The organism is Singulisphaera rosea (assembly GCF_054877945.1).
In genome coordinates, this window is sequence record NZ_JBTYIP020000040.1 from 1 (window position 1) to 57671 (window position 57671).

Annotated in this window: 42 protein-coding genes, 1 pseudogene and 1 riboswitch (1 of these 44 running past the window's edge); of the genes and pseudogenes, 18 read left to right on the forward strand and 25 right to left on the reverse strand. The window is 65.7% G+C overall.

The window, feature by feature from the left end; genetic code table 11:
- Window positions 1-352: 352 nt before the first annotated feature.
- From ACYOEI_RS37320 to ACYOEI_RS37340, 5 genes are all read right to left on the reverse strand, one after another.
- Window positions 353-1354 carry a DUF1559 family PulG-like putative transporter gene (locus ACYOEI_RS37320; RefSeq protein WP_462855519.1) on the reverse strand — a complete coding sequence of 334 codons (1002 nt, stop codon included), beginning with the start codon at window positions 1352-1354 and terminating at the stop codon, window positions 353-355.
- 735 nt (window positions 1355-2089) lie between these two features.
- Window positions 2090-3124, reverse strand: a complete 1035-nt coding sequence (locus ACYOEI_RS37325) for a transposase (protein WP_462855521.1) — start codon at window positions 3122-3124, stop codon at window positions 2090-2092.
- 249 nt (window positions 3125-3373) lie between these two features.
- Window positions 3374-3853: a hypothetical protein gene (locus tag ACYOEI_RS37330; protein WP_462855523.1), complete on the reverse strand. Its 480-nt coding sequence runs from the start codon at window positions 3851-3853 to the stop codon at window positions 3374-3376.
- Window positions 3854-3937: 84 nt separating this feature from the next.
- On the reverse strand, window positions 3938-4447 hold the full coding sequence (locus ACYOEI_RS37335) for a transposase (protein WP_462855607.1): 510 nt from the start codon (window positions 4445-4447) through the stop codon (window positions 3938-3940).
- A 133-nt stretch (window positions 4448-4580) separates the two neighbouring features.
- Window positions 4581-5231, reverse strand: a complete 651-nt coding sequence (locus tag ACYOEI_RS37340) for an RNA polymerase sigma factor (protein WP_462855524.1) — start codon at window positions 5229-5231, stop codon at window positions 4581-4583.
- Between the two features lie 256 nt (window positions 5232-5487).
- On the opposite strand from ACYOEI_RS37340, the gene ACYOEI_RS37345 reads away from it, so the two are divergent.
- Complete coding sequence (locus ACYOEI_RS37345; RefSeq protein WP_462855526.1) at window positions 5488-7263, forward strand: serine/threonine protein kinase; 1776 nt, start codon at window positions 5488-5490, stop codon at window positions 7261-7263.
- A gap of 79 nt (window positions 7264-7342) precedes the next feature.
- Here ACYOEI_RS37345 and ACYOEI_RS37350 read toward each other — a convergent pair whose 3' ends face one another.
- Window positions 7343-7720, reverse strand: a complete 378-nt coding sequence (locus ACYOEI_RS37350) for a hypothetical protein (protein ID WP_462855527.1) — start codon at window positions 7718-7720, stop codon at window positions 7343-7345.
- Between the two features lie 268 nt (window positions 7721-7988).
- Here ACYOEI_RS37350 and ACYOEI_RS37355 point away from each other — a divergent pair, with 268 nt between their 5' ends.
- The 3 genes from ACYOEI_RS37355 to ACYOEI_RS37365 all read left to right on the forward strand — a co-directional run bounded on the left by ACYOEI_RS37355 (window position 7989) and on the right by ACYOEI_RS37365 (window position 13198).
- Window positions 7989-9821, forward strand: coding sequence for an arylsulfatase (locus ACYOEI_RS37355; protein WP_462855528.1), 1833 nt, complete (start codon window positions 7989-7991; stop codon window positions 9819-9821).
- Window positions 9822-10021: 200 nt separating this feature from the next.
- Entirely contained in the window at window positions 10022-12427 is a 2406-nt protein-coding gene (locus ACYOEI_RS37360) for an arylsulfatase (protein WP_462855529.1), read from the forward strand.
- Between the two features lie 72 nt (window positions 12428-12499).
- Window positions 12500-13198 carry a class I SAM-dependent methyltransferase gene (locus tag ACYOEI_RS37365; protein ID WP_462855530.1) on the forward strand — a complete coding sequence of 233 codons (699 nt, stop codon included), beginning with the start codon at window positions 12500-12502 and terminating at the stop codon, window positions 13196-13198.
- Between the two features lie 96 nt (window positions 13199-13294).
- Here ACYOEI_RS37365 and ACYOEI_RS37370 read toward each other — a convergent pair whose 3' ends face one another.
- Window positions 13295-14626: a TolC family protein gene (locus ACYOEI_RS37370; protein WP_462855531.1), complete on the reverse strand. Its 1332-nt coding sequence runs from the start codon at window positions 14624-14626 to the stop codon at window positions 13295-13297.
- A 170-nt stretch (window positions 14627-14796) separates the two neighbouring features.
- Complete coding sequence (locus tag ACYOEI_RS37375; RefSeq protein ID WP_462855533.1) at window positions 14797-15903, reverse strand: hypothetical protein; 1107 nt, start codon at window positions 15901-15903, stop codon at window positions 14797-14799.
- Window positions 15904-16187: 284 nt separating this feature from the next.
- On the opposite strand from ACYOEI_RS37375, the gene ACYOEI_RS37380 reads away from it, so the two are divergent.
- The 3 genes from ACYOEI_RS37380 (at window position 16188) to ACYOEI_RS37390 (ending at window position 18558) form a co-directional block, all read left to right on the forward strand.
- Window positions 16188-16916 (forward strand): helix-turn-helix domain-containing protein, encoded by a 729-nt coding sequence (locus ACYOEI_RS37380; protein WP_462855534.1) that lies wholly within the window; start codon window positions 16188-16190, stop codon window positions 16914-16916.
- On the forward strand, window positions 16913-17878 hold the full coding sequence (locus ACYOEI_RS37385; protein ID WP_462855536.1) for a hypothetical protein: 966 nt from the start codon (window positions 16913-16915) through the stop codon (window positions 17876-17878). The genes ACYOEI_RS37380 and ACYOEI_RS37385 overlap by 4 nt, the downstream gene beginning before the upstream one ends.
- Before the next feature lie 323 nt (window positions 17879-18201).
- Window positions 18202-18558: a response regulator gene (locus tag ACYOEI_RS37390; RefSeq protein WP_462855537.1), complete on the forward strand. Its 357-nt coding sequence runs from the start codon at window positions 18202-18204 to the stop codon at window positions 18556-18558.
- A 107-nt stretch (window positions 18559-18665) separates the two neighbouring features.
- On the opposite strand, the gene ACYOEI_RS37395 is transcribed toward ACYOEI_RS37390, so the two are convergent.
- Window positions 18666-19631, reverse strand: coding sequence for a hypothetical protein (locus ACYOEI_RS37395; protein WP_462855538.1), 966 nt, complete (start codon window positions 19629-19631; stop codon window positions 18666-18668).
- Window positions 19632-20045: 414 nt separating this feature from the next.
- The gene (locus ACYOEI_RS37400) at window positions 20046-20780 is read right to left on the reverse strand and encodes a hypothetical protein (protein ID WP_462855539.1); all 735 of its coding nucleotides are present in this window, start codon (window positions 20778-20780) and stop codon (window positions 20046-20048) included.
- Window positions 20781-21161: 381 nt separating this feature from the next.
- A riboswitch (cobalamin riboswitch) is annotated at window positions 21162-21372 on the forward strand.
- Between the two features lie 188 nt (window positions 21373-21560).
- On the opposite strand from ACYOEI_RS37400, the gene ACYOEI_RS37405 reads away from it, so the two are divergent.
- The 3 genes from ACYOEI_RS37405 to ACYOEI_RS37415 are packed head-to-tail and all read left to right on the forward strand — an operon-like array spanning window position 21561 to window position 24219.
- A complete protein-coding gene (locus ACYOEI_RS37405; RefSeq protein WP_462855540.1) occupies window positions 21561-22427 on the forward strand; it encodes an ABC transporter substrate-binding protein in 867 nt (288 codons plus the stop codon).
- Window positions 22424-23443, forward strand: a complete 1020-nt coding sequence (locus ACYOEI_RS37410; protein ID WP_462855541.1) for a FecCD family ABC transporter permease — start codon at window positions 22424-22426, stop codon at window positions 23441-23443. Before ACYOEI_RS37405 ends, ACYOEI_RS37410 begins: the two co-directional genes overlap by 4 nt.
- Window positions 23440-24219 carry an ABC transporter ATP-binding protein gene (locus ACYOEI_RS37415; protein ID WP_462855543.1) on the forward strand — a complete coding sequence of 260 codons (780 nt, stop codon included), beginning with the start codon at window positions 23440-23442 and terminating at the stop codon, window positions 24217-24219. The genes ACYOEI_RS37410 and ACYOEI_RS37415 overlap by 4 nt, the downstream gene beginning before the upstream one ends.
- Window positions 24220-24646: 427 nt before the next feature.
- Here ACYOEI_RS37415 and ACYOEI_RS37420 read toward each other — a convergent pair whose 3' ends face one another.
- Window positions 24647-25024: a hypothetical protein gene (locus ACYOEI_RS37420; RefSeq protein WP_462855544.1), complete on the reverse strand. Its 378-nt coding sequence runs from the start codon at window positions 25022-25024 to the stop codon at window positions 24647-24649.
- Between the two features lie 364 nt (window positions 25025-25388).
- On the opposite strand from ACYOEI_RS37420, the gene ACYOEI_RS37425 reads away from it, so the two are divergent.
- Together ACYOEI_RS37425 and ACYOEI_RS37430 are read left to right on the forward strand one after the other, a co-directional pair.
- Entirely contained in the window at window positions 25389-26492 is a 1104-nt protein-coding gene (locus tag ACYOEI_RS37425; RefSeq protein WP_462855546.1) for a DUF1559 family PulG-like putative transporter, read from the forward strand.
- Window positions 26493-26683: 191 nt separating this feature from the next.
- Window positions 26684-27145, forward strand: a complete 462-nt coding sequence (locus tag ACYOEI_RS37430; protein WP_462855547.1) for a hypothetical protein — start codon at window positions 26684-26686, stop codon at window positions 27143-27145.
- Between the two features lie 191 nt (window positions 27146-27336).
- On the opposite strand, the gene ACYOEI_RS37435 is transcribed toward ACYOEI_RS37430, so the two are convergent.
- The 5 genes from ACYOEI_RS37435 to ACYOEI_RS37455 form a co-directional block, all read right to left on the reverse strand.
- Window positions 27337-28632 (reverse strand): DUF1501 domain-containing protein, encoded by a 1296-nt coding sequence (locus ACYOEI_RS37435; protein WP_462855549.1) that lies wholly within the window; start codon window positions 28630-28632, stop codon window positions 27337-27339.
- Window positions 28633-28820: 188 nt separating this feature from the next.
- Window positions 28821-30674 (reverse strand): DUF1549 domain-containing protein, encoded by a 1854-nt coding sequence (locus tag ACYOEI_RS37440; RefSeq protein ID WP_462855551.1) that lies wholly within the window; start codon window positions 30672-30674, stop codon window positions 28821-28823.
- 279 nt (window positions 30675-30953) lie between these two features.
- Window positions 30954-31298 carry a TMEM14 family protein gene (locus ACYOEI_RS37445; RefSeq protein WP_462855553.1) on the reverse strand — a complete coding sequence of 115 codons (345 nt, stop codon included), beginning with the start codon at window positions 31296-31298 and terminating at the stop codon, window positions 30954-30956.
- 333 nt (window positions 31299-31631) lie between these two features.
- The gene (locus ACYOEI_RS37450; protein ID WP_462855554.1) at window positions 31632-32315 is read right to left on the reverse strand and encodes a class I SAM-dependent methyltransferase; all 684 of its coding nucleotides are present in this window, start codon (window positions 32313-32315) and stop codon (window positions 31632-31634) included.
- 361 nt (window positions 32316-32676) lie between these two features.
- On the reverse strand, window positions 32677-33162 hold the full coding sequence (locus tag ACYOEI_RS37455) for a hypothetical protein (protein ID WP_462855555.1): 486 nt from the start codon (window positions 33160-33162) through the stop codon (window positions 32677-32679).
- A 312-nt stretch (window positions 33163-33474) separates the two neighbouring features.
- On the opposite strand from ACYOEI_RS37455, the gene ACYOEI_RS37460 reads away from it, so the two are divergent.
- Window positions 33475-34701 carry a molybdopterin molybdotransferase MoeA gene (locus ACYOEI_RS37460; RefSeq protein WP_462855557.1) on the forward strand — a complete coding sequence of 409 codons (1227 nt, stop codon included), beginning with the start codon at window positions 33475-33477 and terminating at the stop codon, window positions 34699-34701.
- Window positions 34702-35174: 473 nt separating this feature from the next.
- On the opposite strand, the gene ACYOEI_RS37465 is transcribed toward ACYOEI_RS37460, so the two are convergent.
- The 6 genes and pseudogenes from ACYOEI_RS37465 to ACYOEI_RS37490 all read right to left on the reverse strand — a co-directional run bounded on the left by ACYOEI_RS37465 (window position 35175) and on the right by ACYOEI_RS37490 (window position 44423).
- Window positions 35175-36215 (reverse strand): DUF1559 domain-containing protein, encoded by a 1041-nt coding sequence (locus ACYOEI_RS37465; protein WP_462855558.1) that lies wholly within the window; start codon window positions 36213-36215, stop codon window positions 35175-35177.
- A 300-nt stretch (window positions 36216-36515) separates the two neighbouring features.
- Window positions 36516-37015, reverse strand: a pseudogene (locus tag ACYOEI_RS37470) (nucleoside deaminase).
- Window positions 37016-37172: 157 nt separating this feature from the next.
- The gene (locus ACYOEI_RS37475; RefSeq protein WP_462855559.1) at window positions 37173-37982 is read right to left on the reverse strand and encodes an ABC transporter permease; all 810 of its coding nucleotides are present in this window, start codon (window positions 37980-37982) and stop codon (window positions 37173-37175) included.
- An 866-nt stretch (window positions 37983-38848) separates the two neighbouring features.
- A complete protein-coding gene (locus ACYOEI_RS37480; RefSeq protein WP_462855560.1) occupies window positions 38849-39520 on the reverse strand; it encodes an ABC transporter ATP-binding protein in 672 nt (223 codons plus the stop codon).
- A gap of 72 nt (window positions 39521-39592) precedes the next feature.
- Complete coding sequence (locus tag ACYOEI_RS37485; RefSeq protein ID WP_462855561.1) at window positions 39593-43837, reverse strand: serine/threonine-protein kinase; 4245 nt, start codon at window positions 43835-43837, stop codon at window positions 39593-39595.
- On the reverse strand, window positions 43830-44423 hold the full coding sequence (locus ACYOEI_RS37490; protein WP_462855562.1) for an RNA polymerase sigma factor: 594 nt from the start codon (window positions 44421-44423) through the stop codon (window positions 43830-43832). Before ACYOEI_RS37490 ends, ACYOEI_RS37485 begins: the two co-directional genes overlap by 8 nt.
- Window positions 44424-45175: 752 nt before the next feature.
- On the opposite strand from ACYOEI_RS37490, the gene ACYOEI_RS37495 reads away from it, so the two are divergent.
- The gene (locus tag ACYOEI_RS37495; RefSeq protein ID WP_462855564.1) at window positions 45176-45661 is read left to right on the forward strand and encodes a hypothetical protein; all 486 of its coding nucleotides are present in this window, start codon (window positions 45176-45178) and stop codon (window positions 45659-45661) included.
- A gap of 123 nt (window positions 45662-45784) precedes the next feature.
- Here ACYOEI_RS37495 and ACYOEI_RS37500 read toward each other — a convergent pair whose 3' ends face one another.
- Window positions 45785-46087 (reverse strand): hypothetical protein, encoded by a 303-nt coding sequence (locus tag ACYOEI_RS37500; protein ID WP_462855565.1) that lies wholly within the window; start codon window positions 46085-46087, stop codon window positions 45785-45787.
- A 9-nt stretch (window positions 46088-46096) separates the two neighbouring features.
- Window positions 46097-46741, reverse strand: a complete 645-nt coding sequence (locus ACYOEI_RS37505; protein WP_462855566.1) for a hypothetical protein — start codon at window positions 46739-46741, stop codon at window positions 46097-46099.
- Window positions 46742-46890: 149 nt separating this feature from the next.
- Between ACYOEI_RS37505 and ACYOEI_RS37510 the strand changes: the two genes are divergently transcribed.
- Both ACYOEI_RS37510 and ACYOEI_RS37515 read left to right on the forward strand, forming a co-directional pair.
- Window positions 46891-50775: a 3-keto-alpha-glucoside-1,2-lyase-like domain-containing protein gene (locus tag ACYOEI_RS37510; RefSeq protein WP_462855568.1), complete on the forward strand. Its 3885-nt coding sequence runs from the start codon at window positions 46891-46893 to the stop codon at window positions 50773-50775.
- A 341-nt stretch (window positions 50776-51116) separates the two neighbouring features.
- Window positions 51117-53117, forward strand: a complete 2001-nt coding sequence (locus tag ACYOEI_RS37515) for a serine hydrolase (protein ID WP_462855569.1) — start codon at window positions 51117-51119, stop codon at window positions 53115-53117.
- Window positions 53118-53526: 409 nt separating this feature from the next.
- On the opposite strand, the gene ACYOEI_RS37520 is transcribed toward ACYOEI_RS37515, so the two are convergent.
- Window positions 53527-53943, reverse strand: coding sequence for a hypothetical protein (locus ACYOEI_RS37520; RefSeq protein ID WP_462855570.1), 417 nt, complete (start codon window positions 53941-53943; stop codon window positions 53527-53529).
- Between the two features lie 1195 nt (window positions 53944-55138).
- On the opposite strand from ACYOEI_RS37520, the gene ACYOEI_RS37525 reads away from it, so the two are divergent.
- Both ACYOEI_RS37525 and ACYOEI_RS37530 read left to right on the forward strand, forming a co-directional pair.
- Window positions 55139-55762: an RNA polymerase sigma factor gene (locus ACYOEI_RS37525; protein ID WP_462855571.1), complete on the forward strand. Its 624-nt coding sequence runs from the start codon at window positions 55139-55141 to the stop codon at window positions 55760-55762.
- A gap of 83 nt (window positions 55763-55845) precedes the next feature.
- Window positions 55846-57671, forward strand: partial view of a serine/threonine protein kinase gene (locus ACYOEI_RS37530; protein ID WP_462855573.1) — the 5' portion only. The gene runs 244 nt beyond the window's last position; 1826 of the gene's 2070 nt are visible here — the first part of the coding sequence; its start codon is at window positions 55846-55848; its stop codon lies beyond the right edge, outside the window.

A 57671-nucleotide genomic window follows, 5' to 3' on the forward strand; every position in this document is an offset into this window, starting at 1 on the left:
CGCCCGTGTGGTCCACGGTCTGCGGAGTGGCGTAGCGAAGTCATGAGATGAAGAGCCAGATGCGTTTGACGCGCACGTCTGGATCTGTGGGGGGCCTGGGTGGGCGACTACCCAGGTCTACCCGGCCTAAGTCGCCCCCGGCCTAAGTCGCCCCGGTTATCGTCAGCCGCCGTATACGTTATAGTGCCGGTTGTCTTAACCGACAGACCAGTTGTTTTTGCGGCCGTCGGTGTGCCACCATAAGCCGCAAAAGCGGCGATCGGCGAAAGGCACAGAAATGCGGCGGCCAAGAAAGAAACGCGGGCGATGGTCCTAGACATCAAAGGTAATCCTAATCAAATGGAAAAATTCATCACTTAATGATTTCGGTATCCGAAATCACTTCGCCCCCGGCTCGACTGCCGAGTGCTTGCCACACCTGGGTGGCGATCGTTGTCGGGACCGATGACACATGGCCATCGGCAAAGAGTGAGTTCACAATTTGCGGGTGGTTGCTTCCCGCCGTTATTGCCCCTTTCGTAACTTTTTCACCGTTCAAACAACTAAGTGCCCCCGGAGTCAAAGTATTATTATATAACGACGTCGTTAAACTTCCGCACATCCAATCGAAACCGAAAGGAAGTGATGCTAGCTTGGTGGAAGTGGGGTCAAGTCCGCGACACGCCGAAACAAATGCATCCAATTGATCAGGCATTCCCATATCAGGTCCGAAAAACACGACTCTCAACGGATCCGCATTTCCTAAAGTCAAACTTTTTCCGACTTGTTTGGCATCGGCAAGATTTCCGAGTAGCCATTCGGTCATCATTGTCGTATGGCTCAAACCATCGACGACACTCGCCGGTGATGAAGGCAAGTCGCTGAAGACGCCATTATCCTTGAACCGCTGATACCCATAACCGTAACAGCCTGCATAGTTGGTCACGCCAAGGGGAACGGCCTGAAAAGTCATGGCGTCAGATGGACAGACGAATACAGCAAGCGATGCCTTCGCCGCTGTGATGTTTTCTGGTCGTGTGCCAGGATCACTGCCGAGGTCAAAATTGAGAGCGTTGTAAAAATTTGCCTGTTCTATATATGGTAAAACCATGACTTGCGGTGAAAATGAAGAACCGGTCGAAGCCGGTGGGAACGAACCGCAGGCCGTCACGTAGTTATGCATGCCAATGCCAAGTTGCTTGAGGTTATTGCTGCATTGGGCGCGGCGTGCCGCTTCGCGGGCCATCTGCACGGCGGGTATGAGCAGGCCGATCAGCAACGTAATGACGGCAATTACTACGAGCACTTCGATCAGGGTGAATCCGGCTGCGTTGCGGCCACTGGTTTTGAATCCGAATATCCGTTTCGTGGTCATGAAAGGAATTCCCCACGTACGAGGCGACGTTGGCTACAACTGCTTGGCTTTATGTAAATCTGAAGAGAGCTCTATGAGCGCGTGATGCGTTCATTTCAGGATGGCGGCGAGCCGATCCGTCAAAACGGTAACCAAGCCATGGGGCCATGTCTATTCAGTCGGCAAGATTTTTTAAGCTAGACCTAAGCGTCCTAGTGTTTCTGGCTCCGCTTCGTCACGTTTTCTTCGGGATGGCCTTCGGCCCCTCCCCGTCCTCTTCGCTTCGTCGGCGTCGGGCAAGCGGCTTGCCCTTCAAGCGTCGGTTGCGGACATGCGGGCGGGGCCGCTTCATCCCGGCCGAAGACATGCTGGCCAAAATGCGTCAAATCCTGGCTGAGAGACAAGCTCAGCAGCCTACCGCATCGTCGTCACGGCCAGAGCCAACGCCGATGCAATCGAGGCGTTCCGCTGGATCACCCAGTGATCCCCCGTCGCGGCCGTCCCCTGGCTTGCCACAAGCCTAACATCACTGGCGCGACCAAAGGACATGCAAAGCAAACGTCCTACCAACGAAAACCCTGGAGCCAGCCGGGGCGATTTACGAACCTACCGAGTGGAGTGTACCTCGGGTCACATGCTCCGCCGATCGGGGGTCCGACGCCCGTGACGACGCGATGCCTTCGCCGAGGATCCAACGATCCCATGACATGGCCGCACCGACGATGAGACGGGTCGCGCTCGGCCTCAGTCCGGCCCTCAGATGGCAGGGCAGCCGTTGAGATTCGCCACCCGCCCCAGGCCCAGACGAGCCGCGACTTCCTCGAGACGAGACCGGCTCGACGCCAGGAATCGCCCGAGAAGCCGACCCTTCCTCAACCCCTCCAGCCGTTCTTGCCAGGTCTCCGCGCTCGAACCCAACCGATCGAGGATCTCGGACACCTCGCGGGCCACCGTCGCCTTACCCTCCCGGAAGAGCCGGGAGGTGTAATCGACCAAGAGCAAGTAGCTCCCCAGCGGGAACCCTTCCAGCATTCCTTCCCGGGTCGAATCCAACGGGCGACGATCCTCGACCGGGCACAGCCAGAGGAACTCCTCAAGCCCCGACGACGCGTCCGAACCGGCCACGCTGCCTTGGCGTGATGCCTCGAGGTCTTCGCACCGCCCTTGGTCCTTGACGTGGTCGACCCGCTCCTTGATCGACGTGTGCGGGCTCGCCTCGGGGACGTCGACGAGGCCCGCCGCGACCGGGTTGAGGTCGATGTAAGCACAGGTCGCCAGGAGCGACTCCTCATCGAGGATTCCGACGCTTTTGAAGCGCGATTCGAAGAACGCTCCCCGGCAATCGTCCTGGCGATTGGCGAGCCGAGAGAGGGGTTCCTTCAGGCACTTCATGAACCAACTGAGGCTCTGAAGCCGCCTTCGGGCGATCGCCACCCATTCGGCGTCCTTGAGCCGCCCCTGGACCCAGTCGTCGGAGACGGGCAAGGGTTGGCGGGAACGGTCGCGGGGCGGGAAGAGTCGCCCCCAGCGTCGCACGACCTCCTCATCGGACCATCCCCCGGCCACGTCGGGGTCGAGGCGGACGAGGACATGGAGATGGTTATCCATGACGGAGAAGGCGGCGACCGACATGGCGAAGATCTCCGCAAGTTCCTGGAGGCGCTGGTCGATCCAGGTCTTCCGGTCGTGCTCGGGGTTCCCCAGGAGGAAGGCGCGTCGCACGCAGCGAGTGACGCAGTGATACCAACGGGTGACGGTCGGATCCACCAGATGAGCACGCGCCATGGTCATCGGAAGGGCCTCCTGGGGTGTTCTTCAGAACACTAACCGCAGAGATGTCGACCGTCAAGACGCCCACCGTCAAGACGCCCACCGCCAAGATTGCTTTGCCTGTCCTTGACGTTTCCCTCCCTTGTTCTTCCCCTCTAGCGCTGGCCCTGGCCTCCTGGGGTGTTCCAAAGAACACCAACCACGGAGAAGCCGACCGTCAAGACGCCGACCGCCAAGATTGCAATGCCTGTCCTTTATCTTCCACCTCACTCAGAAAAGGATTAGTTTCCCCGCGGGAAAACAACCATCCCAACCGCACGGGAAGCGTCCATTCACATACCAAAAGGCTTGACTAGCGAAAAATCCAGGTGGCTGCACATCAGCATATTCAGCTTCTATACAGACCCCCAAGATATCCCACTGCACCGCATCTTCAAACATCTTAGGCAACCGTTCTGCTTGAACTACACAATCAATTTTCATTTGAACAAGCGGAACAATCACGGTTTTTAATTCTTCAACAATCTTGTTCCATTTCCTAAAAAGATCGGGAGCCTTTCGTGAGACATGTTCGGCGAATTGGTTCGAAGCCTCCAGCTGAAGATTTTCCCACTCCTGAGAGGAACAGGAAGCAATAGCGGCATCCCAGGATTGCACCAACACAAATGGACCATCTACCACTCGTCCAACATCGGCAAACCACTCTGCATGTTTTAAACGATCTATCGTCGCTCGAGTACGGTCATGCATTGTTCAACCTATGGTGGCCGTCATTTGGCTTGCCCGATCGGGAAGGGTATCCGTGGCACGAAGTCAGTCTCACCTAGTGCTCTGTCAAACTTCTAATTTAGGGTAAATCGATTTCAGTTTCACCCGAGCGTCATCCATCTTAAACTGCCAATCGACGGTCCGTTGTCTGGCGTTGCTGTGCTCATGCCAAGGGGTCGTCTCGTTGCCGAGCTCCTCGATCGTCGCGAAGCGACGCCCTGTGACGCATTGCCGAGTCATCGAGCTCAGCTCGTTCTCGGCGATGTTCAACCAACTCCCATGCTTGGGCGTGTGGCAAAACTCCAAACGTCTGACCAGCGCCGTCGCTTTCGCCGGCTCGAAAGCCTCGTAGAACGCCCCCTTCGTGTGCGTGTTCAGATTGTCGCAGACCAAGATCACCTTCTCCGCCGACGCGTAACGGTTCCCCAGCAAGGCCTCCATCTCCTGAGCCCAATCCACCTTGGTCCGTCGTTCTCGCACCGTCACCTGACGCCATCCTGCTAAGGGCTCGCAGAACATGAAAATGCTCGCGGTCCCCGCACGCTCGGGGCGACTTAGGGGGCGACTTAGGGTCAGACCTAGTTTCTAGTTTTTTCGCTCGCCCCTGCGGCGTGAACATCCGCTTTCGGGTCATCGACGCATTGTTCCGTGTGACATCCGGACGTGAGCCGCTCCAGGGAGACATGCGTCGGAGGCTCGGCCCGACCGATCAGCGAGGGGGCGGGAAGCTATCCCGCGTGGGCTCGCCGAGGACGTCTTTGAGCCGGCGCAGGACGCGCGACTTGGTCTTGCGGATGGAGGCCGCCGAGACTCCGAGGTCTTCGGCGAGGACGGCGGGCGCCTGGCCCTCGACCGTGACCCGCCAGAAGATCTGCCAGGTCCTCTCCTCGAACTCGTCGCGCACCAGTCGGAGCGCGTCTCGGTAGATCGCCCCGACGAACCGCCCCTCGTCCTCGTCGGCGATCGGCAACTCGTTGGGGTCGGGGACGAGCAAGGACCGTTCGTAGAAATCGGTCCCCCCCTGGCCGGGCGAGCCCCGTCTCCTGACGAACGAGAGCGTCTTGTGACGGGCGACACCGCGGAGCCAGGCGCGGAAGGAGTCGCCCTCGCGCTCGCGGCGGAAGTCCTTGAGGCTGCTGAAGATCGCCTGGAAGATCTCCTGGAGGACGTCGTCGGTGTCCTCGACGCCCACGCCCCAACTCCGGCACCAGTGGCGGAGGAGCGGGGTGTAGAGCCTCGTCAGCCGCTGCCAGGCGTCGTGGTCACAGAGCTTGACCTGCTCGAGCAGGGTCATCGACGTCAACCCCGCCCGGCCGTCGCCGCCGAACGGAAGGGATCCGGACATCGAGGGATGAGGCATGGTGTGACATCCTCCTCGGACTCCGGACGGGTAACGCCCCGCCGAGGCCCGGGCGCCGGGGTGTCTTCACTCCAGTCGGGGATATCGACGCCCTTGCGTCGAGTTCGTTGGAAGAGGGGCACGAAAGGGAGAGGACGGGCTCGTGCCCCGTGACCGTGCGTGTGTCCTGCAAAAAGGGGGGGACATCCATTAGGGATGCTGGACTCGTTGCCACGCCTCCAGTGTAATGGGGCCAGGCTCGCCGAGGAAGAACCAAATGCGAACCGACGCCTGTCCCTCCGATGAGATGCTGGCCGCGTTCAACCTCGGGGACCTGCCCGAGGCGATGCTCGACGCGATCGAGGCCCATCAGGAGTCTTGCCCGAGCTGCGAGTCCAGGGCCCGACTCCAGGACTCCCGGACGGATGCGGTGATCGAGGACCTCCGCCGATCCCTCTTCTTCGGCACTCGTGCCGAGGATGAGATCGACGTCGGCCTGGGCCGCGGCGATCGCCCGCCTTCTCTGCGAATGGAAGGGGACAAGCGGCCCAGGGCCGAAGGGCAGCCCCCCCGACTGCCCGATTACGACGTCGAAGGCTCGCCGCTCGGGAGGGGCAGCACGGGGATCGTCTACAAGGCGCGTCACCGGAAGCTGGACCGAGTGGTGGCGCTGAAGATGATCGCGGGGAAGTCGAGCCGGGCCTCGGCACTCTTCCCGATCGAAGCCAAGGCGGTCGCCCGGCTCCAGCACCCGAACATCGTGCAGATCTTCGAGATCGGCGAGTTCGAGGGGGAGCCTTTCCTCGCGCTCGAGTTCGTCGGCGGAGGCTCGCTCGAGCGCAACCTCGCGGGACAGGTGCAGCCGCCGCGCCAGGCGGCCGAGACGCTCCGCACCCTGGCCCTGGCCGTCGACCACGCCCATCGGCAGGGGGTCGTCCATTGCGACCTCAAGCCCGCCAACATCCTGATCACCGACGAAGGGGTCCCGAAGATCTCCGACTTCGGCGTGGCGAAGTGGCTGCCCTCGGACGACCATTGGGTCAAGGAAGGGCGCATCGTGGGCACCCCCCGCTACATGGCGCCCGAGCAAGCCAACGGGAGCGTCCGGAGTATCGGCCCGACGACTGATGTCTACAGCCTGGGCGTGATCCTCTACGAGATGCTCACCGGCCGCACCCCGCACCACTCCGTCGACCCCTTGGAGACACTCCGACTCGTCCGCGAGCAGGAACCGATCGCTCTCGAGCGGATGCAGCCGAGGCTGCCGCGCGACCTCGTGACGATCGTCGCCAAGTGCCTTTGCAAGGAACCCGGTCGGCGCTACGCCGACGCGAAGGCGCTGGCCGACGACCTCGGGCGGTTCCTCGCGGATGAGCCGATCCAGGGCCGCCTCCTCGGTCGCGTCGAGCGGGCCTACCACCGTGCCAAGCGACATCCGGTGCTCGTCGGCGGCCTCGCCCTCGGTATCCTTTCCGTGGCCGCCTACCACGTCCGGAACGGACGCCATCAAGCGATCCTCCCACTCGCGTCGGCCCATCCGAGCGGGGGGGGCCCGCCCCCGACGAGCCTGCGACGAGGCAACCTCCACGGCGCCGTCGTCGAGCCCCAGGTCGACGGTTCGATCCGCCTCGGCGCGGCCGCCGCCGACATCTACGGCAATTCGCTCGTTTTCGAGCCTCCGTTCGCCAACCTGGGCTACTGGCTCGGGCCCGACGACTACGCGCGCTGGGCCTTCCGGGCCAATCAACCGGCGAGTTATACCGTGGCCCTCGAATACTCGAACGCCACACCCCAAGGCTCGGCGGGCAACGCCTTCCAGATCCGCGTCGGCTCCTCCACGTTGCGCGGCGAGGCCATCGGCACCGGCTCCTGGACGGACTTCCGCGTCATTGCCGTCGGGACCCTGAGCCTCCCGGCCGGCGTCCATCGGCTCGAGGTCCACCCCGACGGTCCCGTACGCGGCCCGCTGTTCGACCTCCGTGCCGTGACCCTGACGCCTCGCAAGAAAGAGCCCCTGCCCCGCCCCTCGCGACCGCTCTCGCCGAGAGACTGAGCCCTGCCTTTTCGCGGTGCCACGACTTCGACAGCTTCGAACAGGCAACGCCTGGTTCGTCAGAGAGATCGAGATAAAATTAATATTTGATAATTTGGGGCGGATTGCATCTTGCGGGCGCCCCGCTCATCTCCGCCCCCACGACATCCTCACGAACATCCGTCCGCCCCAGGACTGATGTTCGAAGGTCCGCGGCTTGCAACATCCAGACATCCTGCGCGAAATCCAGGGCCTGACGGTCGCCGAGTAGCCCGGGAGGGACCTCGAACACGAAGGTCTCCGGGCGATTCGTCCATTTCGGGGCGTCCTGGACCCTCCACGTCTCGACCCAGTGCCACTCCTCGCCGCGGCCGTGCATCATCTTGAGGATTTCCTCGGTGATGTCGGCGTGATTCGCGAGCTTCAGGCCGTAGCCTTCGATGAGCCGCTTGCAGGGTTCGGTGTCGGATGCATTCATGAAGCTCATTTTCCGCTGAGGGGTTAAGGGGGGCAATCCCTTGGGAAATGGGTTGGTCTGCGGTCGGGTTGAGCGGCTCGGGCCCGAGGTTCGGACGGGGATGGGGCTCGATCTTGCCAAGTTGGGCGGGTTGGTCATGGTCGAGGGGGAGTCTAATCTGTTAGGAAGATGGGTCGAACGTTCCGGTCACGGGGGTCGGCCGGAGTTCGATGGACACGTTGTGGATGCGTTCGGCGATAGGCTTCGACCGACGGAAGGGGACGGGAACGTGCGCTCCAGATCGACTTTGACCACGGCGGTAACCATTGCCATCGGCGCGTCGCTCGGATGGGTCGCGGCCCAGGCTCGCCTGGGAATCACCCCTCCGGCCGCGGCGGCCCCGGCGACGGCGGACCTAGCGGCGGCTTCGCCCGTCCTGACGGAGCGGGCGACGTGCAGCCCTGCGGGGCTCTCGAAGGGTAAGCTCCTGGCCCTGGCGGCGCCGGAGTCGGCCAAGGAGAGCTCGGCCGCCCGATCGGGCAAGACGCCGAACATCCTGGTCATCTTCGGCGACGACGTCGGCATCACCAACATCAGCGCCTACAGCGATGGCCTGATGGGGTACGAGACGCCCAACATCGACCGCATCGCGAAGGAGGGGCTCCGATTCCTCCATTACTACGGCGAGCAGTCGTGCACCGCCGGGCGGGCGGCCTTCCTGACCGGGCAGCACGGGCTCCGTACCGGGCTCACCAAGGTGGGGTTCCCGGGCGCACCCATGGGCATGAGTCAACTCGACCCCTCGATCGGCGGGTTGCTCAAGAACCTCGGCTACGCCACCGGGCAATTCGGCAAGAACCACGTCGGCGACCGCAACGAGTCGCTCCCCACTGTCAACGGCTTCGATGAGTTCTTCGGCAACCTCTACCACCTGAATGCCGAGGAGGAGCCCGAGCTGCCCGATTACCCGAAAGACCCCGCGTATCGCGCCAAGTTCGGCCCGCGCGGCGTGCTCAAGTGCAAGGCGTCCGATAAGGACGACCCCACGGTCGAGCCTCGCTTCGGGAAGGTCGGCAAGCAGACGATCGAAGACACCGGCGCGCTCACGAAGAAGCGCATGGAGACGATCGACGACGAGACGTCCGCCGCGGCGATCGACTACATGAAGCGGCGGAAGGCGTCGGAGAAGCCGTTCTTCGTGTGGTACAACGCGACGCGGATGCACTTGCGCACGCACGTCCGCCCCGAGCACCGAGGCCGCTACAAGCACGGCGACAGCGAATACATCGACGGCATGCTCGAGCACGACGATACCGTCGGCTCGCTCCTCAAGGCGCTCGACGACATGGGCATCGCCGACGACACGATCGTCGTCTACTCGAGCGACAACGGCCCGCACATGAACACCTGGCCCGACGGGGCCATGACCTCGTTCCGCTCGGAGAAGAACACCAACTGGGAAGGGGCCTTCCGGGTCCCCTGCCTGGTCCGCTGGCCGGGCGTGATCAAGCCGGGGACGGTGACCAACCAGCTCATGAGCCACAACGACTGGGTCCCGACACTCTGCTCGATCGCGGGCGAGCCGGACCTGGTCAATAAGTGCTTGAAGGGTTATGTGGCCAACGGCAACACGTACAAGGTCCACCTCGACGGCTATGATCAGTCGGCCTTCCTGCGAGGGGTGGGAGGGGCCGCGGCCCACGACAACGGCGTGAAGAGCGCACGCCAGAAATTCTTCTACTCCGACGACGACGGCCTGTTCGTGGCCGCCCGGGTGGGCGACTACAAGTTCAGCTTCGCGGAGCAGCGCCTGGCCGGCACGCTCGGCGTCTGGGCCGAGCCGTTCACGAAGCTTCGCCTCCAGAAGATGTATAACCTGATGCAGGACCCGTACGAGCGGGCGGACATCACATCCAACACCTACTGGGACTGGCTCCTCAACCACGTCCCCCTCGCCTACGGGCTCATGGAAGAGGTTGCGAAGTTCGCCGGGACGTTCAAGGAGTTCCCGCCACGCTCGATCCCGCCGAGCTTCAACCCGTCGACCATCATGGAAGAGACGATCGACGAAATCCGTCAGGCGAAGAAGCGGGCGGAGGCGATGCGGGGAGCCAAGGAATAGTCCGGACTCCAGACTTCGTGCTCCTGATCCGGGCGCTTCGCGGCGAAGCGTCCCGGATTTCACGCCTTCGGGCGGCCGATCCACGACTGGTTCGACGAGGCGCTTCGGTCCAAGGGCCCTGGGGGAAGTCGAGGTCGTCTCCCATCGCGAGGCGGACCGCCCCATGCATACGACGAATCCTTTCCGGGAACGAATCTCCCATGTCACTCCGGGTCTCATCGAAGTTTGTCGCGGCGATGGCGATGCTGGGCGGGCTGGCCGTCACCGAGGGTGCTTCCCCCGGCCTCGCCCAGGCGCAAACAGGCTCGGCATCCGGCCCCGGGTCGGATTCATCGGGGACGCCGCAGGTCCTGCCCCGGGCGGATTTCCATTTCCCCGGGACCGTCGGCCGAACCTACCTCGACTCCGACAAGGCACAGTTCCCGCAGCCCGTCCGGGCGCCGAAGGGGGCGCCCAATGTCGTCTTGATCGTGATCGACGACGCCGGCTTCGGCCAGTTCGGCACGTTCGGCGGGGGTATCCCGTCGCCGACGATGGACCGCCTCGCGGCCGAAGGCTTGCGTTACAACCGGTTCCACACGACCGCGTTGTGCAGCCCGACTCGGGCCGCGCTGATCACCGGTCGGAATCACCACTCGGCGGCCTTCGCGGGGGTCACCCAACTCGCTACGGGGTATGACGGATATACGTGCATCCTGCCCAGGAGCTGCGGGACCGTCGGCGAGGTCTTGCGTCAGAACGGCTACATGACGGCCTGGGTGGGGAAGAACCACAACACGCCGACCTGGGAGACGAGCGCCGCCGGCCCTTTCGACCGCTGGCCGAACGGGCTCGGGTTCGACTACTTCTACGGTTTCAACGACGGGGACATGAACCACTGGAACCCGGTCCTCTATGAGAACCGGAACCTCGTCCCGGCGTCGACCGACCCGAACTACCACATGACGGAAGACATCGCCGACAAGGCCGTGGCGTGGGTCCGAAGGACGAAGAGCATCGCCCCGGACAAGCCGTTCTTCCTCTACGTCGCACCAGGCGCGACGCATTCCCCGCACCATGCCCCGAAGTCGTGGATCGACAGGTTTCGGGGGCATTACGACGCCGGGTGGGATCGCTATCGCGAGGAGACCTTCGCTCGCCAGAAGGCGCTCGGGGTCATCCCGTTCGACTCGAAGCTGACGGCCCGCCCGGAAGGGCTGCCGGCGTGGGATTCCCTGAACGCGGACCAGAAGCGGCTCTATGCCCGGATGATGGAGGTGTTTGCCGGACATGGGGCCTTCGTCGACGATCAGATGGGCCGCGTCGTCGACGCCGTCAAGCAACTGCCCGGGGCCGAAAACACGCTGTTCCTCTACATGGCCGGGGACAACGGGGCGAGCGCGGAGGGGGGCCTCGAGGGGTCGCTCAATGAGAACCTCTTCTTCAACGGCCTCCCCGAAAAATGGCAAGACAACCTGAAGGCGATCGACGAGTTGGGGGGGCCGAAGCACTTCAATAATTTCCCATGCGCCTGGGCGCATGCGATGAATACCCCGTTCCAGTGGACCAAGCAGGTCGCGAGCCATTTCGGCGGCACGCGGAACCCGTTGATCGTCTCGTGGCCGTCGAGGATCAAGGACAAAGGGGGGCTGCGGAGCCAGTTCACCCACGTCATCGACGTGGTCCCGACGATCTACGAGGTTTGTGGGATCACTCCGCCGACCGTCCTGAACGGGGTCCCGCAGAAGCCGATCGAAGGGACCGGGTTTGCGTACACGTTCGACGACGCCAAGGCCCGAGGGCGGAAGACGACCCAGTACTTCGAGATGGCCTGCAACCGAGGGCTCTACCACGAAGGGTGGATGGCGTCATCGCGGGCGTTCGTGCCCTGGCAGCCGACCCATGGCGCGTTCGACCCCGATAAGGCGCGTTGGGAACTCTACGACATCGAGCACGACTTCAGCCAGGCGAATGACCTGGCGGCGGCGCATCCCGAGAAGTTGCGGGCGCTCCAGGATCTCTGGTGGGTCGAGGGGGCCCGGCACAACGTCTTGCCGCTCGACTGGCGCGAGACCGAGCGAAGGAACTCCGAGGCGATGGGACGACCGAGCCTCGGCGGCGACACCAAGAGGTTTACTTATTATCCCGGCCAGGTTGGCCTCCCGAACGACGCCGCGCCGCGCATCCTCAACAAGTCCTGGACGATCACGGCGGAGCTCGACTTGCCGCCGTCGGCGGAGGGGATGATCCTCACGCAAGGCGGGCTCGTCGGCGGCTACGGGCTCTACCTCCGCGCGGGCAGGCCGGTGTTCGTTTACAACTACTTCGGACTGGAGCGTGTGGAGCTTGCCGGTCAGGAGCCACTCCCCAAAGGGCCAGCGACCCTGTCGGTCGACTTCGCGTACGAGGGCAAGCCGGGCGAGCTCGGGAAGAGTGGGCGGCTCAGGCTCCTGGCCAGCGACAAGGTCGTGGCCGAAGGGCGGCTCGAGAAGACCATCCCCATCCGCATCGGCCTCGGTGACGGGCTCGACGTGGGGATGGACGTCGGCTCACCGGTGGATTTTACCTATCGACTGCCGTTCGCATTCACGGGGAAAATCGGAAAGGTGATCATTGATTTAAAGTGAGCGATTGGTTCGGTGCCCGTTGTGGGTGGCGGTGATGGCGAATGGCGGGTTGGCCCGCGACAGGGAAGGTTCATGGAACGAGAAGGACTTCAGAAGGTCTTCGACCAGAAGTGCGCTTCGGGCTACGACCAGCAATGGGCGAAGATGGCACCGTTGCGGGACGCTCTGCATCTGCTGATGGGGGCCGTGCTCTCGGAGCTGGGGGCCGATGCGAGGATCCTCTGCGTCGGAGCGGGGACGGGCCCGGAGCTGATCTTTCTCGCCGAGCGATTCCCGGGATGGCGGTTCGTCGCGGTCGAGCCGTCGGCGCCGATGCTCGACGTCTGCCGTCGCAAGGCCGAGGAACGTGGGATCGCGGATCGCTGCGAATTCCACGAGGGCTATCTCGAATCGCTCCCGCCGGGGGAGGCGTTCGACGCCGCGACGTCGCTGCTCGTGTCCCAGTTCCTCCTGGATCGGGAGGTACGAACCGGCCTCTTCCGCGCGATCGCCGACCGGCTCCGCCCCGGTGGAGTCCTGGTCAACGCGGATCTGGCATCCGACGCGAGCCCGGCGGCCTACCGGGACTTGAGCGATGTCTGGTTCCGGGTGATGCGGGCGGGTGACCTTACGCCTGAGGCGATCGAGAAAATGCGGGCGGCCTACGAACGTGATGTGGCCGTGCTGCCTCCGGATGAGGTTTGCGGGATCATCTCGGCCGGGGGCTTCGATAAGCCGATCCAGTTCCTCCAGACCGGCCTCATCCGCGCCTGGTCCGCGCGGCGGGTGTGAACGCCGCTGTGGTATCGATGCGGTTGCGGCGTTGTCTCCGAGAAGAGTACGGGCACGGAGCCGGACGTCTCGCCGGCTGGGGAGCGTTCGGGTCGGTCAGTTGGCCCCGATCTGGCTCATGAGCTTGGCGTGGGCGACGCGGTAGTTGGCCTCGGCCTGGAACTCCTCAAGTTGGGCCTTGGCGGTGGCGACCTTGGCGGCCTGGATGGAGGCGGGGTCTTTCGCGGAGGCCTCGGCGGCCTTCCTGGCTCGGGTCATTTCGCCGGCGAGCGCCAGGGCTTCGTTCGCCTGCTCGAAGCTGGCGTAAGATTGGCGAGCCTCGAGGACGACCTTGTCGATGGTCGCCTGGATGTTCGTCTGGGCCTGGGCGATCTGGAATTCACGCTGGTACTTGAGGTGCCTGCGCTTCCCCCAATCGACGAACGTGTAGGAGGCCGAGATGCCGAAGGCGCCGATGTTCGGCTGGATGATCGGGGCGGCGGTCTGATTGAAGTAAGAGCCGAAGACGTTGATGTCGGGCAGGAACTCCGACTTGGCGACCTGGAGCGCGGCCATGGCCTTCCGGGACGTGGCTGACGCCTCCTGGACCTGTGGGTTGCACGCGAGGGCTCGATTCGCGGCCTCGTCGGCCGAGTGGACGGGGGGTGCGGGGGGCATCGGGTCTTCGAGCATGAGGATCGTGCCCGCCGGCAGGCCGACGAGGTTGACGAGCTGCTCGGCGATGTCCGCCGCCTGGCCGTGGACCTGGTTCAAGGCCTGCCTCGCCTCGAGGGCGGCCACGCGGACCTCGGGCGATCGGGTCGTCTTCGAGAGTTGTTCGGCGTAGTCGACCTGGAGCCGGAGCGCGGCCTCGACGCGCTGGGCCCCGTACAGGCCGTAGAACGCCTGGGCGACCCCCGAGAGGAGGTCACGCGTCCCTTGGGCGAGCTGGGCGTGGGCGATTTCCTCGTCGGCCTTGGCGATCTTGACCGCGGCGTTCACGGCGATCAGCTTCGTGATCGGCTGCGCGAGGGTGATCGCCGCGAGGGAGCTGTCCTGGTTGATCGCGGTGACCGAGACGGTGCGGGCCCCGGCCGGGAGGAACCCGAGCCGACCCGTCCGCACGGTATTCACGACGCCGAGGCTCGAGTCGAAGTGGAAATACGTGACGTTGCCGAGGAGCTTCGGCAGGTAGTCGGTCCTGGCGGCGGCCGTGGCCTCGTGCTTCTCCAGGATCCCGAGATTGGCGAGCCCAAGCCCCTTGCTCGTGGCGAGGGCCCGCTGCTTGGCGTCGTCGAGCGTCAGGTGGTAGACGCCCGAGGCTGTGGCCATCGTCATGGCCGGTGGGATCGAGGCCGGGATCCCCACATCCTGGGCAGCGACCGGCCGCACGCACGCGAGGGCAGTCACGAGACTCGTCTTTAGGACGAGTCGGAACGGAGTCGACATGGCCCCTCCTGGGTCCTGCCCCTCGCGAAGGCGTCCCAGGTCCTCCGGGACGACTCGGTCGGAATCCAACGTTGATCACCGGAAACGTCAGGGTTATCGGCTGTAGGCCCGAATCTTCTCCAGGCCAATGAGCAACCGGGTTCTCTGGGATCCAGGGTTGCCGTGCGTGATCACTCCACTCGGGCCGCTTCGCGATCGTTGTGGATGGAAGCGACATGGTTCGCAGGGCCCGGCGAGGGGGGCAAGGCGTCGACGACGGAATGTCGTCGCACGGTCAGTTGGCGTTTCCGATCATAGGCGAGCGAGAAGACCCACCGACCATCGGGCGAGAAGGCGGGCGGGCTCATGACGCATTGCTCGTCGACCGTGACTTCGTTGGCCCGGTCGAATCGAGGCGTGGCCGTCTCCGGGTCGAACTCGAGTCGGACCAGTTGCAGCTGCCAGGCCTGCGCCCCCTTCAGCTTGAGGAGGTACGCGAGCGCCAGGTCCCCGTCGGGCATGGCGGAGACGCTCGGCATGCGTTCGTCGGACCAACCGGTCGTCGGCGAGCCGGACCTCAGGGGGGCGAGGTTTCCGGCCGCCTCGATCGACGAGGCGTCCGGGCTGATGCGGAGCCACGAGATCTGCCGTTGGCAGTAACCCTGGGAGTGTCCGTCGAGGAGGAGTACGGAAACGAGGAGTCCCCTTAGCCTCGGGTCGGAAGGCCAAATCGTATCCTCCACCATCGGCTTGACCTTGCCCTGCGGGAGGCTTTGCCAGTTGAGGGGGCGGTGCGGGAACTCGTCACTCGAACCGTCGCGATTCCGAGGGTCCTGCCCGAAGTCGAAGCGGTAGAGTTGACCGTCCCACCCGACGACCAGGATTCGCCCCGAGGCGTCCGGTGACCACGCGGGGGGCGACGCGGGGAAGAAGTTGACCTCGGTCTGCTCCATGAGCTTTCCGTCCGGCCATCGGAATCGGGCCAGCTTGAAGGCGAGCGAACCTTCTGAAGAATTGCCGGGCGCCCGCAACATCCAGGAACTGGCGATCGAGGTTCGGCCTTGCTCATCCCGCCAGGGCGAGCACGAGGCGGTGTTGAAGGCCAGCGAATGGCCTAACGCGATCGGGACCAGTTCGCCTCGCTCGGTGTCGAGCATTAAGATATTAGGATGACTGATTAGCTGCTGATTCACCGGGGCGTACTTCGGTTGGGAGAGTACGCGGACCTCCGGAGGCGTCGAATGCGGGGCGCGGCCGACCAGGACGGCGACTCCGAGCACGACAGCCGACGCGGTCATGACAAATCGAATAGGGAGAAGCCAAGAGAATCCCATGGGCAGAGACTCCGAGGCAGGCGAGGGACCTGAAAGCCACCCGACCGGCATCCGCATACGCCGATCCGAGAAACGAACCTCTGCTGGCTCGCCATATGCCTCCACCCACGAATGGTACGTTGGAATCGGATGCCGAACGTGAGCTCCATTCACAACCCGCACGGGAGGGGCGATATAATCGAGTGGGCAGGGTTAACGAAGGTAGAAGCGGATGGTCGGGGCTCGCCTCGGTTGAAATGAGGAGGGCGATGATGGGGGCGTCGGCGATGGGAGTTTCTCCCGAGAGGAGCAGGCGAGCCACCGGCGTCGAGGCGACAGAACCTCTCTGCGACGAGGTCTATCGCATGGTCGCCAAGGAATTCCTCAAGAAGCACGCGCTCGAGCGTGACGAGGAGTTCACCACGGAGGTGGCGCGTCGATTCAAGGAGGGCCCCGCGAAGATCAGTTGCCGGTCGATCGGGACCTGGATCGATCAGAAGCTAGGCGCCTTCGGCTGGTCCCAGCACAACCTGGCGGACCGGATCGGAGTGGACCGATCCGCCGTGGCCCGATGGACCTCGGGGGGGACGATCTCGCTCGGCCATCTCGTGCTCGTCCTGATCGAATTCGGGAGCGACTTCGCCGACCTCCCGTTCCCGGTGCGCCGCGAGTTGGTCGTCGAGGCGTATCTCGCCGCGTTGTCGCACGTACGCGAGCGGCTCTCGCCCGGAGAAGCGGCCGGGACGCTCGACCGCGAGCGGTTCTGGAGCCTGTATCACCTCCTCGCCGAGCCCCATTGGGAGCTCGCGATCCGGAAGCGGAGCCGCGAGCTCCTCGAGGCGGAGTCGGCGCGGATCCGCTCGTGCGTGGCGGACTCGCTCGGCTACCCTCCGAGGTCGGCCGAGGGCGTCGAGGGCCTGAAGCGGCTCGTCGAAGAGTGGGCGTCGGCGTGGGTCATCTGCCTGTATCTTGTCCCGAGAGATTGGTCGATCCGATGAGGACGAACCTGGAAATCATGGTCGACTACCTCTCGGGCCGCGACAGCGGCTCGGGCGACTCGATCCGACGCGACCTCGGGGACCCGACCGGTGGCGCGAGCCGGTTCCTCGAAGCCCTGCGCGAACAGACGAAGTCGATCTTCGAGACGGCGGGCGAGGCCGATCATGCCTTGCTCAAGCCGCCCCCTACCCCCCTGGCCCTTGTGCCGCACGACTACGCCGTTGCCCCGAAGGCCCGGCGCTGGCCCACGGCCCTGGCCGCCGCGGCGGCGCTCCTGGTCGCGGCGACGGCCGCGCTTTGGGATCGCCAGACTCAATCCCGACGGTTCGAGGTGGCCCTGGCTCACCGGGACGAGGCCTGGAAGGCCTGGATCGGTCGGCTCGAATCCGAACGGGCCGCCAGGGACAAGGCCCTGTTGGCTGCGGCCAAGCCTCGAGAACAACCCAAGCCGTCCCCTGCCCCGCAACCCGACCCGAAGCGGCTGGAGACCGAACGCCTACTGGCCCAGCTCGAGGTCGGCCTCAACAACAAGCTCGCCATGCTCGAGAAGCGGATCGATGAGAACGTGGCCCCGCCGGCGCAAAGCGTGCCCGAGGACCCCTCTCCCTCGGTCGAGCAGATGCGCCGCGAGATCGACGGCCTCAAGCGTGAGACCAGTGCCAAGGACAAGGCGCTCCGGCAAGACTACATCGAGATGCGCTCGGTCCTCATGGGCGTCATGCGGCAGCTCCAGGGGCTGACCGACCTGGTCCAGAACCAAGGCCCCGTCTTCGTGCCCTTCCCCTACCAGGTCCCCTCGAACACACCCGACCGCGGCATGCCGCAAGGAACGATCCCCCCGGGGCTGATCCCCGGCCTGAATCAACCGGCCACCGGCGGCAACGCCCCCGCCCCGCACGGCGGGAATGCGACCGACCATGGCACGCACCGCCCGGCGAACGGTGACGCCAAGAACCCCTGAGTCGACCGGGGCCGGACCCTTCCCGGGGACGGCTCGCGTCTCGATCCGTGCCCCGATTCGAGGGGCGCTGTCGATTTAGGACTTCAGGATTCCTCCCGACCGAGGAGAGGGGGTAAACTGGCTCGAGTGCATGCGACCACGCGGCACGCGAGAGTCCAATCAAGACCCTGGCGGATCGCCCGTGGTTTCATGACGCGTTTATGGGATCCATTTGCTGGGCCCCATGGGATTTTGACTTGTGCTGTTGAGCCCAGCGTCTAGAGTAGCAACGGGACCCGCGGGAATCCGCCCGCAATCCTCCGGCAAATCGCGCGGATCCGCCTATGCTCATCCTTATCGTGGAAGACGATAGGATCACTCGGCATGCCCTCCGATCGCTGCTCATCCAGGCGGGACACGAGGTCGTGGAGACCTCGACCTGTGTCGACGCGCTCGCGGCTCTGGACTCGGCTCCCGACTGGTTGATCCTGGATCTGATGCTCCCCGACGGGGACGGCGAGGCCGTGCTCCGCAAGATCCGGGAGGAGCGGATGGCGACGTCGGTGGCGGTCATCACGAGCACAGCCGACCGGAAGCGGGTCGAGACGGTCCTCGACCTGAGGCCGGACCTGCTCATGACCAAGCCGATCAACTTCCTCAGATTCCTGAGCATCCTCAAGGAGGGGGGGCCTCGGGAGTAGCCAGGATCGGCTCGCTTAGGGGCGACGGGATCGACGAACGAAAAGAGGCCCGGCTTTGTGAGCCGGGCCTCTCGCGATTTGGCGTTTTCCGTACCCCCGTCGTCGGATCAGGGCTGGTTGTCGACGAACGGAGGGAAGGCGAAGTAGTCGCGGGGCGAGCGGGTCGTGATCACGTACGGGACATAGCCCGGGGTGATCGGCACGGGGCCGCCTGGACCGACGAAGTACTTGATATTGCCCTTGTGGAGGACCTTGGCGATCAGGCTGTGGATCGGCGAGCCGAGGCAGAGCTTGCAGCCGCGGCCACCGCAGGCCGAGCAACCCTTACCGTGTCCGCCGCCGAAGAGTCCGCCCAGTCCGCCGCACTTGCCGCAGCCGCTGCCGTGGCAATCGCCGCAGAGGGAGCCCGAGGTGAGGCCGGGATCCTGGCAGGTGCCGCACCCTTGGCCCGCACAACGGTTGCAGCCGAGCCCACGGCGGTGGGCATGGCTGGGCTTCAAGGAGCAGCCGGGCTCGGAGCAGGACGTCTGGGGCGAAGCGATGACGGACGACTGTTCGGTCGCGACGACCGGGCCGCCGATGATCGCCTTGCCGACGACCGGCCCGCAGGCCTTCGGGTCGCCGCAGAGCTTGTGGAGCGAACGCTTGCCCTGGCAGAAGCCGCACCCCTTGGGGGAGTTGCCGCACGCCATGCAGGGGTCGCCGCAGCCAGCCTTGCCACACCCGAGGCCGCCGAGGCCGCCGAGTCCGCAGCCAGCCTTGCCGCACCCATGATCGCCGAGGCCGCAGCCTCCGAGGCCACATCCGCCCTTGCCGAAACCGCCGAGTCCGCAGCCGAAGACGCCTAGGCCACATGCACCGCCGTGGAGGAGCCCGCAGAGCTTGCCCTTGTCCTTGGCGTAGTGGCCGTAGGGGACGGGCGGGGCGTAGAACGGGCCACCGGTATTGATGTCGATGGCTTCGACCTCACGCTCGAACTCGTGATGGAACAAATCCGCCTTGGCCGTTCCGACCAGCGCGGCCGACGTCAACACGAGCGCGAGCACGAACACCCGCCGATTTCCGAAACGCATGATCAATCCCTTTACATCGTATCGGGGTATCCCTCCTGGAGTGTCCGGAAACAAGCGAGCGGCGGCAGCGCCCCGCGCCTTCCTACGCGCGGATCCTGCCGACAAGCGAGGCCCATGACCGGGACCTTACCCTAGACGCCCGAGCCTCGAGCGACCGCCATGCGGCGGGGCTGCGAGGAACGGCTTGAGGGGCCGCCGCCACCTCCGACTCGGGGTGACGGCACGGTCCGGTATGACCTTGCCATAGTGCATCGGCCGGTCCGCCCCTCTCACTGGAGCGAAACCGGATTTCGGCGCAAGCGCGGACGGGCCGAACGTCGATTTGACGTTGGGCCCGTCCGCTCTCGCTGCGTTCTTGATATGTGTCGAGAGGCCCGCGCCCTGCCGGGCGCGGGTCTCGCGAGATTCGATGTCTCAGCGGCCGCCGGGGCCGTAGACCATCGAGGAGGGGAGCTCGTTGACCTTCTGGGGAGCCTCGTCGTAGCGGATCTGGGCGTGGGTCTCGCGGGTCTTCTTTTCGCGGGCGTCGCGGGCGTCGCGGCCGATGGCGGCGAAGCCGAAGAGGTGGCTGATGACGTGGGGCCGGCCGGAGCCGCCGCCCGGGATCGGCTCGGGGGCCGGCAGGGCCGACTGACGGACGGCGCTATCCGACGACCTCATGGCCATTCGGCCGGCCGCTTGGGCGCCTCGACGGGGCTGGACGACGCCGATGGGCGTGGGATCGGCCGTGGGGCCGCCGCCGGTGCTGGCGTAGCCGGGCGCCTGGGAGGCGTCCATCGGCATGGCGCCACCGGCCACGGCATGGCCCGGGGCCTCACCCCCCTGCGTGCCATAGGAGGTCACCACGCCCCCCATTGCGGCGGCCTCCGCCTCGCAAGACGGGCAGGAGCCTTTCACGTAGACCCCATTCGGGCCCGTCGGCGGGGGCGGCGGGATCACGACGCCTTCGCCGGCGAGCTTCGCACGCTGGCAATCGGTGCAGAGGATCTCCCGGCCGAACACGTTCCGGCGATGCTTGTGGCCGCTCGCCGGCTTCGCCATGTTCGGGTTCGTGGAGCCTGATGGAACGTTCGAGTCGGCCCGGGTCGTGGCCGGGACCGACAGGGCCAGGACGCTCATCGCCAGGCCGATGCGACGGAGGCAGTGCATGGGAACTCCTTTCCCAAAACGAACCGAGTTCCCTCGGGAACTTCGGGATGGAAGACCTCGGGCCGCTCCCGGCCCACAGACAGATCCTGGAGTCGTCGGCCATCCCCCCCGAGGGACGACGACGGACGGGCCGCGCCAGTGACACGACCCTCCCGATCCATATCCCCATCATCGGCCTGTCCCGCCCGGAGTCTTGCGTAAAACCGGCCGGATCGACATAAGGCCCAAGACCCGTGCTACCTCCAAAAGCCGGGCCACTCGGAGAGCCCGACCTCGAGTCGGGGGGCCAGGAAAGGGCACACCGCGAATTCTTGTCGAACTTGCCGTTGCCGCCGCGCGGAGAGTCGCCGCAGCTTGACACCCGCACGATGGGCCGGGTCTAATCCGTATTCCTCGACAGGTGCCTCCTCGGCTCATCTCCGAAGCCTGGGGGGAGAATAGGGAAGACGGTGTGAATCCGTCGCGGGGCCGCCGCTGTGATCGGCCAGACCTCCGGGCGACGAGTGCCACTGCGAGAACAAATCGCGGGAAGGCCGTCCGGGAGCCGTTACGAGCCGAGAGCCAGAAGACCTGCCCGTCGAGCTGCTGTTCCGATGCTTCGGCCAAGAGCATCCGGGCGGGTCGCTCGCAGATCCTCTGCAACGAACCGGATGCCGGAGGGCTGAAGCCGCCTCTCGTTGCGTGCCCGGCTCGGCGGAAGGTTTGCTTCCTCAGATGACTCAATACCCCTCCTCCGGTCTCCCCGGCTTTGTCCCCTATCGAGCGAGATGTCGTGGGTCCTTGGCTTTGGCCTGCCTTGTGGTCGGCTGGGTCGGGTGCGCCCCGTCGCCGGGGCCGGCTCCTCGAGTGACGAAGCCGGTGCGGATCGTCTCACTGACGTTGGCGACGGACGAGATCCTCGCGGAGATCGTGCCGAAGGAGCGGGTGGTGGCGGTGACCACGCTCGCCGATGATCCGGAGATCTCGAATGTCGCGGGCGTCTACCCCAAGGGCATCCCCAGGCTCCGAGGGAACGACCTCGAGCCGATCGTGACGCTGGCGCCCGACCTCGTCTGCGTCGCGCCCTATAACACGGCCGACTTCCTCAGCTTGCTCGAGCGGTCGAAGATGCCGGTCTTCCGGAACGACGCGCTCCACAGCATCGACGAAATCGAGGCCGGGGTGCAAACCCTCGGAGAGCGGGTGGGCGAGCCTGGCCGGGCCAAGGCCGTGGTCGAGCGCATGGAGGCTCGTCGTCGGCGGCTGGCCGATCGGATCCGGGGGGTGACGGATCGTCCTCGTGTCCTCTACTGGTCCGCCGGATTCACGTCAGGGAGTCGGACCACGATCGACGACATCATCCGCGAGGCCGGGGGGCGGAACGTCGCCGAGGAGTTGGAACTGGACGGGTCGGCGGAGATCTCGCCCGAGAAGGTTGTGGCCGCCGATCCTGACGTCATCCTCCTCTCGCGCTGGAAAGAGGACGAGCGGCAGAGCCAGGTCGCCATGCACCCGATCCTCCGCCATTTGAGGGCCGTCCGCGAGGGGCGGGTGATCGATGTCGAGGGGCGGTTCCTCACGAGCATCTCCACGCACGTGATCGCGGGGGCCGAGCGGCTCGCGGCACGACTCCATCCCGGGCGTTTCGGCGCCAAGGGCTCGCCATGACGCGCCCGGCCGCGATTACGGGGATGCTGTTCGCGGCCTACCTCGGGCTGGCGGCCTGGGGCACCGTCTGGGGTACGGTTTCCCTCCCCCCCGGACACGTCGCCCAGATCCTGGCGGGGGCCTCGGGGCTGGGGTCCGATGACTCGGTCCCGGCGAATGAACGGTTCCTGGTCCTGCACGTGCGGCTGCCCCAAGTTCTCTTACTCGGCCTGATCGGGGCGGCCCTCTCCTGCTCCGGCGCCGCGCTCCAGGCGACGTTCGAGAACCCGCTGGCCGATCCAGGAGTCCTCGGGGTCAGCGGCGGTGCCGCGCTGGGGGCGGTTCTCGCGATCCATTGCGGGCTGGCGGAGACGGTTTTCCTGTCGATGCCGGCGTGCGCATTCTCCGGAGGCCTCGTGGCCTCGCTCCTGGTTTACTCTTTGACTTACCTGGGGGGACGCCCTTCCGCCGCCACGCTGCTGCTGACCGGCGTCGCGGTCGGGAGCATGACCGTTGCCGGCGTCTCGCTCGTGATGGTCATCACGAGGGAGCACCGGGTCCAGGAGCTCCTCTTCTGGCTCGTCGGCGGGGTCCGTAACCAGACGTGGGAACATCTCTGGATCGCCCTCCCCCCGGTCTCGGCGGGCCTCGCCGGGCTCCTGGTCCTGCACCGTCGACTCGATGCGCTCCTGCTCGGCGAGGAGCAAGCCTTAGCCGTCGGGGTGCCGGTGGCGGCGACGCGGATCTGGATCCTGGTCCTCACGGCGCTCGCGACGGGGGCGGCCACGGCGGTCGGCGGGACGATCGGCTTCGTCGGCCTGATGGTCCCGCACCTCGTCCGGCGGCTCACCGGGCCGAGGATGCTCCACCTCCTGCCGGGGTGTCTGGCGGGAGGCGCCGCGTTCTTGACGTCGTGCGAGCTCCTCTCGCGGGCGCTCTCGGGGAGGGTCGCTCTGCACCTGGGCATCCTCACAGCGTTCCTGGGAGGGCCGACGTTCCTGGTCCTCTTGAGGAAGACGGGAGGCGACCGGCCATGATTGTGTCGCCCTCGCTGAAGGCCGAAGGGGTCGCGGTCCGGGTCGGGAGTCGCACGCTCCTCGACGACGTCTCGTTGGCCTTGAACCCGGGGTCGATGAGCGTCCTGCTCGGTCCGAACGGGGCGGGCAAGACGACGTTGATCCGCGTCCTGGCGGGTCTGATCGCCCCGAGCTCGGGCGAAGTCTCGCTCGGCGAGCTCCGACTTCGCGACCTCTCCCGGTCGGCGATCGCCCGGTCGTGCGCTTATCTGCCCCAGTTGACGGCCAGCGGGTTCGAGCTCCGCGTGGAGGATGTGGTCACTCTCGGCCGTTTCCCCCACGTCGGGACGTGGGGACGGTTGTCGGCGATCGACCACGAGCGGGTCGACTGGGCAATCGCACGAGTCGGCCTGACACCGATGAGGCGCCGGACACTGCCGACCCTCTCCGGGGGCGAACGCCAGCGGGTTTTCCTCGCCAGGGCCCTCGCGCAGGAGGCCCCAATCCTACTCCTGGACGAGCCGCTTACGGCCCTGGACATCGGCCGACAGATGGAGCTCCTCAACCTCCTGGCCGAGCTGCATCGCGACGGTCACACGATCCTCGCCGCCCTCCACGACCTCCGCCCTGCCCTCGAGTTCTTCCCCCACGCCCTCCTGTTGAGCGAGGGTCGGAAGGTCGCCGAAGGGCCGACTCCTTCGGTGATTCACGGGCCGGCCCTTGAAGATGCCTTCGGGGTCCGGGTGCGGACCGGCGAAGGCTTGAGGTTTGCACCGACGAGCGAGCTGTCTGAGTAGCGGCGGTATTGTACACGGAGCCTCCCGGAATGCCGGTGGGCTGCTTCCTATTAATTGCTGAACAAAAATATTGTATATGGATTTTGCGGTGTAATCGTTTGCACGTCCGATGCGAATCCTAGTAAATCTTTATGTGAGAAATCGAAGAGGGTTCGCTCGCTCGCGCTTCGGGCTCGTGTATTGAAGAGAGGCCACTCGAACCTTGACCGCGTTCAGGAAGTTTTCGGGGTCGTCGTCCCGGATCCAAGGATAGGCTTGGAAGAAGCGATGTGCCTCGTATGAGGTTGTCGAGTTGCAAGGGCAGCCTCTTGACAGGGGCGGTGGGGCCTAAGAGACTTGAGCGGCGACCGGACAATCCCTACCCCCCCCTGCCCTTTTGCGAGAGACGGCCGCCTTTGAGAACCGTCGTCCGAGGTCAACACGCCGATCACGCGCGACGCGGGCGCTCGCTCGCCGTCGTGTGCATGATCATCGGCCTGATCTCGGGGGGGCCTGCCTTCGCGACGTCGGTGTCATCGTTGGGCGCCGTCGACGCGGATTCGCACGAGAATGCGTGCAAGTGTAAGTCGCGATGTCGGGGGCCGTCGTGCTGCTGCGGTCGAAAGGGCTCCTCGGCGCCGAAGGGCCCCCGGCCCTTGGAAAAGGTGGCGTCGGAACTGCCGACGAACCCCTGCGTGGGCTCCGCGCCTTGCGGAGACTCGGCGTTCCCGACGGCCTCGACGGTCGCCCCGATCGGCAAGTTGGCCGCGCTGGCGACGAGCCTGGCCCTGGAGCCAGTGGTTTCGGGCCCGGCCTTTGCCGACATCTCGCCGAGCCCACTCCCACCCCGTCGGGCTTTCCGCCTGGATGATCCCCCGGAAACCCCCGCCTTCGCCTGATTCCAGGCTCTCGCTCCTGCCACCGACGTCGCGATCAGATGCGTTTCGCCATCCCGATGCGCCGGGCTATGTCCCGGACGCGAGGGAACTGCGGCCAGTCCGCATGTCGAACGCTTGATCCTGGTCAAGCCTCCCTGCCTCGATGCGCGTCCGAAGGTTTGAGAGCGTGGCCTCGTCGTGTGAACCCGCCTCTGAATAACCCCCCCGTGGCATCGACCACGGCCCTCGGGCCGTCGAACGATGCCTCCTCACAGAACGAGCGAGCTCACTCCATTCCGGGAGTTTCCTTCGATGACGCGCCGACGTGCGTTCACACTGATCGAGTTGTTGGTGGTGATCGCGATCATCGCCGTGCTGATCGCCCTGCTCCTCCCCGCCGTGCAGGCCGCACGCGAGGCCGCGAGGCGGATCCAATGCACCAACAACCTGAAGCAAATCGGCCTCGCCATGCAGAATTACCACTCCTCCACCAACGGCTTCCCGGTGGGGTTCCTGTTCCCCAAGCCGAGCCCTGGCGGGACGAACGCCCAGGGGATCCCGGACCTGCACTGGCGCTGGTCGGTCCTGGCGCAGTTGTCTCCGTTCATGGAGCAGGCGGCCGTTTATAACGCCGTGAACTTCAACTGGCCGATCGCCCCCGGCCCGGCCGCCTCGGGGCCTTTCGCCGGGTTCCCGGCGTGGAAGCCCTTCCTCGTGAATACGACGGCGATGGCGACCAAGGTCAATTTCTTCCTGTGCCCGAGCGACGGCGCGACGGCCCAGGTGACCTTGCCCGACGGCACGAACACCTTCGGCCCGAGCAACTATCACTTCTCCACCGGCGACGGCGCCCCCGGTACGGGTCACGTCGGCGACGCCGGCAACCCGAACAACGGCGCCGTGCAGGCGAACGGGGCGTTCATCCTGGGGCCGCCGCAGTCGATCGCCTCGTTGACCGACGGGTCGAGCGGCACGGTGGCCGGCTCGGAACAGCTCATCGGTCCGGCGTCCGGCACCACGACGACGATTGCCGGGGCCTCGGGCCAACCGCAGGACGTCCGCCGTGGCGCGGTGTACGTCGCGACGACCCCCCTGCCCGACGATCCCATCAACGCCTGCAACAGCATGATCGCCGGCTGGCGGCTCGACAAGGGCTACGCCTGGTGGGACGGCGACTACCGCAGCTCGCTCTATAACCACTACCTGACGCCGAATTCGAAGACTTACGACTGCTGGCAGTCCAGCCCCCCCCACGACCCCGCCATCAAGGCGGCGCGGAGCAACCACCCCGGCGGCGTGAATATCCTATTCTGCGACGGCCACGTCCAGTTCGCCAAGGACACGATCAGCCTCAGCACCTGGCGGGCCCTCGCAACCCGGGCGGGTGGGGACGTTGTCAGCGGGGATTCGTTCTAAGCGAGGGCGGGGAGGGTTCGCCACAAAGGCACAAAGGGCACAAAGAAAGCATTGAAAGTGTGTTTGTGTATTGGTTGGCTTCGTGTCCTTTGTGCCTTTGTGGTGAACCCTCACCGTTCTACTTTCTCCGATGAGCCGGTCCCGAAATGCTTCCTACGGCAGGTTGCGAACGCCACGACGGTCGTCGTAGCATGAGGCTGCGTCCGATCGGAGACGTAATCGCGAAGGCCGTGGGAGGGAGTGCCGTCTCAATCACGATGGGGAGTGTAAAGACTTCGAGGCTCGCCCGAACGCTGATCGTGATCGGCCTGGCGTCCGGGTGTTCGGGCGAGGCGACGCCGAAGGTCGAGATCCGGCACGACTCCGACCGGGCGAAGGACGCCCTCGTCGCGGCGCTCGACGCATGGAAGAAGGGCGAGGCACGTTCGCTCGCCCGCCGCGATCCGCCGATCCGGTTCGTCGATGATGACCTCGCGGCCGGGCTTCGGCTCGTCGAATACGAGCTCGAGGAACCCGACGCCCCGCTCCTGCCATTCAAGGACGTCCCCGTGATCCTCTCAATGAGGGATGCGCGGGGGAAGACCGTTCGGCGCGAGACGAGCTACCAGGTCGCGACCGACCCCAAGCTCGCGGTACTCCGGAGCGATCCGTAAAGCCAAGTCTGTTCCGCACGGGTCCGAAGATGGAACTCGTGGCGCTCAAATATAGATTTGAAAAACTGTTTATGTGTTCTGGGCTCAGTTGTAGGGTGGGCGATGCCCACCCTACGGGAGGACTTAGGTACCGATCTCGCCCCATGAGCCAACCCGGCTTCGCAGAGGAAACCGGTCTTCGGCACAGTTGCTCAAGCGAAAAGCTCTTTTACGACTTTGCCGCCGTCGACGATCTTGATCGGCCGGCCGAGGGGGCTCATGTTTTCCTTGGCGGGGTCGATCTTCAGGGAGTGGCAGAAGCTGCGCAGGAGGTCGTTGACGACGACGGGGTTGTCCTTCACCTCAGAGCCGTCCGGGCTCGAGGTCCCGATGACCTGGCCTCCCTTGACCCCGCCGCCGGCGAGGGCGACGTTGAAGACGCGTGGGAAGTGGTCGCGGCCCGCGTTCGCGTTGATCTTGGGCGTGCGGCCGAACTCGCCCATCCAGATCACCAGGGTCTTCTCGAGCATCCCGCGATTCTTGAGGTCGGAGATGAGGGTGGCGAAGCCCGGGTCGACCGACTCGGCGTTCTTGGCGACACGGTCGTTATTTTCCTGGTGCGTGTCCCAGCCGTTGGAGCGGACCTCGACGAAGGTCACGCCGGCCTGGACGAGCCGGCGGGCCAGCAGGCACCCCTGGCCGAACGGGGTCTGGCCGTAGGCGGCGCGGAGCTTCGGGTCTTCGCCCTGGAGGTCGAAGGCATGCATCCGAGGGGAGAGGACCATTCCGGCGGTCTGTCGGTAGAGCGCGGTGTGGTCCTTGACGCGGTCGGCCCCGCCGGTGCGTTCGAAGGCGCCGTGCTCGAGGGCCTGCATGAGGCCGAGCCGTCGGGAGAATCGCTGGGCACCTACCGGAGGGACGGCGTTGGCGGGGGGCTTGGTCGGGTCCTGCACGACGAACGGCTCGAGCGAGACGCCGAGCATCCCTGCGCCGACGGTTCCGCCGCCGATGCTCACGATGTGCGGAAGCTCGAACTTGGGGTCGCCCAGCTCGTTGGCCGTGACGCAGCCGAAGCTCGGGTGCTTAACCGTCCCGGTCGGCGGGTAGCCCGTGTGCAATTGGTAGGTGGCCCGTTCGTGGTTCCCTTCCTTGTTCGACATCGAACGAATCAGGGCGATCTCGTTCATCACCTTCGCGGTCTTCTCCCAACCGCTGGCGATCTGGATGCCGGGCACGGCGGTCTCGATCACCTTCGTCCCGCCGCCGTTCTTGTGGTCGGGCTTCGGGTCGAACGTCTCCATCTGGCTCGGCCCGCCCCCCATCCACAAGAGGATGCAGGCCATGTTGTGCTTGCGGAGCTCGTCCGCGCGGACCGCCAACAGGTCGGTGAAGCTGAGCCCCGCCAACCCCGCCGCGCCCAGCCCGACGCCTCGCAGGAACCCTCGGCGATGGACCACGCCCTCGCTGTTCATCGCCACCTTGACGATCGACTTCTCGAACATGGTCATCGCTTTCTCGAATGACGTGAAAAGCAAATGTGTCGCGACCGTGGCCCGGTCCCGAGCGGACTTCGCGGGGCAAGAGTGCCCCGCCTTTAGGCCCCGCAGCGAGGGAGGCCCGCCGGACGACCGGGGGGAGCCGTCCGGCGAGGTCTCTCACCCCGAGGGGATTTCGATGACGCAAGGAGCGGAGTTGCTCAGCGCCGGGTGATGAACTCGGTGGAGTTGACCAGGCTCCAGAGGATGTCCTCGAAGGCCTCCCGGCGGTCGCCGACCGTCTCGATGTAGCGGCCGCAGGTCAGGATTTCTCGGGCGGTTGGCTCTCGGGAGAGTACCCGGATGTAGAGTGCCCCGAGTGCGGCCCGGTTGTCCGGATTCGACGTGAGGATCTGACCCAGGACTTTGTTCTTGTCCGCACGGATCGCGTTGTTGACCTGGGGGCTATTCATCAGGAAGAGGGACTGCGGGATCGTCCCGAGCACATCCTCGTTGGGCGTGGACGGGTCGACCCCGAAGAGCGTGGTGAACGAGTTCCGCGGGCCGTTGTTGCGCTTCGCGCCCTTGGTCTTGCCCGCGGCCTCCATCAACTCCTTCGCGAGGGCCTGGTTGTTGTCCTTCTTCTTCGCGGCGGGGCCCTGGCCTTTGGCGTTGTTGGCCGGACCCCCGAGCGGGAGGTTCAGCGCCTGGGTGAGTGAATCGAGAATCTGGTCGGAGCGGAGCCGGCTGGGGGCGACGCAGGCGAACGAGGTTCGTCCGGTGCTGGTGTAGGTCGAGCGTACCTCGCGCTGATAGGCCCGGCTATTCAAGATCGTGCGGAAGAGCCAGCGGACGTCGTAGCCCCCCTTCTGGAAGTCGGAGGCCAGGGCTTCGAGCACCTCGGGGGCCTTGGCGGTCCGCTCGGGGCCTAGGTCGTCGACCGGGCTGTAGAACCCTTCGCCCATCAGCGAGTACCAGATCCGATTGACGAAGGCCTTGGCGAACCAGGGGTTATCCTGACCCGTGACGTACGAGGCCGCCATGGCGAGCCGCTCGGGCGCGGTCAGCCCGTTCGGGAGAACTTCGGCCTTCTCGTCGAGGAAAAATTTGGGGGCGACGAAGATCTGCTTCTGCGGGTCTTGCTTGTCGGGCATCGTGTACCGCGGCTTGCCCTGGGCGATTAGCTCGAAGACCCTTTGCTGGCCCGGGGAAGGCTTCACGGCCTGCTTGCGGCGGAGTCCGGCGAAGAACGCGGCGAACTCATGGAACTGCTGACGCTTCCACGAGTCGGACGGGTGGTCGTGGCACTGGGCGCACTGGATCTGGACGCCGAGAAAAATCCGCGAGACCTCGCCCGCGACCTCCACGGCCTGGGTTTCGTGGGCGAGGGCGAAGTTGACGGCCCCGTTCTCGTCGTCGCGGCCCGTGGCAGTAATCACGCCCTTGGCGACCTCGTCCCATGGTGCATTCTTCGCGATCTGGTCGGCAAGCCAGTCCTCGAGCGAGTTATAGAGGACGCGGTTGCCGTTCTGGGTGGTCGCCCGGAACCGGATCACATCCCGCCAGTAGCGAGCCCAGTTGCGGGCATAGTCGCCGCTGGCGAGCAACGAGTCGATGAGCTTGGCCCGCTTGTTCTTGTCCTGAGCCAGGACGAAGGAACGGGCTTGCTCGGGAGTCGGCAGGTTGCCGGTGATGTCGAGGTAGATCCGGCGGACGAACTCGACGTCGGTCGTCTTCGAGGAAGGGGCCACCTTGGTCGTCGCGAGGTACTGGTCGACCAGGGTATCGAGCCCCTCGGGCGTGAGCGTGGGAGACGAGACGACCTTGGCCGGCCGTGCCGGAAGTTTGGGGGAGGGCTGGCTTTCTGCTTTTGCTTTCTTGCCCGGCTTCTCTTTCCGGACGGCGTCGCTGAGCGCCTTGAGGTTCTCGATCGTCGACTTGGCCTTGTCCTCGGGGGCGGCCCCTCGGCTGACCGGGCCGATCCCGACCACGAAGGCCAACGTCATCAGCATCGCCAGGGCCGCTACCTGCGGGCGGCCGGGCCACCCGCCGTTTCCGTGTTCTCTTCGCGCCATCTCCGCCGTCCTTTCCCTGCCGCCCGAACACCGCGAGAAGGGGCCGTCCGCACGCCTCGACACACGAGCACGTCTCTTCATCTTAAACCCCCAAACCTTCGCCCGGTTTCGGTCGGGCCGAAAAACCACAGACGAGACTTCAGGGGCTCGTGTAGAGCGTCTCACCGGTCGACGGGGGAGCGAGGAGAGTTGGGGGATGGCGAATTTCAGCCTTCGCTCCGAGTTGATACGGAGGACGATGCTGACGAGTTCGCTCGAGACGAGGTAAAGGGCGGTGGGTCAAGGCGTGGGTACGTCGTTATCCAGCCGGACTGCGATCAGGATTCCGAGGACGAAGAGACTCACGATGGCCATCAGGCCGTTCGGCATGAACTGGCGGTTCCGCTTCGCGAAGCGATTGCCGAAGAAGAGGAAGAGGAGCACCGCCAGGAGAATCCCGAGAGGAATCCCCATCGCGACCTTCATCGCCGACAGACCCAGGGCGACCAGCGCGGCTCCCGCGCTGATCAGACCCGCGATCAGCGACGGGCGGCTCCTGGCTTTGACGAAGCCCATGATCCCGCCCGCTCCCAGGAGCACGGCGTAGATCCCCAGGGTGACGTGCGCTGCGTAGTAAGGGAGCATGATCGTCTCGTCATTCGGTCGAGCCCGCGGAAATCGGAGTCGGTGCAATCCGCGCGGGTGATTGTCGTAGGAAAGGGCCCCGCAGCGTGATCGTCGCGACGCCGGCCAAAGGCTCGGCCTCGTGCGTGTCGACGGCAGGGACGCCCCCATTCAGGCTTCGGTGTTTCTCGAGTATGATGTGGACAAATGATCTATCAAGAAACTCCACTCTTCAACTCCACTCTTCAGCGGATACAAGAGGATATTTGGAAGCAAAATTGGTGCCGTCGCTCCAGGCTCGTGAACTGGCCTTGGGGCAAGCGTCACCTTGCCCGGGCCGACGTGCCCGGCTGATCAGACGGGTTTCGACCAGCAGGCGACCCACCCGAGGGGGCGATCGATATAGCGGAGCGCCCTGGGGTATTGCTCGCCGAGCGCGGCGGGGACGCGCAAGGTGCGCTCGGACTCGAGCCGGAGGCCGGCGGCGGAGCCGGTGTCGAGGTAGTTTTCGATCGTCCGGTGGAAGGTCAGAATCGGTCGGCGTTCGCCGGTCTCCGCATCGATGAAGCGGGCACGCTGGCCCTCGGCTGTCCGATCGGGGTGGAGCGCGGAGAGGATGATGCGGCCGCCGGGCTTCAGGACCCGTGCCGTGCCGGAGAGAAGCGCCGCGAGGTCGTCGATGTGCTCGGCGACCAGGCCCAGGACGGCGAGGTCGAAGGTCGACTCCGGGAAAGGCAAAGGTCCGGGCAAGGCGTGCCGGATCCAGGTCACGGACCTGCTCGCGACCTTCTCGCGGGCACGAGCGATCATCTCGGGGGTCAGGTCGAGTGCCCAGACGTGGGCTCCCGCCTCGACGAGGGCCGAGGTATGTCGCCCGGTGCCGCAGCCGAGGTCAAGGGCCCGGCATCCCTGCAAGGGGCCGAAATAGCCCTGGACGGCGGGCCCTTCCAGGGCGATCAAGGGGTTGCCGTCGTCGTCGTAGCTCGAGGCCCAGAGGGCGTAACCGGCTTGGACCGCTAGTTCTTCGGTCGATTCCATGGGGGTGCGACCCGGTTGGCGAAGGGGAGAGGGTGCGTCGACAACCCCGCCATTCAAGCCGAAACCTGGGCCTGCGGACAATCCGACCTGGGGCTCACCCGGCCGGGCAGGCGCGATGCGAGGCCCGGGAAAACCGTCGCCTCTCATCAAACACACACGCGGCGCCGATCTCTCTCCTGTTGAGGAAAGAGGCCGGAGCCGCGTGAAGGTTCGGGCGTCGGGCGGAAAGGCGAGGACTTTCGAGGTCGCGAGATCGGAGGGGGGGACCTCTCTCGCATTTGGACGAGCGGCGGGGGGTGCCGCTCGTTTCGGTCCCGAAGGAGGCTCGCCGATCAGACCGTTGTCCCAAGGACGTTTGACATCAGGGGCTCGTCGGCTCGGCGGGGACTCCGGCTCCAGGCGCGGGGATCGCACCCGGAACTATGCCCTCGTTCGGGCCCGGCGGCGCCGGCACGGGGCCCGGGGCCGGTCCGCCAGGGGCCGGCGGCGGCGGGACCACGTTCAGCGGGCCGTTCACGTCGGTCGGACGGCCCAACTGGTTCTGGACCCCCGGGATGGTTCCCGGCGGGACCGGAGCGACGAGCGGGCCGGTGGCCGTGGGCTCGAGGCCCATCGCCTGCATCCGGGCCCGTTGCGTTGCGGCCTGCGTGTTCGCCCAGGGGAAATCCGGTCCTGGCGAGAAGTACTGGACGTCGTCGTGCATGTACTTGCCCGAAGGCAGCGTCATGCCGGCGTACTCCACCTGGCAGCCGGCCGAAGGCAAGAGCCAGCCGACGGCCAGCGCAGCCCAGGCCGCCCAGCGGCGGCTTCGGGGCCTCCGCGACGATCCCGTGCGGGGGGACCACATCGTTTCCACCCTCCTTGGCGTTCGTCGGCGGTCGCTCCAGGACCGCCGTCGGGGCATCCATTCCATTTCCCGTCCCCGAGGCCCGCGACCGTTCGGTGCGGTTGTCGGGGTTCGATGACACCTAGGAAATCGGACGATCGGGTCGATCAAGACCAATGATTCCGCCGGGATGGTCAAAAAGAACTCCGAAACCGCCCCGGCCAATCGGGCTTGGCCGTTCCCCGGCCCTCGATACAATGCAAATCGAAACGAGCCCGGGAGGGCGTGCCAAGGCCCGGTTACGTTTGTTGGTCGGATTGGGGTAAGAATTTGATGCTTTCGTTGGCCGAGGCGCGGGCGCGGATCCTTGATCTGGCCGAACCGGGCGAGCCGATCCAGGTGTCGTTGGCGGAGGCCCTCGGGCTGGTCCTGGCCGAGCCCGTCGTCGCCGACGTCGACCTGCCCCCCTTCGACCGGGCGGCGCTCGACGGCTACGCACTCCGCGCAACCGATGCTCAGCCGAGCGCCCGCCTGCGCGTCGTCGGCCCCGACGTCGACCTCCTGGGCGACGACGGCCTCGAGGTCGAGCGTGAGGAGGCCGCACGGATTAATCTGGGCGAGCCGATGCCCATCGGGGCGGACTCGGTCCTCCGGACCGAGGACAGCCGGCCCGAGCCCGGACTCGGCCCCCCCAAGCTTGTGGAAGTCCTCCGACCGCTCGAGGCCGGCCAGAACGTCGTCCCGCGCGGGTTCTATCTCCGTTCGGGCGTCGAGCTCGCCCCGGCAGGGACGAGGATCCGCCTCTCGATGGTCGGCCTGCTGGCCTCGCAGGGGTATGTCCACCCGCTCTGTTATCGGAGGGCCCGGGTCGCGGTCTTCGCGGTCGGCGATCACCTGGTCAATCCCGGCGAAGACCCGGTCATGGGCCGCGAACGGAACGCCGCCGGCCCGACGGTCGTCGCCCCTTGCATTCGGCTGGGGGCCACCGCCCACGACCTCGGGACGGTCCCCGAGGGGGAGCTCGACTCCGCCCTCTCGCGAGCATTGACCGCCCCGGTGGTCGTCATCCTCGGTGGGCAAGAGAGCGTCATCTCGGGCGCACTCGATCGCGCGGGCGTCGAGCCCGTGTTCTCGGGCGTCTCGCTGCATCCCGGCAAACGGCTAGGTTACGGAGTCGTTCGCGACTCTTACGGGCGGGTCGCCCACCACGTCTTCCACATGCCGTCGAGCCCGATCGCTGCGCTGACGGTGACGACCCTGCTGGTCGGGCCGCTGCTCGCTCGATTGCAGGGAGGGCCCGTCGCCCCCCCTGCCCTGACGGCCTCGTGGGATGGCTCGCACCGGCCGACCGACGACCGCTGCTGGGCCGTGCCCGTCACGCTCGCCATCAAGGATGGTCGCCTGCTCGCCTCGCCGATCGATTACCTCGGCAAGGACGACCTGCTCGGGTTCTCTCGAGCCGAGGCGCTGGCCTTGCTGCCGGCCCGGAGCGGCCCCTGGCGCGAGGGGGAAGTCGTGGAAGTCGCCCCACTCGGCCCCTGGCCGGCCGGCGACATCTGAGCGGAGACCGCGCGAGGAGCCGGTCCACCGGAGCTGCGCTGCGGCCGAGGCCCATTGCCGCGGCCGATCGACGCCGTTACCCGGCGACCCGACACCCCTGCGCCGGGCTCGCGGCGATTCCAGGCCAGCGACGTCTCCCGGAGTTTTCGGTCATACCGTTCCCTCGCCTCCCGCTTCTGGTCGTCGATCCGGAACGCGTCGACCGTCATCATCGTCCCCGTCGCCGGCTTCGAATTGCATCCGGGGGAGACCAGGGTTGAAGTCGCCAGGATCGGCGCGGCCCACCACCACGGAGAGTTGCCATGCCCGACGTGGTGGGGCCCGGCTTCTGCACGCCGGCCGCCCGAGGCCTCCATCGGCGTCCGTGCCGGCGACGGGATCGCTCTCGCACGCGAGAACAGGATCGGGAATCGCATGATCGTGCCTCCTCGATGGATCCGGATGGGGCGCGGGCGAGAGATGCCGGCGTCGTGTCAGTAGGACTCGCTCCCGATGACCTCGCTCCCGGCCCTGGTCGCGAGCCGCCACCAGGTGAAGCGGTCGATCGTGTCGCCGACGAACCGGACGCTGCCGTCGGCCATCATCACGTTGACCCCGCCCGGATGATGGCTCGTCGCGCCGGCCGAGAACGCCAGATCCGGCCCGCAGTCGGCGCAAGCCGTCTGGCAGCCGCCGATCGGGAAGCGGCGGTCGTTGGGGGTCTGCACGGCGTTGAACAGCGTGAGGTTGGTGTCGCCGTTGGCCCAGTACATCCCCTTTTGCTCATCGACGGTCCCGCCGTCCTTGAACGACTGGGCGCAGAGTGCGAGCGCCGAGAGGACGGCGTCGGGGTTCTGCTGCGCGTCGGCCATCCCCTGGCCGGTGTCGGGAAGACCCGTGACGACGAGGCGAGGGCCGATCCTCGCCCCCGACAGGTCGCCGGTCATGGCCTCGGAGAATGCGACGGTCGTGGACGTCCCATCGGGACAGTCGACGATTCCGTAGGAAATCCAGGGGGTGAACAGGCCCGAGCTGCCCGTCGGCGCGAGACGGTCGTTGGCGAAGAGTTTGGTGGTCGTCGTGCCGGTACAAGCATAGTAGTTGTTGGAGTGGTTCACCCCCGAATTGGGGTCGGAGGGGCAGAGGAACGCCTGGATCGTCATCAGCCGGACCGAGACGTTGAGTCTCCCTCCGGTCCACCCGCCCGGCGTCCAATTGAAGTTGGCCGCGTTGTAGATCGCGGATTGCTCGAGATAGGGGAGTAACGCCGCGTGGGCGCTCCAGCCTCCCCAGTCCCGGTAATCCGTCGCATCGAACATCGGGCTCTTCGAGCTGCCCAACGGGAAGGTGTTGTGCGCCGAATGGTATTGGTGGAGCGCGAGTCCGATCGACTTGAGGTTGTTCCTGCACTGGATCCGATCGGCCGCGGCCCTGGCCGCCTCGACGGCGGGGAGCAGGAGCGACGCCAGGACGGCGATGATCGCCACGACGACCAGCAACTCGATCAGGGTGAATCCGAGTCGACGCGAGCGCATAAGGGAGCTCCTCTGCGAATGCAGTATGAGGAGACTTGGGTGTTGGCCGGGGGCCGTCGAAATGAAATCGTACGCCGATGCAGGCCGAGGATCGGCTCGCCCTCGGCGACCGCGATATGTCACTTGAAAACGATCACGACCGTGGGAATGTATTTATCCTATCGTCTGCGGGCCGGAGGCGGATTACTCTGAACCTTCGCGAAACTTGTGGATTTCCCGAAGTCGGCGCGGTGGCGACTTACGGGACGTCCGGGAAGGCCCCGATCGAGGCGTCGAAGGGTGGCCTCGACGGGCCCAGTGTCACCCCGATGGCGAGGACGTCGACGACCCTTCAGGGCGGTCGGCCCGCTCGCGCCAGCGTCGGTACACGTCGATCCCCTCGGGGCGAGGCTCGTGGACCATGGGCATCCGGCGACGGTCCCAGGGCTTGCCGAACTCGTCGTAGAAATTCGATAGCTCGAAATACTTGCGGTCGTCCGTGTAGAAGGCGGAATAATCCTCGCGGGTCGTGATGAAGACGACGCGGTCGGGGCTGCAGTAATCCATGGCGGCCAGGCACATCGGGCACGGATGAGCGAGGATGTAGAAGTCGCAGCCGGCGAAGTTTTCGGACTGGAGCTTCGCCGACGCTTCCCGGATTGCACCGATCTCGGCAGGCGCCGTGGGGTCGTGCGTCTGCACGACCTGATTGCTCACTCTGCCAGCACCTCGCCATCCTTGACGATGATGCAGGCGAAAGGTCGCCCGCCTCGCTCGACGTTCGCCATCGCCAGGTCGATCGTGCGCCGGATGAAGTCCATGATTCGCATTTCCGAATCTGACAAGAAAACCGGTCGGACCCTCGCACTCGCCGCGCGAGTTATTTCGGAGGAGGATCGTCGCGCACGCAAGGCTCCGGCCTCGCAAGAGGGCCGGCGACGTCAAGTCCCCGCAAGGGGGCCAACATGCTCCCCTCCATCAGCTCCCCGAACGAGATTCGGCGATCCGGCGGTAGAGGAACTGGTGGTCGACATTGAAGAGGCGGCGATAGCTGAGCAGGACGACGCCGACGGTCCCGAGCGCGGTGCCGGAAGAGATCAGGAACATGATGACAATTTGATATTTGACGGCCTCGACCGGCGCGACGCCCGCGAGCAACTGCCCGGTCATCATCCCCGGGAGGCTGACGATGCCGACGACCATCATGGCATTGATGGTCGGGATCATCCCCGTCCGCACCGACTCCTGGATTGGTCGCCGGGCCGCCTCCCAGCGGGTTGCCCCCAGCGCGAGCAGGGCCTCGACTTCGACTCGACGCGCCGACAACTCGCCGCCGAGCCGGTCTAGCCCGAGCGAGATCCCGTTCAGGGCATTGCCCAGGATCATCCCCAGGAGCGGGATCGCGTAATGGGGCGAGTACCAGGGGTCGACCCGCACGAGCGCGAGGAGGGCGATCCCGGCCATCAACCAAGAGCTCGCCCAGACCGAGACCAGGCTGATGAGCCAGACGCCAGGGTAACGCAACTGGGTCCGCCGGACGCCGGCATAGCCGGCCACCATGGTCATCACCAGCATGATCGCGACGACCGCGTACCAACGGTCGAGCCGGAAGACCCACTGGAGGACCAGGCCGATCAGGATGAGCTGGACGACCGTCGCCGTGGCTGCGACCAGGAGCCTGCGCCCCAGGCCTAACCCTAGCGACAGGGAGATCCCGCCGTTGATCAGGATCAGCATCGCCGCGAAGCCGACCTGGAAATAGGAAAGCTGCAGATAAGGTGGCTTCATCCCGAAAGCTCCGCGTTCCGATGCACCGACCACATCATGACTCGTCGGCCGGTGAACTGCCCTTCATCGAGAAAGACACTGCGAAGGAGATGCCGACGATCGAGGTCCTCGCGTTCGTTTTCGACGGCCACACCCTCGTCGACCTGCGCCCGCCGGGACTATGCCCGGTGCACGGGAGGATGTATACCAGGTCGCCCGGCCAGGAGTAAGGCCGCAAAGGTTGCCAGGCCGTCATCAATGTGTGCGGCGGCAAGGTGCCCACCGAGTTCATCGATTTGCTGAAGCCGAGTTGATGACTCGCATCTTGAATTGTAGGGACGCTCTTGTGACAAATGAACGATCGCCGCCACCACCCGGGCTTCAGGCAGCCCGGGCAGGATGACGATCTTGTGCCCTTTGATTCCGGCCTACACCGCCGTGCTTCGGCGGTACCGCTCACTCCCGGGAAACCGATCCTCTGTGAGAAGATCGGCGCCGACTCGTGCGGTCGACGGGAATCGATGATCCTCGCTTCCTGGGTTGCAGGAAGTCGTTTGGCTTTGCTTCGTTTAGGAGGAATGTGCGTTGCAAGGTACTTCTAGGGTAGGCTGAAAATTTGACACAATTAAATATGCAAATGCATTTGCGTGTGAACGGCGTCGATTGGGGTTGGTCGCCTAGGCAAGCAAACGTGGTGCCATCCCGGATATGTCCGCCCGGATTGCCCAGGTCGTCGCATGCCGAAGGATCTATCGAGACTTCATCGCCTCTGCATGGCTTCGAGGGCCGCGATCCGCTCTCGTGAGGACTTAGGCAAGTTCGACGACCGGCACTCGGCAACGATCGCTCGCCCCTGCGTCATGATGATTCGCGGGGGCTTTGCGACCTCAGCCCGAGGCATCGGCGGTCAATCGTCCCGAGCGCATCGTGAGCCTTCGGTTGGCGATTCGAAGAGCCTGCTCGGGGTCGTGGGTGACCCAGACGAACGAGCGGGCCTGGGTTTTCGCCCGGAGCCACCGGGTCAGCAGGGCCTCGACCCTCTCCGCCGAGTCGCGGTCGAGGGATGACGTCGGTTCATCCAGCAGGAGGACCATCGGGTCGAGTTGCAACCCGCGGAGGAGGGCGACGACCTGGGCCTCGCCGCCCGAGAGGTCGCGGTGCGACTTGTCGAGGAACGTGGGGTCTCGGCCCAGGAGTTCGAGCCATCCGAGGATCCGGCCTTCGTCGAATCGCCGCCCACGATGGACGCCGAGCGAGTACGGGAGCTTCAGGTTGTCCTCCACGTTCCCCTCGAACACGGCGGCCCGCTGGGGGAGATAGAGGACCGCCGAACGGAATGCAGGGATCGTGTCGCCCTGGACGGGTCGGCCGTCCCAGAGGACCTCCCCCTCGTCCGTTGGGTCCAGCCGCGCGAGGGCTCGAAGGAAGACGGTCTTGCCCGCGCCCGAAGGGCCGAGAAGGGCGACGCGGTCACCGGGGCAAACCTCGAAGTCGGCGCCGCGGAGGAGCCAGGAATCGGCGGATCGGCGTCCGAGGGAGCGGGCCTGGAGGGTAGGCATGGGGATGATTCGGCCACGGATGGAACACGGATAAAACAAAACATGAAAATAAATATAATTGAATCACTGGTGTTACATCGGAAAGCCGGGGGCGAACATGGAGGCGATGTGGTCGGGGCGGCGGATGGCTTGGGTGGACATCCAGGCGTCGGCCTGGTTGCGGAGGGCGAGGCCCTCGTCGCCGCCGAGCAGGTTGCCGAGCCGGTGTTCGGCGACCGCGGCGCAGAGGGCCATGTCGGCCGTGCGGAAGCCCGAGGCGGCGGCGCGGAGGCGGGTGACGCACTCGTCCTGGCGACCCTGGAGCGACGCGAGCCCTGCGCGGGCGAGCGCGGATTGGGCGGCCGCCCAGGGGATGACCTCGCGGTCGAGCCGGGCGATGGCCTTCGAGGCCTCGCGGAGATAGAGGGCGGGGTCCCCTTCGCCGGTCGAGGCGGCGGAGAGGGCGCAACGCGCCCGCAGGCCCCACATCGCGACTCGGATGAACTGGACGCGGAGGAGCAGCGACTTCGAAAGGATCGGCCAGTGCTTCCGGATCCGTTCCCAGGCCGACTGCCCCTTGCCGAGGTAGAGCTCGATCTGGACGGTGGCCCAGACCAGGTCGTTGTGCTGGACGTGGTAGCCGTCCTGCGACCACTGGCTCATCACCCGCCCGGTCTCTTCGAGGGCCGCGGCCGGTTCGTCGGCCCCGAGGCGGGCGATCGACATGATATAAGTGCTCAAGTTCATCGCCGCGTAGAGGTCGCCACGCTCGAGGGCCTCGTTGATCAGCACCGGGACTCGGCGGGTGAGCTCGTCCCAGAGGCCCAGGTGCGACAGGGCCCAGAGCGCGTAGGCGTGCGCGGTGTCGAGCTCCCAGGCGACTCCCGTGCATTGGTCGCGGAAGATGACCTCGGATTTGTCGCAGGCCTCGAGGGCGGCCCGCCACCGGCATTCCAGATATGACGAGACGCCGACGGCCAGGGTGACCATCCCCGGCGCGTAGGGTTGGCCCGACTGCTGGGCGAGGGTCGCCGCCGTGTCGAGGAGCCGCACGGTCCGATGGTGGACGGCGGGTCCGCTCGTGGAGGTCTGGGCGGCCTCGACGGCCAGGGCGCGGGCGATGCGTAGGGGCTCGCCCGCCTTGAGGGCCAGGAGCAGGCCTCGGGTCTGGAAGTCGGCCCCTCGGATCCAGTCGACGTTGCTCAGGCCGATGCCGGCCGACCAGCTCACGTCGATCCGGCTGAGGTCGGCCGGGGAGAGCTGGCTCGTGTCCCGAGGCCGGAACCCCAGGCCCCGGAGGCGGAGCAGCCCTCGGCGGAGGAGGAGCGAGGCGAGGGCGCGATACGGCGAGCGCGGCAGCGTCATCCCGACGGCCCGGAGCACGTCGCGGAGCGCCTCCAGGCCCTGGTCGATGTGGCCGCTGATGAGGAATTGCATGGCGGCCCGGCGTCGGAGCTCGAGGGCCTCGGCGACGCTGGAGCCCTGGCAGGCCGAGAGATAGGCATTGGCGGACTCGGCCCCCCGGCCCGCGTTCTCGAGCGCCTGGCCGAGCTCCGAGCGGAGGCGGCGAGCCTCGACGTCTTCGACGGTGCCGGCCCCTCGGGGCCGGAGGTCGATGGCGAGCCGGTAGAGGGTCGCCGCGCGGTCGAACGCGAGCGCCTCGGCCGCCTGCGCGGCGGCGACGGCGAAATGGCCGCCGGCCCGATCGAGGATGCCGGCCTCCTGGAAGTGGACGCCCAGGACTTCGGGGTCAGCCCTCCCGGTGGCCTCGAGCGCGACGGCGAGTCGCCGGTGTCGTTCGGTCAGGGTCTTCGCCGGGAGGTGCGCGACGACGGTCTCACGGACTCGGTCGTGGTAGGTCTCGACCTGGTCCCCCTCGGAGGAGCTGCCGGCGACCCGGACGAGCCTCGCCGACCGCAGGAGGGCGAGGGCCGCTCGCTCGTCGCCGACGTCGCGCGCGAGACATTGCCAGGCGACGGACGGTTGGAGCGGCCTGCCCGAAACGGAGACGACTTCGAGGAGCTCCCTCGCCTCGGCCGGGAGCCGCACGACCCGTGACCAGAGCACCTCGTCGAGCGCGATCGGGTCGCCGGCGCTGTGGGGCGTGTCGCCCCCCCCTGCCCCCTGCACCGAACGGACGAGCTCGGCGACGAAGAACGGGTTCCCCCCCGACTCCCGGGCGATCGCCTCGGCCTGGCCCTCGACGACGGGGCCTTGCCCGCCGAGCAGGCGCGTGGCGAGGGCTTTCGACTCGGCGTGCGAGAGCGGGTCGACGTCCAGGACTCGGTGGTCGAACGACTCCGAATCGGTCCAATCCCGGAGCGCCAGGAGGAAGGCGTTCTCCGAAGCCTCCTCGGTGCGGTAGCAGCCGAGCAGGAGGAAGACCGGTGGGTCGGGGGGGCGGAGGATCTCGGAGAGGACGGCCAGGCTGTCGGAGTCGCCCCACTGGAGGTCGTCGATCGCAAGGACGAGCGGCTGGCGGTCGCCCAGGCGGGCGAGGAGCTCGCGGAGGGCCGCATACGCCCGTCGGCGAAGCTGTTGGGGGTCGGGGATTTCGACGTCGCGCCGGGGCGAGGCGGCCACGGCGTCGACCCGCCGGAGCACCGGGAAGACCCGGGCGAGCGGGCCCACGTCGCGCGGGAGGACCTCCTTGACCGCGTGCGACGGGAGGCGCCGGAGGTATCGGCTGAGGGCGTCGATCAGGCTGTCGAGCGCCTTGTAAGGGACCGACTCGCGTTCGTAGCAGCGCCCCGAGAGGACCACCGCGTCTTCTCGCACGCTCAGGCCGTCGAGGAACTTCTGGACGAGCGCGCTCTTGCCGACGCCGGAGCGTCCCCGGACGAAGACGACGACGGGGCTCCCGCCGGAGAGGGCCTCGAGCGCCCCGGTCATGGCGGCGCGTTGCGACTCCCGGCCGACGAACGGGAGCTCGGTCCCCGGGATCGTCGAGATTGCCTCCGGTGCTTCGTCCTCGGCGGCGCCGAGGCGCTTGAGGACCTCGCGACCGGAGGGGCGTTGGCGAGGGTCGCGCCGGAGGAGTTCGACGCAGAGGGCGTTCAGGTCCTCGGGGACCTCGGCGTTCAGGTCGCGCGGGGGCTTCGGCTCGAGGCGCTGCTTGTCCATAAGGACCTGGAGCGAGCCGCCGACGAACGGGAGTCGGCCCGTGAGCGCTTCATATAAGATGACGCCGACGGCGTACCAGTCGCTCGCCTGGGTCAGGTGCTGCCCGGCGGCCTGCTCGGGGGCCATGTAGCCCGCCGTCCCGACGAGCTGCCCTTCGGTGCTGTCGCCTTGCTCCTGCTCGACCGCCAGGCCGAAGTCCATCACCACGACGCGCCCTTGTCGCGCGACCAGGACGTTCGAAGGCTTGATGTCGCGGTGCAGCTTCCCGGCCTGGTGCAGGGCCGTCAGGCCCTCGGCGAGCTGTCGGAGGGCTTTGCGGAGGCGGATCCTCTGGTCGGTCCCGAGCCCCTTCGATCGGTCGGAGGCGTTCGGGCGGGCGGCCAGGGCGAGTTGCCCCATCGGCCGCGACCCTCGGCGGACGTACTCGAGGAAGTCGACCGCGTCGAGCAACTCCATCACGATGAACCACGACCGCCCGTCGGAAATCAGCTCGTACAGGGTGATCAGGTTCGGGTGGGAGACGTCCAGCAGCGTGCGAAACTCTTGCTTGAACCGGTAGATCGCGCCGGGGTCGACCCGCTGCATTGTCTTGACCGCGACGTCGACCCCCCGGTTCCGATCCCTGGCCCGGTAGACGACCCCCATCCCCCCTCGGCCGAGGACGTCGACGATGTCGTAGCCGTCGAGGATCGGCCATTCCTTCGCGGAGGTCGGCAAAGGGATTGGAAGCGGCGGGGGCTCGGACGACCCGAGGGCGACCGACTCGGCCGTGAAGTCGGCGGGTTCGAGGATGACGGCCTCGATGGACGAGGACTCCTCGATAGGCAGGACGGTCGCGACTTCGGAGCCCTCATCCTCGGAGTCAAGGATCGTCGACTGATGGGAGACGTTGTCGATCGCGCCGTGGATTTCGAAGAGGTCGCGGAGGGGGGCGGCGAGGTCGGGGAAGCGGGCTTGGTACTCGCCGAGGGAGGCGGCTTGCCCACGCTCCTCGCGCAGGACGACCTCGTTGTAGATCAGGTCGAGCAGCCCCTCGGGATCATCGCCGAGGGTCGGGAATCTTGCGAGGTAGTCTTCGACCGTGGCCGGCTCTCCGCGCCTCCAGCGGTTCCTCTGGTCGTCGAGGATCACCGGGATGGGGGGAGTCGGCCCGCCTTCCGCCGATTCGAGCCCGGAGGGGGGGAATGGGGTTGGCTGGTCGAGGGAATCAGCCATCGTCGGATTCGTCCAGGCCGATCTCTCGGGCGACTCGAGAGACGGCCCGAGAGAGCTTCTTGCGGAGGGCTTCGGCGTTCCCCCCCTGCTCCGCGGCGACCTCGGCCCACTCCCGGCCTTCCTGGCGGAGTTCCAGCAGGCGTCGTTCGTCGGGAGACAGCCGCGCCTGGGCCTCTTGCAGGAGCTCGCGGGCCGAGCAGATCCGGCTCGGGGTCGCGTCCTTCCCGGCGACTTCGACGGCCTCGAACGCGCCCTGGTCGACGCGACGGACGTCGCGACGCGCGGCGCGTTGGCCGTTCGCCTGATTCGCGAGTTTGTTCTTGGCCATCGTCGCCAGCAGTCGCATGAGCTGGTCGGGCGTGTCGAGCTCGTACTGCCCCATCGCCGCGCGGACGAAGAAGCTGGCCATGACGGACTGGCAGATGTCCATGGAATCGAGGACGCGACCGAGCCGAGGGTCCGCCAGTCGGACCCTGGCCGCGCGTCGGACCATCGGCTCGAACCGGCGGACGAGCTCCGCCGCTGCCGTGTCCTCGCCCGCACGGACTCGTCCGATCAGATCCTGGAACGTCTCAGTGTCCGACATCGCGATAGCTCCTCGAAAAGAGGCCGGCCTCCCCGATTGTACCGGGAGGAACCGGTCCTACTCCACGGTTTGCAGGAGGCTTGGGCGGAAAAGGGATCGACTACGCTGATGGTAGGACGCCGGGCCCGGTTCATCACCCCGAGCCCGGCGTGTGACGGGTTCGAAACCCGGCATATTCTTCAAAACCGGCGTTCTGCCGCAGTCGCTGCCGATCCCTCCAGGGACCTCGCAGACCGGGTTCATTCTCTCGGACGGACTATTACAAGCCCGAAGCGCAAGCGAGTGGATCCATCCCGCAGACGTCGAAAATCATTCACTCGCTTGCGCTTCGGGCTTGTACTGTCGAGTAGCGGAACTCGGATGTTGACCGCAAGACCCGTTCAGGGCTCAACGTGTTGGGCCTGGCTCGGCGGTCATCGTCCTCGAGGGCCGGACAAGCGGTGGGAAGATCGGCAAGCAGTCTGTCCCGCAACAGAACGCGATCCCATACGCTTCGTGACCATCCAGACGCTCGACCTGGCCAAAAAGTTCTCGAATCCCGCGAATGGCCCCGCACTACCGATCACGAAGACCTGGCGAGGCTCCATGCATCGATGGAAGCACGCCTCGAACATGCCTTCATCCCGTTCAACGACCCTGTCGGATTTATGTGTTTCGCCCTGTTCGTATCGAACGCGTGTTTCGTTGACCTTGAGTGGTCACGCGAGGCATCCCTTGCCGTTTTTGTCGGCAGAGGTTTTAGTGAAAATTATATGAAGACAAGTTGGGTTCTCCTTGTCGGCGACGACCAGGACGGCGGGATCTTCACCCGGACGTTCGGGAAGCTGGTCCTGACCCCAAACTCCTGGTTCGACCAGGCCCGTGACAGCTTCATCTCCTGGCCCGAGTTCTTCGAGCGGGTGCGAGCCGAAACCGAGGAGACCTTCGTCGCCTGGGCCCATCGCCACAGGGCCCTCGGACAACCGATCAAACAGATCTCGCAAAAGCCCTACGCCTACTCGCTCGCAAGTGACCCCGGCATTCGCTTGCGGAACGAGTCTAACACGCCCCTCCTCTACCAATTTCGCTGGACCGGCGAGGACGACTGGGAGAACGCCCGGATCGCTCCCAGATCCGTGAACCGTCACGCCCCGCCCCCGGCCCGAAGCGGCGAACCCGCCCAGCTCGACATCCGCTACGAGGGGGGCAAGACGGCCGAGCTCAAGGTCGGCAAGGCTTACCGGTTCCACGAGAAGTGAACCGACGTTTGAGGGGAGGTTGCAAGGCGAACCTTCAGCCCTTGGACTCTCTATCGTCGCACGATGCTCACCGGATCGACTGGGGCATGACGCATCGATGGGAACTTGCTCGACGATCGGTTTTCATTCGTGGATGTAGGCCCAGGTGCGAATCCGTTCGACTCCGTTGTCCTGAATCCTCTTGGGGTAATTCTCCGACGGCCAGTAGATGAACCAATCGAAGTTGAAGATGCCGGATGGGCAGTTGATCTTCAGTTCGTACGTGTCGGGCTTCCGATCGAGGTCGTTCCGGCCCTTGCTGTAGATCCAGTCAGGATATCCAATCATTTGGGTGCTGGGTATTTGCGGGAGATATCGGGGGACGAGGAGGCTGAGTTCCTCCGGGTAATCACCCTTGTCGCGACGATACTGTGCGAGGGCTTGCACGATGCCGTCTCACACGCGGGAAGCCCGGACGAACGCCTGGTGCCGAAACGACCATGTCGATCTCAAGGCCAGGATCGTGAGCACAAGAAAGCACCCGCACGCCAGTGCCTTCGAGATCCGTTTCACGAACTCGCCATCGGTGTGGCAAAAAATAAGACTTGTGATCAAAAAATAAATAATAAATAATGGAGATATAAATATAGAGAGAATCGAAAACCTGGACGCGATGAGGAGGAGGTCGGCGACGATGCCGAGGAATGCCGGGTACGGCAGGAGGCACATGCTCTGGGAGACAATGAGAATCGGGGGAAACAACAGCGCTGGGAGCCACCAAAACACCAGCGTTGGGAGCCACCGATCCTTCAGCGTGGTCATTTTCCCCTCCACCTGTTGTGTTACTCGTCCTCGCCCCCTCATCAACCAAGGATGACATCCGCCGCCCTGGATGTCCACGGGGGTGGCGTTGGTGCGAACCGCCGCTTCGCCAAACTTGCCTGGGATCGGCCTGGGGTCGGTGAAGTGGGTGAACGCAACGCCAGGCTGGCCGAATCGATATTCGTTCGTATGGGGAGATTGAGGTTTTTCGGAAATCGCCGGGGCGAAGTCCCAATCCTGGCCCCGATCGTAGATAGTCTGTCGAGGGGAAAGCGCCACCCCAATCCCAAAACAGGTCGAGTGCTGGAGTTCCTTCGTTGGGACTCCTCGTCACGCCAGGGGTCGGCGTTGATAGGCTCCGAATGTCGTCGAGTCGAGCTTCGGCCGGGGATCACGGTAGGCGGCCCATTCGGGAGGAGTCATCCACGATGCGCCAGGGCCTTGAGGTCGTCGTGCTCGTCGTTCTGTCCGCGACTGTATGCGTCGCGAAGAACGCTTCCGGAGGTTTGGGCTCGGGGGTTTTCGACGAGGCCCGGCTCTTCTCGGGGGCGGCTGCGGCCCGAGGGGTGGAGAGTCTCCGCGCGTTCGAGAAGGCCAAACGACACCCGATCTACGTCGTGACCGCCGAGTCGCTGGGCGGGCAGAGCCCTCGCGATCGCGCGATCGCCGAGGCGGGGCGTCGAGGTCCGGGGGGGCTGACGATCCTCATCACGAAGAAGGACCACCGCATCTTCGTCTGGCCTGACCCCGAGGCCCTCGACGTTTTTCCGCGGTCGTTGACGGTCGACCTCTCCGACGCCCTGCTCCGTGCGCTCCGCCAGGGGCAGCCCGACGAGGCCTTGCACGCGGCGACGACGATCCTCATGGTCTCGTCAGGTGCGGTGGCGAAGCCCGAGAATCCCACGGACACAATCTGGACGACGGACGTCGGCGAGGCGGACGCTGGCCAGGCCTTGTTCAACGGAGACGACCTGGGCGGGTGGAGCGTCGTCGTGGGGGATCCCAAACTCTGGTCGACGGCCGAAGGCGAGGTTCGGTTCGCCGGCGACCTCGGCGCGATCTTCACCGAGACGGACTACTCGGATTTCGAGCTTGGCCTTGAGTACAAGCTCGGCGAGAGCGCAGACGTCGGGGTCGCGCTCCGGTGCCAGGCCTCGGGCGACCCGTCGACGGCAGGCTGGGAGGTGCGACTGGTCGACGAGGGGATCCACCGAGGCCTGAAACCCGAAGAACGCCATGGCGCGATCCTCGGCGTTTCTCCTCCGTTGCGGTCGGTTGCGAGGCCCGTGGGCGAGTGGAACCGGCTCCGTATCGTCGCGCAGAACCGGAAAATCTTCGTCTCCCTCAACGACGTGACGATCCAGGACTTCGACCTCGACGCCCGGCGACAGGACGCGACGGCACACCCCGGCCTCTTCCGGACCGGTGGGCGGATCGGCCTTCGGGGACGTGAAGACTCCGTCGCCTTCCGCAATGTCCGCGTCCGCGAGATCCAGGGGCAGCCCACGCCGGTCTTCGACTCGGGGGGGCACCAGGCGAGGGTCACCGACGTGGCCTTCACCCCCGATGGTCGGTCGCTGGTCTCGGTCTCGTTCGACAAGAGCGTCCGGGTCTGGGAGGTCGCGAGCGGGAACCTTGCCTCGACCTTCCGTCCCCCCTCGGGGCGCCGAAGGATTGGCGAGCTCTTCGCGGTCGCCGTCGCTCCCGACGGCCGGACGATCGCCGTCGCCGGCTATTATCCCCACGCATATCTGATCGATCTCGAATCCGGCCGGCTCGTCCGCTCGTTGGACGGCCACTCGAGCTCCATCGAGAGTGTCGCGTTCTCCCCCGACGGCCAGCAGGTGGCGACGGCCAGCGGCGACGGGACCGCCCGGACCTGGGACGTGAAGACCGGCCGGGTTGTGCGGACGTTCTCCACGCGCAAGATCCGCGTCCATCAGGTTGCGTACTCTCCCGACGGAAGCCGCCTGGCTGCAGTCTTTGCCGACGGTGGGGCGATCGTGTGGTCAATCGAGGATGGGGCTACCGTCGCCGAGTTGCCGAAGGAGACCCACGCGACTTCTGTGGCCTGGGCCCCGGACGGCTCTCGTCTGGTTTCGGGAACGTCCGACTCCAAGGTTGTGGCCTGGGACCTGACCGGCAAGGTCCAAAAGAGCATCGCCGTCCCCGGGAAAGTCGGCCAGGTGAGATTCGTGGGAGGCTCACGCAAGCTGCTCTACACCTGGAGCACGGCCAAGACCCCGAAGCCCGAGTCGGGGGCGGTCGTCCTCGACCTCGAGTCGGGAAAACCCCTGTCGCGCTTCGACCAGTCGACCTTCCGAGTCCTCTGTGGGGCGGTCTCGCCCGACGGCGTGCTCGCCGCCACCGCGGGGGACGACCCCGCGGATCTGCGGATCTGGCGTACGGAGGACGGTGAGCCTCGGCATCAGCTCCGAGGCAAGGGGAGCGTGAAATGGAGCGCCGGCTGGGGGCCGGACGGGCACGAGATCGTCTGGGGAAACGAGCTCTACCGCGACCGCGCCCCCAGGCAGAACGACCACGGGCCGCTCGACCATTCGTTCCGGTTCGACACGCTCGAGCTGGGCGAGCCGCATGGGGCGATGGTCCGAGGGCGGAGCACGTCCGGCGACCTCGCCTTCAAGGCCGAAGGGCCGAAGACGATCGCCGTCGTGCGGGGCCAGGAGGTTTTGAACCGGATCGACACCGCGCCCCTCGGCGGACAGCCCGGCTGCGTCACCTGGCTCGACGACGACCGCCTGCTCGTAGGGAGCCTCTTCGGTGACCTCACCATGGTCGAGGCCAAGACGGGCAAACTGATCCGACGGTACCAGGGCCACCTCGGGGCTGTCCGGGCGATTGGCCCGTCGCCCGACCGTCGCTACTTCCTCACCGCGGCCTTCGACCACGTCCTGCGAGTCTGGTCGTCCGAGCGGGCGGCGACCCTGCTGGTCCTCTACGTGACCGACGGCGGCGACTGGATCGTTTCGACCCCGGGCGGCTATTATGCCGCCTCGCCGGGGGGCGAGCCGTTCATCGGCTGGCGCGTGGGCCGGGGGATGAACGCCATGGCGTCGTATTATCCCGCTTCGCAGTTCCGCAGGACGCTCTACCGCCCCGACGTGATCAAGCGACTGCTCGAGGACGGGAGCCTGGAGTCGGCCCTCGCCGGTGCCGACGCGGCCGGGGGAAGAGAGGGGCGACCGGTCGAAGTCGCCGAGATCCTCCCCCCGAAAGTGGCCATCACCTCGCCGAAGGCCGGCCGGACCCGGATCGAGACCCCGTCCCTGTCCGTCGAGGCGATCGCCTCGAGCTCGGGAGCGCACCCCCTGACTTCACTCCGGCTCCTGCTCGACGGCCGCCCCGTCCCCGACGGGCTCAAGGTGATCTCTGACGCGAGCCTCCGCGAGGGGCGCGGGGCGTGGACGGTCGAGATGCCTCAGGGCCGACACACCCTCGCCGTCCAGGCCGAGAGCGCCGTCAGCAAGGGGGTCTCCGAACGCGTCGAGATCGTCCGCGGGGACGAGGCGGGCGCCGCGAAGTCGTCGGGGACGTTGTACGTCCTGGCCGTCGGCATCAACCGCTACGCCCATCTCGGCTCGCGCTTCCAGCTCGGCAGCGCCGGGCCCGACGCCCGCTCGGTCGTCGAGGCGTTCCAGCAGCACAGCCGATCGCTCTACAAGGCCGTCCAGGCCCGGATCCTGGTCGACGGCCAGGCTACGCGTGCCAATATGCTCAAGAGCTTCCGCTGGTTGAAGGACGCCGCGAAGCCGGGGGACAAGGCCGTGGTCTACTACGCGGGACATGGCGACAACCGGCTCGCCTGGAGGTTCTGCATCCTCCCCACCGACGCGAAGCTCGACGACCTGAAGTCGACCGCGATCTCCGACGGCGACCTCGAGCGGGCGATCGGCGATTTGCCCTGCACGACCTTGCTCGTCCTCGACGCCTGCTACTCCGGGAGCTTCGGCGAGGCGTCGCGGAAGGCTCAGAAGAAGGCTCGAAAGCCCGGCGGTCTGTCGCGGTCGACCGACGCCCTGGCCGGATCCCTGGTCAACGAATACGGCCTCGCAATCCTCTGCGGCGCCCGCGGGGACCAGGAAGCGATCGAGGAAGGGGGCCACGGCTACTTCACCCAGGCCCTGGTGAGCGGCCTGGCCGGCGACGCCGACGTCAACCGAGATGGCGTGGTCGAGCTCTACGAACTCCTCCCCTTTGTCAAGTCGCGCGTGGACCAGCTCTCGTCGGGCGACCAGGTTCCCGTGGTCGGCCTTCCCCTCACCGTCGAGTCCTTCCCCCTCGGGAAGCCCTGAGTGTCGGGCTCGAAGCTTTTGCCGCGAAGCCACGGGTGGCTGATTGAGGTTGACGACCTCCGGCGAACCGTGGATAAGACGCATTACGACGAATTGTAGTAGGACGGTCGCGGCGCGGATGCGTGTTGCGAGCCGCCCTGCATTGGATTCTCGTTCAACGGATCGCAGGCCTGTTGTGTGGACGAGGGAGGGTTCCGTTCGCCGCATGCCGTCGGAGGACGCGGCTCGGCGTGTGTGCCGCTCAAGGACGCGGGGCAGCCTGGTTCGATCGCCCCGTCCGAGGAATGGACTACGTCCCGTCGAAACTCGAGTCTCATCGAGCCCACGAGGAATGATCGCTGATGACCTCTTCTCTCAAGTCGTGGTCGCTCAACCGGTGTGCCCTCGTCATCCTTGGCGCGACGCTGCTCGGGTCAGGCTCCGCTTCCGGGCAGACCGGCGTGGTCGGCATCGCCTACCCTGCAAATGGGATCACCATCGACGGTAATCTGGGAGATTGGCCGAAAGGGTTGCAAGCCTTCCCCATCGACCGCGTCGAATATGGTGACAGGCTTGGCGGAGATCGCGACCTGAAGGCCCACTTCCGGCTCGCCTACAACCCCGGAGAGCATGCCCTCTACGTCGCCGTCGAGGTTGACGACGATTCGACCATTCTCGACGGTCCTGGGGAATCCCGTTGGGATGGCCGGGACGGTTGTGAAGTCTTCCTCAATGTGCTCCATGACAACAGTGGATCGCCTTTCACTCAGTACTCTCGATACGGCGGTCATAACCGGGTCGTCGGACCGCCTGGAGTGTCCGAATCGTCGGTGAAGGTCGCGGTCGTCCGGGAGGATTCGCGGCTCCTCTATGAGTGGCGCATCGAGGTCGCCAGCGAGCTCGATCCTGACCGCGTGATCGGGTTTGACATCGCCGTGGCGGACAAGGACGCGGACGGCTCGTTCTCCTGGGCCGCCTGGGGGCGCGGGCCGCAGAAGATCAACATGCCGAACCGCCTGGTTTCTCATTCCGCCCTTCGCGGCGAATTCCTCCTCGTGAATCCCGGAACGCAATTCGGCGAGGCGACCGGATCCGTTGCCTGGAAGGACCCGTGGTCGGCGGCCCTGCCGACTCGAGTCCGCATCCAGTCGTCCCGCCACGGAGCGTTGTGGCGGACGGCGATCGTCGACCCGAAGGGAACTTACAAGGCCGACCACCTTCCCGTCGGTCCGTACACGATCCACTCGGTGGATAGTGCGGGCCTCCGGGTCGAGGAAGAGCCCCACGTCGATATCACCGTCGAAGCCGCCCAGACCGCGAGGGCCGACCTCCTCCCCGTCACGCCCATCCCCTGGCCGGGGCTGATCGGCACGGGTGGGGTACTACGGGGCGGGGGACCGTTCAACCCGGCCAAGTTCGACCGCTTCGTGAAAACGTATCTCGATTACTACAAAATTCCGGGCATCTCGGTCGCCGTGATCAAAGATTTCAAGGTCATCTACCACCACGGGTTCGGCGTCAAGAACACGACGACCAGGGAGCCGGTGACGGACGACACCGTGTTCGAAGCCGCCTCCATGACGAAACCGGTTCTCTCATACATGGTGCTCCGGCTTGTGGATCGAGGCGTCCTCGACCTCGAGACACCGCTCTACACCTATCTGCCCTGCGAAGACCTGGCCCACGACGATCGCCACAAGCGCATCACGGCCAGGATGGTGCTCACGCACCGGACCGGCCTGCCGAACTGGCGATCGGGAAAGCTTGGTTTTAAGGTCATGCCGGGTTCGGAGTTTACCTACTCGGGCGAGGGCTTCGTCTACCTCGGTAAGGTCGTCGAGCACGTGACGGGCAAGACGCTCGTCGACCTCTGCCGTGAGGAGGTGTTCGCACCGCTCGGGATCGAAAACGCCTCGCTCGTCTGGGACGAGGGCGTCGCGCGACTCGCCGCGACGGGCCACAACGGCACGACCCCGTTACAGACGATCAAGTGGGACGACCCCAACATGGCGGCGAGCCTCCACGTCGACGCCAAAAATTACGCCAGGTTTCTCATCGCCGTCCTCGAGGGCAAGGGCCTCGCCGCGGCGACGTCCAAGGAGATGCTCCGAAACCAGCAAGTGACGATTCCGAGTCGACCAAGAACGTCGTTGGGCCTGGGCATCGTCATAGAGGAAACGCCGCTCGGTGTCAACTACGGGCACAGCGGGGAGAACCCGGGCTTCACGAGCCGTTCCGTGTTGTATCCGGACCAAAGGATCGGGTACGTCTTGCTCGTTAACAATTACGACGTAGAAAAGTTCGACAAGGTGTTAAGTGCGTATCTGGTCGAGGGGAAGTCGGCCTTGAAGGATGATCATTGAGGACAACGACGTAGGATCCGCCACAGGTCAAAGAAGAGACCTTTTAGCCACGGATGAAACACGGATAAATCAAGAGATCGAAGAATTATCAGCAGATGACACAGATTGGAAATTGAATAAAATATTAAAATTTGTTTGAATCGAGTGTCTGTGTTAATCTGCGTAATCTGTTGATCGTTCTCTTGATTTATTCGTGTTCCATCCGTGTTTCATCCGTGGCTAACGAATTATCGAAACCGTGAGGCCCGAAAAGTCGACGACCCCCGGGACGGCCCGACGCGGCCTTCCCTGGGGGGCGTTCATTTGAGCAGGATCGGCCATGGCACAACCGACGAGGGTCGTCGGTTGTCGCAAGGGGATGGCTCGGCGCCCTCGGCGGGCGCCGAATGTTTCGATCGCGATCGCGACGTCACTCTTTCTTGACGGCGTCCTGGATCTTCTCGCCGCCCTTTTCGAGGCCGGCGCCGGCCTTCTCGACGACCTTGCCGGCCCCTTCGACGACCTTGGCGGCGGTCTCTCCGGCTTTCTCTTTCACCGTCTCAACGGCGGCCTTCTCGAGCTTCTCGCCGGCCTTCTCGATGGCGGTCCCGGCCTTCTCGACGACCTGACCCGTCTTGTCGGCGGCCTTGGCCCCGTATTCCTTGGCCTTATCCACGCCCTTGTGAATGGCCTCAGCGGCGTTGTGCTCCATCTGGCCGATCTTGCTGGGCTCGGCGGGCTGGCCCGGCGGAGGGGTCGTCTCCTCGCCGCCGCAGCCCGGAAGGGCCACGATCCCGAAGGCGAGCAACACGGCGGGGATGCAGTGCCACGAATTCGAAACTCGCATGTCGTCGGCTCCGTTTTTCGCGAAAGTTTGCGCCTGGAGCGAGCAGGAAGATGCAGGAGGACAATCCTCGAGGTCCGGGCTCGAGCCCTGACTTGCGATCTCCGATTCTCCGGCGATCCGACCGACGCAACGCCGATCGGAACAACGGCTATGATGGACTCGCCGGGGGGGGCCGGGCAAGGGCTTTCTCAACATCAATAGGGAGGGACGAGGCGTCGGGCGCCCAATCCTCGCAAACTGGGACACGCCAACCCTTCGTCTCGCAGGCTCCCCGAAACGCCGACCTGGCCCGGGGCGGCCGGGCGCGGCTCCCCGACATCCCCGAGCCAGGTCGTTTATTTTAGGCGGGAGGTGTGCGTCTCGTTAATTAGTCATTTTTTCCATATTTTTAATTATATTGAACACCTGAGGCGTGGTAACGCCTGAGCAAGTGCTCCATTCACGCGAACCGCGAATCCCCGGCCTGGCGGTCGGCCGATAGGAGCCCGCCGGCTCGGTCGCGTGGGACCGACCTGGGGCTCCGAACACAGAACGTTGGGACCTGTCGCGAAAAAACGAGACCGCTCATCTCGCGAGATCGGTTCTGTCATTCGCGTCGGCCGTGTCGCGGGTCCCGCGTACTCTGGGTAGCACCGGTTGGCACAACCGGTGTCGCGCAGCGACAAGAGGTCATTAGGTAAGTCGTCGAGTTTGTAGGTTGTCGCCAAACATGGACATGCGCATCGTCCCTGCCCACCGGAGTGATCCGTGGAAGGGAGGCCGACGTCATGGGCGGTGTACCTCTTGCCGCTGCTCGACAGGTGCTACCCTTGATCCGCTGTGGTCAAATCCTCGCGCGTCGAGAGTCTGGTCGAGATCTGCGAGGCGTGTCGAAAGTAGGCGGTCTATTCTTGGCGGCCGATTTCCCCGGATTTAATAAAGTCGCACTGGCGACTTGGTAACGTGTACGCCATACTTGGTATATTGGGAAGATAGGGGTAGCGAAGCGTGATCTCGCGATTCTGCCTTACCAAACCGGCTTGATGAGAGCCGGCCGGGGCGGGTCGATCCTCCTTCGGGATGACGCGGCATGGCCGCCCGCCGATGTCGACGGGGCTCGGCCGTTCGGCGGTTGCCGGGGGTGACCTCGATACGGGCCCCGCGGATTTCGGTGCGACGGTGCACGAGTTTCGACGCGGACGGGGTATTCAAGGAAATGCCCGTGACAGACTCGAACGTTAACTATGATGAGGGGTTCTCGACGACCTCGGTGACGTTGTTGGGCCGCGTCCGCGAGTCCGACCCGGGCGCCTGGGAACGGTTCGTGAACCTGTACGGCCCGCTCGTCTTCCGCTGGTGCCGCCGCGCGGGCCTGCAGGACGCGGACGCGGCCGATGTGGGACAGGACGTCTTCCGCACGGTCGCCCGCTCGATCGCAGAGTTCGAGCACGGCCGTAACGGGGGCTCCTTCCGCGGTTGGCTCTGGACGATCACCCGTTCCCGGATCCTCGACTTCCTCCGCAAGCACGAACACTCGGTCAAAGGGGTCGGCGGCAGCGACGCCCAGATGAGGCTCCTGGAGCTCGCCGACGTCGACCTGGACTCCGACGACCCGACGGATGACGACGACAAACTCCAACTCATCCGCCGAGGCGTCGAGATGGTCCTGGTGAACTGCAAGGAGCAGACGCGCCAGGCCTTCCTCCGGGTCGTGATCGAAGGGCACCACGCCGCGGACGTGGCGCGAGACCTGGGAATGACGGTGAACGCGGTCTACGTCGCCAAGTCCCACATCCTCCGTCGGCTCCGCGAGGAGCTCGCCGAGCTCGTCGAACTCTGAAATACGAAGGGGGATAGCCCCCCGCCCCGATCCCCGATTCATCCGTCTCCTCGTCCTCGACGAGGAAGGCTCGAGGAACGTCCATGGTCGCCTTCGCCCCCCAATACCCGGCGCCCGGCTGCCCCGATCGGGCGAAGCTCGTCGAGTTCGACCTGGGGCTGCTCGGCGAACTCGAACTCGAGTCCGTCGGCGAGCACCTCTCCTCCTGCGACCATTGCGAGGGAGTCCTCCGGGACCTGCATTCGCGGTCCGACGACGACCCCGTCCTCCGGCAGCTCAAACGCTCGATGGAAGGGCCGCCGACGCCGACCGAACCCGCCTGCGCCCGGATGGAGGCGTTGGCCAGGGCCTTCGGCCTCTCGGGGATGTTGTCGGGGCCGGGCCTCGACGACCCGATCGCCGGGGTCGACCTCGAAGGTCACCCTTCGTTCGGCCGATACGAGCTGCTCGAGAAGCTCGGCCAGGGGGGGATGGGGGTCGTCTATCGGGCGAGGCAGACGGCCCTCGACCGGCCGGTCGCCCTGAAGATGGTGCTGGCGGGCCACCACGCGGGGACCTCAGCCGTCGCCCGCTTCAACCTCGAAGGCAAGGCGATCGCCCGGCTCCGTCACCCGAACATCGTCCAGGTCTACGATCTCGGCGAGCACGACGGCCTCCCCTTCCTCTCGATGGAGCTGCTCGAAGGGGGGAGCCTCCGCGCCCGGCTCCGAAACGGCCCGATGGAGATCCGAGACGCCGCCGAGCTCCTGAGGACCCTCGCCCTCGCGGTGGCCTATGCCCACGACGAAGGGGTCGTGCACCGCGACCTGACGCCGGCGAACATCCTCTACGAACGGGAGGGGATGCCCAAGATCACCGACTTCGGGCTCGCCAAGCTCCTCGACTCCGAGTCCGACGACTCCGGCGAGATCCCCCTGACCGGGACCGGGACCGTCCTCGGCACGGCGCAGTACATGGCGCCCGAGCAGGCCGAAGGGCGGCCGGGTTCGAGCGGGACGTCGGCGGATGTTTACTCACTCGGCGCCATCCTCTACGAGACGCTGACCGGCCGACCCCCGTTCGTCGGCGGGACCAAGCTCGAGATCATCGACCTCGTCCGCAAGGCCGAGCCCGTCCCCCCCTCCCGGCTTCGGCCCGGGATCCCCTTCTGGCTCGAGTCGATCTGCCTCAAGTGCCTCGAGAAGGCGCCCGAGGTGCGCTACGGCTCGGCCCTGTCGCTGGCGACCGACCTCGATCGCTGGCTCCGCGACGAGCGGCCCCAGGGAGTTCCCAACCCCATCCGTCGTCTCACGCGGGTCCTTCGCAAGAACATGCTGGTCATGCTCGGCGGGTTGACCGTACTCGGTGCTGTCGCAGGCGCCTATCTCCGAGATCCGGACCGCCCGATGCGCGAGATCCGGAGCGAGCTCGCGAAGGGCCGGCCCGTGACGCTCGTCGGCAAAACGGGGGGGCCGCGATGGTCCCGCATGATCACGGCCAAGACGACCAGTCAGATCCATTCGGACCGTGCCGGTACGTTCAAACTCTCCGCGTTCACGGATATCTGTCTTCTCGAGCTCGTGCCCGATCCCCAGTGGCAAAGCTACCGGTTCTCTGCGCAAGTCCGACACGATAACGGCGATCCCCATAGCGAGGTCGGCCTCTACGTCGGCCGGCGAATGTATCCTTACGACGGAAAAGATGTTCACTTTTTTGTGCGGATGGACTTCAACGTCGTAGGGTCGCGTGCGGAATACCTGGGGCTCATCCCGGGACATCGTCCGCGAATCCCGCCTCCTCGGACCAACACCGTGCGGTTTCATCCTCATCTCTATTCGGATGAGACCGTCATGCCGAACATCGCGGCGCGCTTCCCTGGCGCCAGGGAATGGATCCGGTACGAACCGCTTGGCCTTAACAACGGCCGGTG

Coding starts and splice junctions, on each gene's coding strand:
- ACYOEI_RS37440 (WP_462855551.1), bottom strand. CDS start 30,674: ATGGCGCGAAGAGAACACGGAAACGGCGGGTGGCCCGGCCGCCCGCAG.
- ACYOEI_RS37380 (WP_462855534.1), top strand. CDS start 16,188: ATGATGGGGGCGTCGGCGATGGGAGTTTCTCCCGAGAGGAGCAGGCGA.
- ACYOEI_RS37320 (WP_462855519.1), bottom strand. CDS start 1,354: ATGACCACGAAACGGATATTCGGATTCAAAACCAGTGGCCGCAACGCA.
- ACYOEI_RS37400 (WP_462855539.1), bottom strand. CDS start 20,780: ATGCACTGCCTCCGTCGCATCGGCCTGGCGATGAGCGTCCTGGCCCTG.
- ACYOEI_RS37480 (WP_462855560.1), bottom strand. CDS start 39,520: ATGCCTACCCTCCAGGCCCGCTCCCTCGGACGCCGATCCGCCGATTCC.
- ACYOEI_RS37510 (WP_462855568.1), top strand. CDS start 46,891: ATGCGCCAGGGCCTTGAGGTCGTCGTGCTCGTCGTTCTGTCCGCGACT.
- ACYOEI_RS37360 (WP_462855529.1), top strand. CDS start 10,022: ATGTCACTCCGGGTCTCATCGAAGTTTGTCGCGGCGATGGCGATGCTG.
- ACYOEI_RS37445 (WP_462855553.1), bottom strand. CDS start 31,298: ATGCTCCCTTACTACGCAGCGCACGTCACCCTGGGGATCTACGCCGTG.
- ACYOEI_RS37385 (WP_462855536.1), top strand. CDS start 16,913: ATGAGGACGAACCTGGAAATCATGGTCGACTACCTCTCGGGCCGCGAC.
- ACYOEI_RS37390 (WP_462855537.1), top strand. CDS start 18,202: ATGCTCATCCTTATCGTGGAAGACGATAGGATCACTCGGCATGCCCTC.
- ACYOEI_RS37485 (WP_462855561.1), bottom strand. CDS start 43,837: ATGGCTGATTCCCTCGACCAGCCAACCCCATTCCCCCCCTCCGGGCTC.
- ACYOEI_RS37370 (WP_462855531.1), bottom strand. CDS start 14,626: ATGTCGACTCCGTTCCGACTCGTCCTAAAGACGAGTCTCGTGACTGCC.
- ACYOEI_RS37515 (WP_462855569.1), top strand. CDS start 51,117: ATGACCTCTTCTCTCAAGTCGTGGTCGCTCAACCGGTGTGCCCTCGTC.
- ACYOEI_RS37365 (WP_462855530.1), top strand. CDS start 12,500: ATGGAACGAGAAGGACTTCAGAAGGTCTTCGACCAGAAGTGCGCTTCG.
- ACYOEI_RS37495 (WP_462855564.1), top strand. CDS start 45,176: ATGAAGACAAGTTGGGTTCTCCTTGTCGGCGACGACCAGGACGGCGGG.
- ACYOEI_RS37345 (WP_462855526.1), top strand. CDS start 5,488: ATGCGAACCGACGCCTGTCCCTCCGATGAGATGCTGGCCGCGTTCAAC.
- ACYOEI_RS37325 (WP_462855521.1), bottom strand. CDS start 3,124: ATGACCATGGCGCGTGCTCATCTGGTGGATCCGACCGTCACCCGTTGG.
- ACYOEI_RS37330 (WP_462855523.1), bottom strand. CDS start 3,853: ATGCATGACCGTACTCGAGCGACGATAGATCGTTTAAAACATGCAGAG.
- ACYOEI_RS37490 (WP_462855562.1), bottom strand. CDS start 44,423: ATGTCGGACACTGAGACGTTCCAGGATCTGATCGGACGAGTCCGTGCG.
- ACYOEI_RS37460 (WP_462855557.1), top strand. CDS start 33,475: ATGCTTTCGTTGGCCGAGGCGCGGGCGCGGATCCTTGATCTGGCCGAA.
- ACYOEI_RS37430 (WP_462855547.1), top strand. CDS start 26,684: ATGAGGCTGCGTCCGATCGGAGACGTAATCGCGAAGGCCGTGGGAGGG.
- ACYOEI_RS37450 (WP_462855554.1), bottom strand. CDS start 32,315: ATGGAATCGACCGAAGAACTAGCGGTCCAAGCCGGTTACGCCCTCTGG.
- ACYOEI_RS37420 (WP_462855544.1), bottom strand. CDS start 25,024: ATGTCGGCAAAGGCCGGGCCCGAAACCACTGGCTCCAGGGCCAGGCTC.
- ACYOEI_RS37520 (WP_462855570.1), bottom strand. CDS start 53,943: ATGCGAGTTTCGAATTCGTGGCACTGCATCCCCGCCGTGTTGCTCGCC.
- ACYOEI_RS37350 (WP_462855527.1), bottom strand. CDS start 7,720: ATGAATGCATCCGACACCGAACCCTGCAAGCGGCTCATCGAAGGCTAC.
- ACYOEI_RS37455 (WP_462855555.1), bottom strand. CDS start 33,162: ATGTGGTCCCCCCGCACGGGATCGTCGCGGAGGCCCCGAAGCCGCCGC.
- ACYOEI_RS37465 (WP_462855558.1), bottom strand. CDS start 36,215: ATGCGCTCGCGTCGACTCGGATTCACCCTGATCGAGTTGCTGGTCGTC.
- ACYOEI_RS37410 (WP_462855541.1), top strand. CDS start 22,424: ATGACGCGCCCGGCCGCGATTACGGGGATGCTGTTCGCGGCCTACCTC.
- ACYOEI_RS37340 (WP_462855524.1), bottom strand. CDS start 5,231: ATGCCTCATCCCTCGATGTCCGGATCCCTTCCGTTCGGCGGCGACGGC.
- ACYOEI_RS37475 (WP_462855559.1), bottom strand. CDS start 37,982: ATGAAGCCACCTTATCTGCAGCTTTCCTATTTCCAGGTCGGCTTCGCG.
- ACYOEI_RS37425 (WP_462855546.1), top strand. CDS start 25,389: ATGACGCGCCGACGTGCGTTCACACTGATCGAGTTGTTGGTGGTGATC.
- ACYOEI_RS37525 (WP_462855571.1), top strand. CDS start 55,139: ATGCCCGTGACAGACTCGAACGTTAACTATGATGAGGGGTTCTCGACG.
- ACYOEI_RS37435 (WP_462855549.1), bottom strand. CDS start 28,632: ATGACCATGTTCGAGAAGTCGATCGTCAAGGTGGCGATGAACAGCGAG.
- ACYOEI_RS37395 (WP_462855538.1), bottom strand. CDS start 19,631: ATGCGTTTCGGAAATCGGCGGGTGTTCGTGCTCGCGCTCGTGTTGACG.
- ACYOEI_RS37375 (WP_462855533.1), bottom strand. CDS start 15,903: ATGACCGCGTCGGCTGTCGTGCTCGGAGTCGCCGTCCTGGTCGGCCGC.
- ACYOEI_RS37415 (WP_462855543.1), top strand. CDS start 23,440: ATGATTGTGTCGCCCTCGCTGAAGGCCGAAGGGGTCGCGGTCCGGGTC.